The 56,179-nt window shown below is 72.1% G+C and carries 52 protein-coding genes (2 of these 52 cut by a window edge); 29 read left to right on the forward strand and 23 right to left on the reverse strand.

Annotation, left to right across the window (positions count from 1 at the left end; translation table 11 throughout):
* A protein-coding gene (locus ACIQZN_RS22790) for a cystathionine gamma-synthase (RefSeq protein ID WP_403996782.1) crosses the window boundary here: on the forward strand, positions 1–315 show its 3' end. 831 nt of this gene lie to the left of the window's left edge; 315 of the gene's 1,146 nt are visible here — the last part of the coding sequence; its start codon lies off the left edge, out of view; it ends in the stop codon at positions 313–315.
* 54 nt (positions 316–369) lie between these two features.
* Here the strand turns inward: ACIQZN_RS22790 and ACIQZN_RS22795 are convergent, their stop codons facing one another.
* From ACIQZN_RS22795 to ACIQZN_RS22810, 4 genes are read right to left on the reverse strand one after another with little or no spacing between them, the layout of a single operon-like run.
* Positions 370–555, reverse strand: a complete 186-nt coding sequence (locus ACIQZN_RS22795; RefSeq protein WP_403996785.1) for a DUF1059 domain-containing protein — start codon at positions 553–555, stop codon at positions 370–372.
* Positions 556–611: 56 nt separating this feature from the next.
* The gene (locus ACIQZN_RS22800; RefSeq protein ID WP_403996788.1) at positions 612–860 is read right to left on the reverse strand and encodes a hypothetical protein; all 249 of its coding nucleotides are present in this window, start codon (positions 858–860) and stop codon (positions 612–614) included.
* Positions 857–1,351 (reverse strand): sigma factor-like helix-turn-helix DNA-binding protein, encoded by a 495-nt coding sequence (locus ACIQZN_RS22805; RefSeq protein WP_403996791.1) that lies wholly within the window; start codon positions 1,349–1,351, stop codon positions 857–859. The genes ACIQZN_RS22800 and ACIQZN_RS22805 overlap by 4 nt, the downstream gene beginning before the upstream one ends.
* Positions 1,352–1,408: 57 nt before the next feature.
* Entirely contained in the window at positions 1,409–1,939 is a 531-nt protein-coding gene (locus ACIQZN_RS22810; RefSeq protein WP_073964263.1) for a MarR family winged helix-turn-helix transcriptional regulator, read from the reverse strand.
* A 156-nt stretch (positions 1,940–2,095) separates the two neighbouring features.
* Here ACIQZN_RS22810 and ilvA point away from each other — a divergent pair, with 156 nt between their 5' ends.
* From ilvA to ACIQZN_RS22825, 3 genes are all read left to right on the forward strand, one after another.
* On the forward strand, positions 2,096–3,325 hold the full coding sequence (ilvA, locus tag ACIQZN_RS22815) for a threonine ammonia-lyase (RefSeq protein WP_403996794.1): 1,230 nt from the start codon (positions 2,096–2,098) through the stop codon (positions 3,323–3,325).
* A 102-nt stretch (positions 3,326–3,427) separates the two neighbouring features.
* Complete coding sequence (locus ACIQZN_RS22820) at positions 3,428–4,414, forward strand: ATP-binding cassette domain-containing protein (protein WP_403996797.1); 987 nt, start codon at positions 3,428–3,430, stop codon at positions 4,412–4,414.
* Positions 4,411–5,274 (forward strand): ABC transporter permease, encoded by an 864-nt coding sequence (locus ACIQZN_RS22825; protein ID WP_403996800.1) that lies wholly within the window; start codon positions 4,411–4,413, stop codon positions 5,272–5,274. Before ACIQZN_RS22820 ends, ACIQZN_RS22825 begins: the two co-directional genes overlap by 4 nt.
* Before the next feature lie 66 nt (positions 5,275–5,340).
* Here ACIQZN_RS22825 and greA read toward each other — a convergent pair whose 3' ends face one another.
* Positions 5,341–5,838, reverse strand: coding sequence for a transcription elongation factor GreA (greA, locus tag ACIQZN_RS22830; protein ID WP_403996803.1), 498 nt, complete (start codon positions 5,836–5,838; stop codon positions 5,341–5,343).
* 183 nt (positions 5,839–6,021) lie between these two features.
* Positions 6,022–6,438, reverse strand: a complete 417-nt coding sequence (locus tag ACIQZN_RS22835) for a DUF4307 domain-containing protein (protein WP_403996806.1) — start codon at positions 6,436–6,438, stop codon at positions 6,022–6,024.
* A gap of 97 nt (positions 6,439–6,535) precedes the next feature.
* On the opposite strand from ACIQZN_RS22835, the gene mca reads away from it, so the two are divergent.
* Positions 6,536–7,417 (forward strand): mycothiol conjugate amidase Mca, encoded by an 882-nt coding sequence (mca, locus tag ACIQZN_RS22840; protein WP_403996809.1) that lies wholly within the window; start codon positions 6,536–6,538, stop codon positions 7,415–7,417.
* A 1-nt stretch (position 7,418) separates the two neighbouring features.
* Complete coding sequence (locus ACIQZN_RS22845) at positions 7,419–7,643, forward strand: hypothetical protein (protein WP_403996812.1); 225 nt, start codon at positions 7,419–7,421, stop codon at positions 7,641–7,643.
* 122 nt (positions 7,644–7,765) lie between these two features.
* Here ACIQZN_RS22845 and ACIQZN_RS22850 read toward each other — a convergent pair whose 3' ends face one another.
* From ACIQZN_RS22850 to ACIQZN_RS22895, 10 genes are all read right to left on the reverse strand, one after another.
* Positions 7,766–10,945 carry a tetratricopeptide repeat protein gene (locus ACIQZN_RS22850; RefSeq protein ID WP_403996815.1) on the reverse strand — a complete coding sequence of 1,060 codons (3,180 nt, stop codon included), beginning with the start codon at positions 10,943–10,945 and terminating at the stop codon, positions 7,766–7,768.
* A gap of 87 nt (positions 10,946–11,032) precedes the next feature.
* Positions 11,033–11,878 (reverse strand): HAD family hydrolase, encoded by an 846-nt coding sequence (locus tag ACIQZN_RS22855; RefSeq protein WP_403996818.1) that lies wholly within the window; start codon positions 11,876–11,878, stop codon positions 11,033–11,035.
* Between the two features lie 7 nt (positions 11,879–11,885).
* Positions 11,886–13,127 carry an NAD(P)/FAD-dependent oxidoreductase gene (locus ACIQZN_RS22860; RefSeq protein ID WP_403996821.1) on the reverse strand — a complete coding sequence of 414 codons (1,242 nt, stop codon included), beginning with the start codon at positions 13,125–13,127 and terminating at the stop codon, positions 11,886–11,888.
* 71 nt (positions 13,128–13,198) lie between these two features.
* Positions 13,199–13,441 (reverse strand): hypothetical protein, encoded by a 243-nt coding sequence (locus tag ACIQZN_RS22865; RefSeq protein ID WP_164626318.1) that lies wholly within the window; start codon positions 13,439–13,441, stop codon positions 13,199–13,201.
* The gene (locus ACIQZN_RS22870) at positions 13,431–13,964 is read right to left on the reverse strand and encodes an NUDIX domain-containing protein (RefSeq protein WP_403996824.1); all 534 of its coding nucleotides are present in this window, start codon (positions 13,962–13,964) and stop codon (positions 13,431–13,433) included. Before ACIQZN_RS22870 ends, ACIQZN_RS22865 begins: the two co-directional genes overlap by 11 nt.
* A gap of 11 nt (positions 13,965–13,975) precedes the next feature.
* Complete coding sequence (locus ACIQZN_RS22875; protein ID WP_403996827.1) at positions 13,976–14,872, reverse strand: aminotransferase class IV; 897 nt, start codon at positions 14,870–14,872, stop codon at positions 13,976–13,978.
* A 31-nt stretch (positions 14,873–14,903) separates the two neighbouring features.
* The gene (locus tag ACIQZN_RS22880; RefSeq protein ID WP_403996830.1) at positions 14,904–17,336 is read right to left on the reverse strand and encodes a glycoside hydrolase family 3 N-terminal domain-containing protein; all 2,433 of its coding nucleotides are present in this window, start codon (positions 17,334–17,336) and stop codon (positions 14,904–14,906) included.
* 430 nt (positions 17,337–17,766) lie between these two features.
* The gene (locus ACIQZN_RS22885; RefSeq protein WP_403996833.1) at positions 17,767–18,909 is read right to left on the reverse strand and encodes a PucR family transcriptional regulator; all 1,143 of its coding nucleotides are present in this window, start codon (positions 18,907–18,909) and stop codon (positions 17,767–17,769) included.
* 177 nt (positions 18,910–19,086) lie between these two features.
* Positions 19,087–20,973 (reverse strand): condensation domain-containing protein, encoded by a 1,887-nt coding sequence (locus tag ACIQZN_RS22890; protein WP_403996835.1) that lies wholly within the window; start codon positions 20,971–20,973, stop codon positions 19,087–19,089.
* Between the two features lie 121 nt (positions 20,974–21,094).
* Entirely contained in the window at positions 21,095–22,135 is a 1,041-nt protein-coding gene (locus tag ACIQZN_RS22895; RefSeq protein ID WP_403996838.1) for a glycosyltransferase family 2 protein, read from the reverse strand.
* A gap of 434 nt (positions 22,136–22,569) precedes the next feature.
* Between ACIQZN_RS22895 and ACIQZN_RS22900 the strand changes: the two genes are divergently transcribed.
* From ACIQZN_RS22900 to ACIQZN_RS22965, 14 genes are all read left to right on the forward strand, one after another.
* Complete coding sequence (locus tag ACIQZN_RS22900; RefSeq protein ID WP_403996841.1) at positions 22,570–23,388, forward strand: 4'-phosphopantetheinyl transferase; 819 nt, start codon at positions 22,570–22,572, stop codon at positions 23,386–23,388.
* Between the two features lie 58 nt (positions 23,389–23,446).
* Positions 23,447–23,707, forward strand: a complete 261-nt coding sequence (locus tag ACIQZN_RS22905; RefSeq protein WP_403996844.1) for a hypothetical protein — start codon at positions 23,447–23,449, stop codon at positions 23,705–23,707.
* Between the two features lie 86 nt (positions 23,708–23,793).
* Positions 23,794–24,075 carry a phosphopantetheine-binding protein gene (locus ACIQZN_RS22910; protein WP_403996847.1) on the forward strand — a complete coding sequence of 94 codons (282 nt, stop codon included), beginning with the start codon at positions 23,794–23,796 and terminating at the stop codon, positions 24,073–24,075.
* Positions 24,065–24,973, forward strand: a complete 909-nt coding sequence (locus tag ACIQZN_RS22915) for a hypothetical protein (RefSeq protein ID WP_403996850.1) — start codon at positions 24,065–24,067, stop codon at positions 24,971–24,973. Before ACIQZN_RS22910 ends, ACIQZN_RS22915 begins: the two co-directional genes overlap by 11 nt.
* A 77-nt stretch (positions 24,974–25,050) precedes the next feature.
* Positions 25,051–27,216 (forward strand): aminodeoxychorismate synthase component I, encoded by a 2,166-nt coding sequence (pabB, locus tag ACIQZN_RS22920; protein WP_403996853.1) that lies wholly within the window; start codon positions 25,051–25,053, stop codon positions 27,214–27,216.
* A complete protein-coding gene (locus ACIQZN_RS22925) occupies positions 27,213–28,796 on the forward strand; it encodes an AMP-binding protein (RefSeq protein ID WP_403996856.1) in 1,584 nt (527 codons plus the stop codon). The genes pabB and ACIQZN_RS22925 overlap by 4 nt, the downstream gene beginning before the upstream one ends.
* Positions 28,793–30,199, forward strand: a complete 1,407-nt coding sequence (locus ACIQZN_RS22930) for a class I adenylate-forming enzyme family protein (RefSeq protein ID WP_403996859.1) — start codon at positions 28,793–28,795, stop codon at positions 30,197–30,199. Before ACIQZN_RS22925 ends, ACIQZN_RS22930 begins: the two co-directional genes overlap by 4 nt.
* On the forward strand, positions 30,123–30,428 hold the full coding sequence (locus ACIQZN_RS22935; protein ID WP_403996862.1) for a hypothetical protein: 306 nt from the start codon (positions 30,123–30,125) through the stop codon (positions 30,426–30,428). The genes ACIQZN_RS22930 and ACIQZN_RS22935 overlap by 77 nt, the downstream gene beginning before the upstream one ends.
* Positions 30,425–31,552 carry a beta-ketoacyl-[acyl-carrier-protein] synthase family protein gene (locus ACIQZN_RS22940; protein ID WP_403996865.1) on the forward strand — a complete coding sequence of 376 codons (1,128 nt, stop codon included), beginning with the start codon at positions 30,425–30,427 and terminating at the stop codon, positions 31,550–31,552. The genes ACIQZN_RS22935 and ACIQZN_RS22940 overlap by 4 nt, the downstream gene beginning before the upstream one ends.
* Positions 31,549–32,079 carry a hypothetical protein gene (locus ACIQZN_RS22945; RefSeq protein WP_403996868.1) on the forward strand — a complete coding sequence of 177 codons (531 nt, stop codon included), beginning with the start codon at positions 31,549–31,551 and terminating at the stop codon, positions 32,077–32,079. Before ACIQZN_RS22940 ends, ACIQZN_RS22945 begins: the two co-directional genes overlap by 4 nt.
* The gene (locus ACIQZN_RS22950) at positions 32,076–32,804 is read left to right on the forward strand and encodes a methyltransferase (protein ID WP_403996871.1); all 729 of its coding nucleotides are present in this window, start codon (positions 32,076–32,078) and stop codon (positions 32,802–32,804) included. The genes ACIQZN_RS22945 and ACIQZN_RS22950 overlap by 4 nt, the downstream gene beginning before the upstream one ends.
* Positions 32,805–32,814: 10 nt before the next feature.
* Positions 32,815–34,449 carry a class I adenylate-forming enzyme family protein gene (locus ACIQZN_RS22955; RefSeq protein ID WP_403996874.1) on the forward strand — a complete coding sequence of 545 codons (1,635 nt, stop codon included), beginning with the start codon at positions 32,815–32,817 and terminating at the stop codon, positions 34,447–34,449.
* Positions 34,450–34,519: 70 nt separating this feature from the next.
* Entirely contained in the window at positions 34,520–36,403 is a 1,884-nt protein-coding gene (locus ACIQZN_RS22960) for an ABC transporter ATP-binding protein (RefSeq protein WP_403996877.1), read from the forward strand.
* The gene (locus tag ACIQZN_RS22965; RefSeq protein WP_403996880.1) at positions 36,400–38,172 is read left to right on the forward strand and encodes an ABC transporter ATP-binding protein; all 1,773 of its coding nucleotides are present in this window, start codon (positions 36,400–36,402) and stop codon (positions 38,170–38,172) included. Before ACIQZN_RS22960 ends, ACIQZN_RS22965 begins: the two co-directional genes overlap by 4 nt.
* A gap of 388 nt (positions 38,173–38,560) precedes the next feature.
* Here ACIQZN_RS22965 and ACIQZN_RS22970 read toward each other — a convergent pair whose 3' ends face one another.
* Entirely contained in the window at positions 38,561–39,127 is a 567-nt protein-coding gene (locus ACIQZN_RS22970) for a Uma2 family endonuclease (RefSeq protein ID WP_403996883.1), read from the reverse strand.
* 162 nt (positions 39,128–39,289) lie between these two features.
* Here ACIQZN_RS22970 and ACIQZN_RS22975 point away from each other — a divergent pair, with 162 nt between their 5' ends.
* On the forward strand, positions 39,290–41,317 hold the full coding sequence (locus ACIQZN_RS22975) for a thioredoxin domain-containing protein (protein WP_403996886.1): 2,028 nt from the start codon (positions 39,290–39,292) through the stop codon (positions 41,315–41,317).
* Positions 41,318–41,379: 62 nt separating this feature from the next.
* On the opposite strand, the gene ACIQZN_RS22980 is transcribed toward ACIQZN_RS22975, so the two are convergent.
* Positions 41,380–42,078, reverse strand: a complete 699-nt coding sequence (locus tag ACIQZN_RS22980) for a hemolysin III family protein (RefSeq protein ID WP_403996889.1) — start codon at positions 42,076–42,078, stop codon at positions 41,380–41,382.
* Between the two features lie 230 nt (positions 42,079–42,308).
* On the opposite strand from ACIQZN_RS22980, the gene ACIQZN_RS22985 reads away from it, so the two are divergent.
* The 3 genes from ACIQZN_RS22985 to ACIQZN_RS22995 all read left to right on the forward strand — a co-directional run bounded on the left by ACIQZN_RS22985 (position 42,309) and on the right by ACIQZN_RS22995 (position 47,055).
* The gene (locus tag ACIQZN_RS22985) at positions 42,309–44,135 is read left to right on the forward strand and encodes a phosphoenolpyruvate carboxykinase (GTP) (RefSeq protein ID WP_403996892.1); all 1,827 of its coding nucleotides are present in this window, start codon (positions 42,309–42,311) and stop codon (positions 44,133–44,135) included.
* 248 nt (positions 44,136–44,383) lie between these two features.
* Positions 44,384–44,836 (forward strand): hypothetical protein, encoded by a 453-nt coding sequence (locus ACIQZN_RS22990; RefSeq protein WP_403996895.1) that lies wholly within the window; start codon positions 44,384–44,386, stop codon positions 44,834–44,836.
* A gap of 92 nt (positions 44,837–44,928) precedes the next feature.
* Positions 44,929–47,055: a hypothetical protein gene (locus tag ACIQZN_RS22995; RefSeq protein WP_403996898.1), complete on the forward strand. Its 2,127-nt coding sequence runs from the start codon at positions 44,929–44,931 to the stop codon at positions 47,053–47,055.
* 71 nt (positions 47,056–47,126) lie between these two features.
* Here the strand turns inward: ACIQZN_RS22995 and ACIQZN_RS23000 are convergent, their stop codons facing one another.
* The 3 genes from ACIQZN_RS23000 to ACIQZN_RS23010 form a co-directional block, all read right to left on the reverse strand.
* Positions 47,127–47,519: a hypothetical protein gene (locus ACIQZN_RS23000; RefSeq protein WP_403996901.1), complete on the reverse strand. Its 393-nt coding sequence runs from the start codon at positions 47,517–47,519 to the stop codon at positions 47,127–47,129.
* Positions 47,520–47,610: 91 nt separating this feature from the next.
* A complete protein-coding gene (locus ACIQZN_RS23005) occupies positions 47,611–48,822 on the reverse strand; it encodes a pyridoxal phosphate-dependent aminotransferase (RefSeq protein WP_403996904.1) in 1,212 nt (403 codons plus the stop codon).
* Positions 48,823–49,092: 270 nt separating this feature from the next.
* Entirely contained in the window at positions 49,093–49,278 is a 186-nt protein-coding gene (locus ACIQZN_RS23010) for an arylamine N-acetyltransferase (RefSeq protein WP_403997169.1), read from the reverse strand.
* A gap of 214 nt (positions 49,279–49,492) precedes the next feature.
* Between ACIQZN_RS23010 and ACIQZN_RS23015 the strand changes: the two genes are divergently transcribed.
* From ACIQZN_RS23015 to ACIQZN_RS23035, 5 genes are all read left to right on the forward strand, one after another.
* On the forward strand, positions 49,493–49,831 hold the full coding sequence (locus ACIQZN_RS23015) for a hypothetical protein (RefSeq protein ID WP_403996907.1): 339 nt from the start codon (positions 49,493–49,495) through the stop codon (positions 49,829–49,831).
* Positions 49,832–49,961: 130 nt separating this feature from the next.
* Entirely contained in the window at positions 49,962–50,801 is an 840-nt protein-coding gene (locus tag ACIQZN_RS23020; protein WP_403996910.1) for a lysostaphin resistance A-like protein, read from the forward strand.
* 71 nt (positions 50,802–50,872) lie between these two features.
* The gene (locus ACIQZN_RS23025; protein ID WP_403997172.1) at positions 50,873–52,024 is read left to right on the forward strand and encodes a sensor histidine kinase; all 1,152 of its coding nucleotides are present in this window, start codon (positions 50,873–50,875) and stop codon (positions 52,022–52,024) included.
* On the forward strand, positions 52,021–52,680 hold the full coding sequence (locus tag ACIQZN_RS23030) for a response regulator (RefSeq protein ID WP_403996913.1): 660 nt from the start codon (positions 52,021–52,023) through the stop codon (positions 52,678–52,680). Before ACIQZN_RS23025 ends, ACIQZN_RS23030 begins: the two co-directional genes overlap by 4 nt.
* A 131-nt stretch (positions 52,681–52,811) precedes the next feature.
* Positions 52,812–53,684 carry a serine protease gene (locus ACIQZN_RS23035; RefSeq protein ID WP_403996916.1) on the forward strand — a complete coding sequence of 291 codons (873 nt, stop codon included), beginning with the start codon at positions 52,812–52,814 and terminating at the stop codon, positions 53,682–53,684.
* Between the two features lie 63 nt (positions 53,685–53,747).
* Here the strand turns inward: ACIQZN_RS23035 and ACIQZN_RS23040 are convergent, their stop codons facing one another.
* Together ACIQZN_RS23040 and ACIQZN_RS23045 are read right to left on the reverse strand one after the other, a co-directional pair.
* Complete coding sequence (locus tag ACIQZN_RS23040) at positions 53,748–54,611, reverse strand: DUF1206 domain-containing protein (RefSeq protein WP_403996919.1); 864 nt, start codon at positions 54,609–54,611, stop codon at positions 53,748–53,750.
* A gap of 33 nt (positions 54,612–54,644) precedes the next feature.
* Positions 54,645–56,179, reverse strand: partial view of an amidohydrolase family protein gene (locus ACIQZN_RS23045; RefSeq protein WP_403996922.1) — the 3' portion only. It continues 76 nt past the right edge of the window; the window shows 1,535 of its 1,611 coding nt (coding positions 77–1,611); its start codon lies off the right edge, out of view; its stop codon occupies positions 54,645–54,647.

The following is a 56,179-nucleotide window of genomic DNA, read 5'->3' on the forward strand; positions in this document are numbered from 1 at the left end:
GTCCTCTACCCGGGCCTGCCCGAGCACCCGGGCCACGAGGTCGCCGCCAAGCAGATGCGGTCCTTCGGCGGCATGGTGTCCTTCCGCGTCGAGGGTGGCGAGGAGGCGGCGCTGGAAGTCTGCAACCGGGCGAAGCTGTTCACCCTGGGCGAGTCCCTGGGCGGCGTCGAATCGCTGCTTGAGCACCCCGGCCGCATGACGCACGCCTCGGCGGCCGGCTCCCCGCTGGAGGTCCCGGCCGACCTGGTCCGCCTCTCCGTCGGCATCGAGAACGCGGACGACCTGCTCGCGGACCTGACGCAGGCGCTGGGTTAAGCCGGCAAGAAAAGGGGGCGGGACCGGGAGTCTCCGGTCCCGCCCGCTCGGGCTTCAGGCCGGTTCGTCCTCCAGCGTCGCCCTGACCTGCTCCCGCAGCTCGGGACCGTCCGTGTGCTGGTGGACGGAGACGGCGTGCTCGCTCGCGGCCCGCACGACTTCCTCCTCCTCGCCGGCGATCGTCAGCGAGCAGTTCGATTCGCTCGGATACTTGCGGCAGTCAGCGATTTTCCGGGTCATGACAGCCTCCTGACCACTCCTTTCCAGGGTAGTCCGGAACGCTCCGCCCGCCGCGTCTACCAGCTCTCCACCGGCGTCGTCTCCGCCGGAGGCGTCTCCCACGGCCGCACCGCCAGGGCCCAGACGGTGAACGCGGTGACCGCCGCGATCAGCGCCATCACCCAGAGCCTGCGCAGCGCCCGCCGGCGCCGCAGCAGCCGCCCGCCCCGTTCCGCCGCCGACGCGGCCAGATCGGCGGGCACCTGCGGATGCGGGCCCTCCAGCATCCGGCGCACCTCGTCCTCGCGCCGCCCGGTGCCGCTCACGGCGCGGCCCCGAGCAGCCGGGCCGGGCCCCGGCGCGCGGTCGGGGCCCTGGTGCCGCGCAGGGTGGCCACCGACCGGTTGCAGACCGCGCGCACCCGGTCCTCGGGCAGCCCGAGCAGGGCCGCCGTCTGCTCCTCCGGGACCCCTTCGTACAGCCGCAGCACCAGCACGAGGCGTTCCTGCGGGGTCAGCAGGTCCAGCAGGCCGCCGCGCGGCCGGTGGTGGCGCCACGCCTCGCGGGCGAACCTGGCCGCCAGCTCCTGCCGGGTGCGGTTGTACGGGTCCTCGCCCCGCAGCCGCTCCCAGCCGGCGAACGTCCGGGCCAGCGAGGCCGTCAGCAGCCGCCGCGCGTGCGGGTTGGCGCCGGGTGCGTCCGCCGGTTCGGCGGTGAGCAGCGTGGCCGTGTGCAGCAGACGGCCCGCCGCGCCCGCGACAAAGGACTCGAAGTCCTGGGCGCGGCCCCGCAGCGGGCCCGCATGACGCTCTCGCACCCGTCAATCCGAACGCGCCGCGGCCCCCAGGTCAACCCCTGGGGACACAGCGGGCGTTCAGTTCGCGTGCGCCGTCTGGTGCGCGGTCTGCCGGGCCGCCAGCGCCGCGTTGAACCGGGTGAGCAGCGCGCAGAACGTGTCCCGCTCCTCCTCGCTCCACCCGTCCGTCACCTGCGACATCAACTCCCGCCGCGAGTCCCGGACCTCGTCAAGACGGGCCTGGCCGCGCGGCGACAGCTGGAGCACGACCGCCCGCCCGTCCTCCGGGTGCGAGGTCCGCTTCACCAGTCCGGTGTCGACCAGCGGCGCGACCTGCCGGGTCACCGTGGACGAGTCGATCCCCATCCCGGCGGCCAGCGCCTTGACGCCCATCGGACCTTCCCGATCCAGCCGGTTCAGCAGCAGATAGGCCGCCCGGTCCATGGAGTTGCGCACCTGGCCCACCCCGCCGAGACGGGTCTGCTCGGCCCGGCGGGCGAATACGGCCACCTGATGCTGAAGGGTGTCGAGAACGTGGTCGGGACCCGGGTTTTCCGGGGCGGCGCCCCCGGATGGAGACGAGGCAGTCGTCATGTCCTGAGGGGGCATGGCCGGGGGCTCTCTTCGTGCGGTGTCGGATGGGTGGGGGACAGAGTACGCGGCCCCGGGGCAACGCGTACCAGTGCTGCACAAACCTGCGGACATCGGCGCAGGACGGCCCCGCAAGCGGCGGCCGGGACCCCTCCGAGCTGCAAGACTTACGGTATGAACTTCCCGTCGCCCGGCAGCTTTCCCTCCGTGATCCTCGATGACGTACGGGGGGCGCAGAAGATGCTCTCCGGGGTCGCCAAGGTCACCCCGCTCGAAGGAAGCCGCCATCTCTCGGGCCTCGTGGGCGCGCCCGTCCTCTTCAAGTGCGAGAACCTCCAGCGGACCGGCTCGTTCAAACTGCGGGGCGCCTACGTACGCATCTCGGGGCTCACCCCGGTCGAACGCGCCGCAGGGGTGGTGGCCGCGAGCGCCGGGAACCATGCGCAGGGTGTCGCCCTCGCGTCTGCGCTCCTCGGCGTACGCTCCACGGTCTTCATGCCCGTCGGGGCACCGCTGCCGAAGGTCGCCGCCACCCGCGAGTACGGGGCCCGGGTGCGGCTGCACGGCACGGTCGTGGACGAGACCCTGGCCGCCGCGCAGGAGTACGCGCGCGAGACCGGCGCGGTGTTCATCCATCCCTTCGACCACGCCGACATCATCGCCGGACAGGGCACGGTCGGCCTGGAGATCCTGGAGCAGTGCCCCGAGGTCCGGACGATCGTCGTCGGCATGGGCGGCGGCGGGCTCGCGGCCGGCATCGCGGTCGCGGTCAAGGCCGTCCGGCCCGATGTGCGCATCGTCGGCGTGCAGGCGGCCGGCGCCGCGTCCTACCCGCCCTCCCTCGCGGCCGACCGCCCCGTCTCCATCGGCTCGCTCCAGACCATGGCGGACGGCATCAAGGTCGGACGCCCCGGCGATGTGCCGTTCGCCCTGGTCAGGGACCTGGTGGACGAGGTGCGTACGGTCTCCGAGGACGAGCTGTCCAGCGCCCTGCTGCTCTGCCTGGAGCGGGCCAAGATGGTGGTCGAACCCGCCGGGGCGAGCCCGGTCGCCGCGCTCCTCAGCGATCCGAAGGCGTTCCACGGCCCGGTGGTGGCGCTGCTCTCCGGCGGCAATGTGGACCCGTTGCTGATGCAGCGCATCCTCACCCACGGCATGGCGGCGGCCGGGCGCTACCTCAGCCTGCGGCTGCGGCTCACCGACCGGCCCGGCGCGCTGGCCACCATGCTCGGCGTCCTCTCGGTCGCCGACGCCAATGTGCTCGACGTCAGCCATGCCCGTACGGACCCCCGGCTCGGCCTCACCGAGGCGGAGGTGGAACTGCACCTGGAGACCAAGGGGCCGGAGCACTGCGACGACGTGAAGGCGGCGCTGCGGGACGCGGGCTATTTGGTGATGGGCTGACGATCTGTGCGCCGCTCGTGTGTTCACCGGGCACGGCACCCCCGGCGTCCCTAGGATCTGGACCTGAGAGGTAGCCACCCGAACGCACTGGGGGAATCCCATATGCCAGGCGCCATCTACGCCGAAGGGCTCGTCAAGACCTTCGGTGACGTCACTGCACTCGGCGGCGTCGACCTCGACGTGCCGGAAGGCACCGTGCTCGGACTCCTCGGCCCCAACGGGGCCGGCAAGACGACCGCCGTCCGGGTCCTGACGACCCTGCTCAGGCCGGACAGCGGCAGCGCCTTCGTGGCGGGGATCGACGTCCTGAAACACCCCAACGAGGTGCGGCGCTCGATCGGGCTCTCCGGCCAGTTCGCCGCCGTCGACGAATACCTGACCGGCCGCGAGAACCTCCGCATGGTCGGCCAGCTCTACCAGATGAGCGGGCGCGCGGCGAAGGCCCGGGCGGGCGAGCTGCTCGACCGCTTCAACCTGGCCGACGCGGCGGACCGCCCGGCCAAGACGTACTCCGGGGGCATGCGCCGCCGCCTCGACCTGGCGGCGGCGCTCGTCGTGTCGCCGCCGGTCATGTTCATGGACGAGCCGACGACCGGGCTCGACCCGCGCAACCGCCAGCAGCTCTGGGAGGTCATCGAGGAACTGGTCGCCGGCGGGACGACCCTGCTGCTGACCACGCAGTATCTGGAGGAGGCGGACCACCTCGCCCACGACATCTGCGTGATCGACCACGGACGCGCCATCGCACGCGGCACCTCCGACCAGCTCAAGGCCCGCATCGGCGGCGAGCGCGTCGAGGTCGTCGTGCACGACCCCGAGCAGATCGAGCCCGCGCGCACCGTCCTCACCCGCCTCGGCAAGGGCGAGACCGCCGTCCTGCCGAACATGCGCAAGCTGACCGTCCCGGTCGACGGCGGCGCCAAGCTCCTCGCCGAGGTCATCCGCGACCTCGACGCCCAGGGCGTGGAGATCGACGACATCGGGCTGCGCCGCCCCACCCTGGACGACGTGTTCATCTCCCTCACCGGCCACGCGGCCGAGCAGGAGAAGAACGAGGCCGGGAATTCCGGAACGGAGACGGAGAAATGAGCGCCCTCAGCGAAGCCCGTACCGCCGCCCCACGCCCGGGCGGCGGCATCGGCCAGTCGGTCCGCGACTCCCTGGTCATCGGCAAGCGGAACCTCATCCGGATGACCCGCATCCCCGAGATGATCCTGTTCGGGATCATCCAGCCGGTCATGTTCGTGGTGCTCTTCACGTACGTGTTCGGCGGCTCGATCGCCATTCCGGGCGCGGGCGTCAGTGCGAGCGCGTACAAGGAATTCCTGATGGCCGGCATTTTCGCGCAGACGGTGACCTTCGCCACGGCGGGCGCCGGCGCGGGCATCGCGGAGGACATGCACAAGGGCCTCATCGACCGGTTCAGGTCGCTGCCGATGGCCCGGGGCGCGGTGCTGACCGGGCGGACGCTGGCCGACCTGGTGCAGACCGCCGTCACGCTCGTCGTCCTCGCGGGCGTCGCCCTGCTCGTCGGCTGGCGCACCCACGAGAACATCGGAAAGGTCCTCGGCGGCTTCGCGCTGCTGCTGCTCCTCGGCTACGCCTTCACCTGGATCGGCGCGCTGATCGGCCTGACCGTCCGCACCCCGGAGGCGGCCACCTCCGGCGGCCTGATCTGGCTCTTCCCGCTGACGTTCATCTCGAACGCCTTCGTACCGGTCAACGGCATGCCGACCTTTTTGCAGTACGTCGCCGAGTGGAACCCCTTCAGTGCCACGGTGGCGGCGGCCCGCGAACTGTTCGGCAACACCATCGAGGGCGTCCCGAAGTCGGTGACCGGCGCCTGGCCGATGGAGCACCCCGTCTGGGCCTCGCTGATCTGGTCCGTGCTGATCATCGTGGTCTTCCGGACCCTGGCCGTACGCAAGTACCGCTCGGTCTCCCACTGAGGGCCCGGCCCTGGATATGGAGGAGCCCCGGCCGCACCGCGCGGCCGGGGCTCTCTCACGTACGGGTCAGCCCGTGTACGGCTTCGCCGACAGGATCTTCACCGTGGCGGTCCTGCCGTTCGGCAGCTCGTAGTCGGCGTCGTCACCGGTCTTCTTGCCGTTCACGCCCACGCCGAGCGGCGACTGCGGGGAGTACGTCTCGATGTCCGCGCTCGCGTACTCACGGGAGGCCAGGAGGAAGGTCATGGTGTCGTCCTCGTCGCCGTCGAAGGCGATCGTGACGACCATGCCGGGCTCGACCACGCCGTCGTCGGCCGGTGCCTCGCCGACCTTCGCGTGTTCGAGGAGCTGGGTCAGCTGGCGCACCCGGAGCTCCATCTTGCCCTGCTCCTCCTTGGCCGCGTGGTACCCGCCGTTCTCGCGCAGGTCCCCCTCCTCACGGGCCGCCGCGATCTTGACGGCGATCTCCGTGCGCGCGGGACCAGACAGGTACTCCAGCTCGGCCTTGAGCTGGTTGTACGCCTCCTGCGTGAGCCAGGTGACGTTTTCGCTGGTCTGGGTCACAGGGTGCTCCTCGTCGGTACTGGGAATACAAAGCAACGCCCTACCCGCAAGCATGCGCTGCTGCGGGTGGGCGAAACCACGAGCCTAACAATTCACCGGGAAAAGGGGGAGAAGGTAAAACTCCCGACCGCGGAAACCGCAGGTCAGGGCCGGTTAAATGGGGTTACGACGGGCGTGCTGCGGTCAACTCGACGCCCCGCCGTCGTCCGTGCAGCCCAGCAGCTCGACGGCGGTCGCCCGGGATGTCGTCCGCAGGGTCAGGATCCTGTCGATCCGGCCGCTGTCGTCGTCGAATCGGAAGTCCTTGCGGGCGACCTCCGTACCGTTCTCGCTCAGCGAGCGGAGGGTGCAGTAGCCCTTGTCGTCCCGGCCCTTGCGGACCTCCAGATGCACCTCGACGCGCTCGTCCGAGGTGACCTTGAATTTGATCATCTCGGCGCTGAGGCCCTTGCCCCCCACGTAGTCGTAGCCGATCCAGCCGACCACACCCAGCAGGGCGACGCCCAGCACCGAGCCGATGATCTTGAGCTTGCGGTCCGCGCGCCGGTCCGCGGAGCGGCCGTAGCGGTTCTCGGGAAGCGCCTCGCGCACCGCCGTCATGATCGTTCCTCCCGTGCCGGGAATCGAGGAATTTTCCACCCCCCGGTTCAGTCACTATAGAAGTTGCACTTCGCGACCAATGACTGAGGATCGAGTCTTGACTGAGCAGCTTCGACTGATGGCCGTACACGCTCACCCCGACGACGAGTCGAGCAAGGGCGCGGCCACCATGGCCAAGTATGTGTCCGAGGGGGTGGACGTGCTGGTCGTGACCTGCACGGGAGGCGAGCGCGGCTCCATCCTCAACCCGAAACTCCAGGGCGACGCGTACATCGAGGAGAACATCCACGAGGTGCGCCGCAAAGAGATGGACGAGGCCCGGGAGATCCTGGGCGTCAAGCAGGAGTGGCTGGGCTTCGTGGACTCGGGCCTGCCCGAGGGCGACCCGCTGCCCCCGCTCCCCGAGGGCTGCTTCGCCCTGGAGGACGAGACCGTCGCGGCCGGCCGCCTCGTCGCGCAGATCCGCGCGTTCCGGCCGCAGGTCATCACCACGTACGACGAGAACGGGGGCTACCCGCACCCCGACCACATCATGACCCACACCATCTCGATGATCGCCTTCGAGGGCGCGGCGGACACCGAGAGGTTCCCCGAGGCGGAGTTCGGCCCCGCCTGGACGCCGCAGAAGCTCTACTACAACCAGGGCTTCAACCGGCCGCGCACGGTCGCCCTGCACGAGGCGCTGCTCGCCCGCGGCATGGAGTCGCCGTACGGGGAGTGGCTGGAGCGCTGGAAGGAGTTCGGGCGCGCCGAGCGCACCCTGACCACGCACGTTCCGTGCGCGGACTTCTTCGAGATCCGTGACAAGGCGCTGATCGCGCACGCCACGCAGATCGATCCGGACGGCGGCTGGTTCCGCGTCCCGATGGACATCCAGCGGGAGGTCTGGCCGACCGAGGAGTACGAGCTGGCGAAGTCTCTGGTCGATACCTCCCTCCCCGAGAGCGACCTCTTCGCGGGCATCCGCGACAATGCCTGATATGTACGCGACTCAGGCACTGACGAACCTCGTCCCGCTCGCCGAGGAACTCGACAAGAACAAGGTGACCCCCGGGGTCCTCGGCTTCATCGTCTTCGCGGCGCTCGCCGTGGGGGTGTGGGCGCTGATGAAGTCGATGAACCGGCACATGGGGCGGGTGAACTTCGAGGAACGGCCGGCGGAGCCGGCGTCTGAAGCCGAGCCGGCGTCCGCCGAGCGGAAGTAGTACGGCGGGGCGCTTGGCTGCGCCCCGCCTGCCGTGTCCTCAATCGCCGGACGGGCTGAAAAGATGCCCTCAATCGCCGGGCGGGCTGGATGGTGGCCGGTCCGGCGTTGATGGTGCGGAGGTCAGACCCTTACGCCCATGATCTCCCGCGTCCGGCGTGACGGGGTGAGGTTCAGCGACCACGCCTGCCAGCCCGTTTCCAGGTCCGCGCCGCGGTCCAGGATCACCCGGTACGTGTCCGCGCCGTCGTCCACCTTGGGGTCCCTGGCCGGGTGGCCGGCCGCGCGGAGGTCGGACAGCTCCTGCTGGGCGACGACCGTGCCCACCTCGACGCCGCCCGGTGAGGCGTACGGCAGCAGCGTGCAGCGCAGGAAGCGCGCCCAGTCCGCGCCGCGCGCGTCCCCGTACGAATCGAACAGGACCACCGCCTCGTCGCAGAGCCCGAGGGCCTGGGGCGTCCGCTGGTTGCCCGCGTCGATCAGCGCGAGGTCCAGGCAGGTCCACGCCTCGCCGTGGGCGACCCCGATGCGCCGGAAGTCCGCCCGCGCGTCGGCGAGCAGCTGGCGGGCGAAGCCGGAATTGCGCAGGTTGCCCGTCTGCGCCGCCCGTTGGTCCCGGCTGACGCGCCCCGAGTGGTGCCGGGCGCACGCGAGACCGTAGACATCGCGCATCCGCGAGAACATCGTGCGGGCCCGCTCCAGCTGCCGGACGGCCTCCACCGTGTCGCCGGTCTCCTCCAGCGCCTGGCCCAGGTAGTACAGGGTCCACGCCTCGCCGCGCGCGTCCTCGTTGTCCCGGTGGCGGGCCAGGGCCGCGGTCAGCTGCTCGACCGCCGCGCCGGGCTCGCCGTCCAGCAGCCGGGCCCGGGCCAGCTGGGTCGTCGCCCACGCCGTGCCGCGCTCGTCCCGGGTCCGCCCGTACAGATCGAGGGCGGCGCGCAGCTCGGCCTCGGCCGGCTCCACCTCGCCCAGGCGCAGCCGGACCTGGCCGGACTGGAAGCGGGTCCACGCCTCCCCGTGCAGCGACTCGCCCTCGCGGTGCAGGGTGAGCGCGGTGTCCAGCAGGGCCACCGCCTCGGCCAGGTTGCCCCGGTCGCGTTCGACGGCGGCCAGCGCGTGCAGCGACCAGGCCCGGTCCGCGTCCTGCCCGGCGGCGAGCTGGAGCTCCATCGCCTCGCGGAGCCGGGCCGCCGCCTCGGTCAGATTGCCCTGGTGGTGCAGCGTGATCCCGAGGGAGCACAGCGCCAGCGCCGTACCGGCGTCGTTCTGCGCCTCCCGGTACAGGCCGACGACGGAGGACAGCGTGGTGCGGGCCTTGTCCAGCTCGCCCAGCTGCCGGGCCGCGATGCCCGTACGCCAGCGCACCGACCGTTCGAGGAGACCCTGGTCGACCGCCTGGGACAGCTCGCTGATCTCGCCCAGCCGGTAGAGGTCGCCGCGCAGCAGGCAGTAGTCGCACAGCGCGCCGAGCAGGGCGAGCACCGCCGCCTGGTCGACGCCCTCCGCGTGGCGCAGGGCGGACGTGATGAAGCTCGACTCGTCGTCCAGCCAGCGCAGGGCCGCGTCCAGCGAGCTGAAGCCGTGCGAGCCGAACTGTCCGGCCCGGGTCGACATCTTGCCGTCCACCATCCGGATCACCGCACCGGCCAGCTCCGCGTAGTTCGCGATCAGCCGTTCCTGCGCGGCCGCGCGCTCGGCCGGCTCCTCCTCGTCCAGCAGCCGGGCCAGGGCGAAGCCGCGTACCAGGTCGTGCAGCCGGTAGCGGGAGCCGCGTACATGGTCGAGCAGCCCGGCCCCGGACAGGGCCGTCAGCAGCCGGCCGGCCTCCTGTTCGTCGGCGGAGAGCAGCGCCGCTGCCGCCGCCGCGCCCAGGCTCGCCCGGCCCGCCAGCGCGAGGCGCCGCAGCAGCCGCCTGGCCTGCTCCGACTGGTCGGTGTAGCGCAGCCACAGGGCACGCTCGACAGGCGGCACCGGGCCGTAGGCGGCGAGGTCGGCGGCCAGCACGTCCGCCGTACGCGCCCCGAGCGCGGAACCGGCGACGCGCAGCGCCAGCGGCAGCCCGCCGCACAGCTCGGTGATCGCCTCGCTGGACGGATAGTCGTACGGGCCCGGCTCGGCCTCCTGCGAGACCCCGCGCAGCAGCTCCTCCGCGCCGCCCGGATCGAGGGCCCCGACCTCCAGCCGGTGCACCCAGGCGGGCAGGGAATCGGGCAGGTCCAGCGGCTCGCGGGCGGTGACCAGGACCAGGCTGTCGGAGCGTTCCGGGATCAGCGTGGCGACCTGCTCCGCGTCCCGGGCGTCGTCCAGGACGATCGTCACGGCGGTGCCCGTCAGGTGCTGGTGGTAGAGCTCGCCGAGCCGGCGCACCTGCTGCTCGGCGGACGCGCTGTCCCGGAACAGCAGCTGCTCGCGGGGCGCGCCCAGCCGGTTCAGCAGATGCAGCAGCGCGTCCCGGGTCGGCAGCGGTGCCTCGCCCTCCGCGTCACCGCGCAGGTCCACCACGCACGCGCCCTTGAACTGGTCCTTCAGCTCGTGCGCCGCCCGCACGGCGAGCGTGGTGCGCCCGGCGCCCGGGGGACCGTGCAGCACGACGACGGTCGGCTTGGTCTCGGTCGACGCGCGGGCCGCGTGCACCCACTGCCCGATACGGGCCAGCTCGCCCCGCCGCCCCGCGAACAGCCCGTCGGCCGCCGGGAGATGGCCGAACGACTGCTCAAGGAGCGAGCGCATCCGGGCGGCCGCGCTGCGGTCCCCGCCGCGCAGCGGGGTGCGCGCCTTGGCGGCGGCCTTCTTCGCCGGGGCGCGGGTGCTGGCGGCGAGCATCCGCTGCTGGTCGAGGAACGGGCGTATGCCCCGTACGTCCAGGGCGGCCAGCCATTGCAGCCGCAGCTGGTCCGGACGGGCGCCCGCCCGGTCGGCCGGCCGGTGCGAGGCGGTGGCCTTGGCGACCGTCGCGGTGGCCCCCGCCACGGCGACGACCGCGCCCGCGCCGAGCGCGAGCCCGGACGCCGTGCCGAGCACCACGTCGGCGCCGAAGGCCGCTGCGGCGGCGACACCGGTGACCAGTAACGGCGTCGCCATGCTCTCCCGGCTGAAGCGCTGCCCGTCCGCCGAGGCGTCGAGCGCCTGCACATACGCCGCGTACTCCTCCGCCGCGCCCTCCGCGATGGTGTCGAGGGCGGCCCGCGCCCGGGTCAGCAGGACGGACGGGTCCGTCCGTCCGCCGCTGCGCCGTGCCTCTTCCTCCACCGCCCGTACCAACAGCCGTTCCGCGTCGGCCCGGTGGCCGTCCCGCATCAGCATCTGTGTCCCCCTCAGGCTCCGCTGGTCGCGAGGTCCAGTGTCCTGCGTACGGCGCGTCTGCGCGAGGGAGGGGAGGAGGACCGCGCTCTACGGCCGCGTGCCGTACAGGCGTTGCAGCACGACGCCCACGCCGTCCGCGTCATGGCCGGGCGCCACTTCGTCGGCGACCGCCAGCAGTTCCGGATGCGCGCCGGCCATGGCGACCCCGTGTCCGGCCCAGGCCAGCATGGGGGCGTCGTTGGGCATGTCGCCGAAGGCGATGGTGTCGCCGCCGGTCAGGCCGAGGCGGCGGGCCACGAAGGCGAGCCCCGTGGACTTGTCGAGACCGCGCGGCAGCAGCTCCACCTCGCCGGGGCCCGCCTTGGTGACGCCGACCAGGTGCCCGGCGGCCCGGAGCGCCGCCTCCGCGAGCCGCTCCTCGTCGAGCGTGCGGTGCTGGACGTAGAACTTGCGTACCGGGGCGGCCCACAGCCCGGCGCGGTCCCCGACCGGGACGACCGGCAGGTTCCCGACGGGGTCGTGGCGGTAGCCGGGGCCGGTCAGCACCTGGCCGTCCAGCCCGGCCAGGTCGGCGGCCAGCGACAGCGGCCCGACCTCGGTCTCGATCTTCGCGACGGCCTCGGCGGCGATGACGCGGTCGAGGGTGACCGAGGTCAACTCCCGGTGCGCGTCGGCGTCGTAGACCTGTCCGCCCTGGCCGCACACCGCGAGCCCGGTGTAGTCCAGGGCGTCCAGCACCGGCCGCGTCCAGGCGACCGAGCGTCCGGTGACGACGACATGGCGGGCGCCCCGCCCGGTGGCGAGCGCCAACGCGGCCCGGGTGCGGGGCCCCACCGTATGGTCCGAGCGCAGCAGAGTGCCGTCCAGGTCGGTGGCGATCAGCGCGAAGGGGCGCCGGACCCGGTCGATGCGGGGTGCGGGGGTGGAGGTCATGGTCATCTCAGTGGGCGAACAGGGAGTTGAGGACGCGGATCGGCGGGAGGTCCCGGACCAGGTCGGGACTCTTGACGGCGGCCAGCTCGGTCTCCCACAGCTCGTGGGGCGTCTGGCCGTGGGCGGGGATGACCCCGGGCGGTGCGTCGAGCCGGGGCCAGTCGACCTCGCCGGGGGGCAGCCCGAGCACCGCGCACACGGAACGGACCGCCTCCTCGGCCGCCAACGGCGCCAGGGTGAGCTTCGACGGGCTCGTCACCACGACCCTGCCGTCCAGGAACTCGCGGCCGAACTCATGGGCGACCGTGCCGCTCTGCGGCAGCAGCCCGGACTTGGTGGCGGCGTAACCGGACAACAGGTCGACCCCTTCCAGGGTGTGGGAACCGGCCAGGGAGCGGAGGGTGGTGAGAATCCGGCGGGCCCACCAGCCGGCCAGCTCACCGGAGTCCGGATCCGTGCCGTCGAACGACTGGAAGTCGGAGATCAGCCACGTGGTCCGCCGGTCCGGCCCGATCCTGCTGGCGAGGAAGAGACCGTGGTGCTCCCGCTCCGGGAAGATCGCGCTGACGGCCGGGAGATCCCCCCGGAGCACCAGCATGTGCGACTTCCGGCACTGGACCACGCGGGGCAGCCCCGAGCGTTCCAGGACGCCCGCCGCGCCCGCGCCCGCGGCCACCACGGCGACGCGGGCGGCGACCGGGACCGTGGAGCCGTCCGGGCCGGTGTACTCGGTGGTGACCCCGTTCCCGTCCCGGCCGGTGCGGACCACCTCTCCCCGCGCGACATGAACGCCCGCCTTCTCCAGCCGCTCACCGAGAGTGTGCAGGAGATGGCCCAGATACAGGGTGGACTCACTGCTCCGGAAACAGGAGGTGATGCGCGACGCGAGCCAGGCCGGAGGATCGACCCGTTCCACCGGCAGCCCGGCGGAAGCCCAGTGGGCCGCGGCACCGCGGGCCGCGGCCTCGTCGGCGAAGGCCACCGTGGACCGTTCGGTCACGGGGGTCAGATGCGCCGCCAGCCGGTCCCAGCGGGACGTGGCCCGGGCGAACAGCGACGGCAGCCGCGGCTCGGCCGTGCCGTACGCGTAACCCTGGTGGAGGTAGCCGTGGGACCGTCCCGACTGGCCTCCGCCCGGGCGGCTGCTCTCCACCAGCAGTACACCGATGTCGCGTTCGGCCAGGGCCAGCGCGGTCAGCATGCCGACCATACCGGCGCCGATGACGACGACCTCATAGCGATGGCGCATGCTCTTTCCCGTCTTGGAGGAGATCAGGGCGTCAACAGGGGGGATGGGGTTTTCCGGCCGGCACCGCCCAGTCAGAGAACGGGTTCGATCGCGGCGACGAGACCGGAGGTCTCCGAGATCCGGACCAGCCACTTCTCACTGGAAACCGTCTCCAGCAACAGACTCGACGGGCCGCTCCTGGTCGCCGACCACAGCGGACCGAGGCCGACCAGCAGCAGCCGCTCCCCGCCGTCCGCCAGCCGGCCGACGACGTCCCCGCTGACCAGGGAGACCCGTATGTCGCCCCCCAGGGAGACCTGCGCCTCAGACGCCATCGCCGGCCACCTCGATCAGGGCCATCGCCGCCAGCGTGGCCGAGTCCGGAACGCGTCCCGCCCGCACCGACTCCCGCAGTTCCGGCCAGGACGCGGTCCTGACGCGAAGGTCCCGCTCGAAGACGTCGGGGGATGCTTCGCCCTGACCGGCGGCATCGCCCACGAACACATGGCAGGAGGTCGTGGCGAATCCGCTGCTCTCCGCGAAGCTCCCGACCCGGCGCAGCCCGGTGAGGCGCAGACCCGTCTCCTCCAGAACCTCGCGGTGGGCCGCCGCCTCGGGCGATTCCCCTTCCTCGATCCCGCCCTGGGGGAACTCCAGGCTGGGTGCTCCGTCGAAGGTGGGCCGGGGCAGGTCGACCAGGACCACCCGGCCGTCTTCGAGGCGTACGACGACGAGCACCGAGTCCGGCTTGCTGACCATGAAGTACGGGTGCGTGTCGCCGGTATCGGCCTCGTAGTCCCTGCGGACGACGGAGAACCAGGGATTGCGGTGCACCGTCTCGCGGTTCAGTTCACGCATGGCGCCCCCCATCACGTCAGGGGAGTCAGATAGACCTTCGACAAGACGTGGTGGCCGCGGCAGAGCCGTTCGTAGTCGGCGGCCAGTTCGCGCGCGGTCGCGGTGGCCGCGGCGTCGTCGACGTCGTTGCCGTCGACGCTGTCCAGCAGCCTCAGCCCCATCAGCGTCCCGGCGAGCAGCGGCTGCCCCCGGTACAACTCGTCCCGGTGCACGCCGCGTTCGTTCACCTCGCAGCCCGAGTGCCGGGCGATGTCGAGGACGATGCGCTTGGTGATCGAGTCCAGCACTCCGGAGTCCAGCGAGGGAGTGGTGACGCTCTTGCCGCCGACCAGGAGGACGGCGGCCCCGTCGGCCTCGGCGACATTGCCCCGCTCGTTGAGGATGAGCACGTGCTCGACCCCGTGCTTCAGGCGCTCCCGCTCGAACAGGCGGAAGTCCAGATAGGAGCCGCCTGCCTTGGCCATCGCTCCGATGGGCCCGCCGAACCGCCGGTGGGCGCTGACGACGGCGCGGGCCTGCGGCGGGGCCGTCGGGTTGAACTCGAACCCGCCGATGTAGAGCCCCCCTTCGCTGTTGGGCGACAGCGTCGACCGGCCGCTGACGGCGTAGAAGGTCGGCCGCAGGTAGACGTCCGAGCCCGGGTGGGCGGAGGCGACTTCAGCCAGCGCCGACCACAGCTCGGACCTGGTTGCCGCGGTCGGGATGTCGGCCAGGTGCGCGGAGGCGAAGAGCCGGTCCACGTGCGCCGGGCCGGCCAGGATGTGGTGCGTCCCGGTGCCGGCGTCCCAGAACGCGGTGATGCCCTCGAAGACGTTGGCGCCGCGGAGGGCCGATTCGTCCCAGACGTGGACCCGCGCCTCCTCCCACGGCACTACGGACCCGTTGAACCACATGACTCGATCGCCCATGGCTGCACATCCCGTTCACTTGAAAGGTTCGTCACATAGCGCGGACATCGGCGGACAGCCGGACGGTGCTGATGTCGAGTCGCGCACGGCCCTCCGTCCAGATCTGGAAGGGCACGTCCACGTGGTCGAACTCGACACCGATGCCCACGAGTTCGGCCAGGGGGATGGTGACTTCGGCCCACTCGCCGCGGGGCAGCGCGGACAGCCGTGCGGAGATGTCCAGGGCGGGCTGCTGCGGGTAGTCGTCATGGCAGGTCAGATGGAACGGCCCGGCCGGCGCCTCGAACACCCGCGCCTGGAAGGTCAGTCGGCCCCTGCTCGCCACGTAGCCGCGAAGGTCCCGGAACCCGCCGTCGCGGGTCTGTGCGTAGACGAAGGTCTGGATGCCCTTGAAGGACAGCGACAGGCCGTCGCCCCGGCCCAGGTGGTCGATCGGCTCGGCGTCGAGGAACGGCCACACGGTGGGGCCGTCCAGGGGCACCGGACGGGGGTCGTAGTCCTCGGCGGCGGCGCGGAACTCGTACGTCGCGTCACCGCGCAGGGCGATCGGGACGGTGGTGACGTCCTCCAGCAGGGCGTCCGGGAGCCGGGGCTCCACGTCCGGCGGCAGTTCGCCCAGGTTCTTGAAGCCGTCCTCGTGGCTCTCGGCGAGCGTCAGCCCGTAGCCGTAGGGGAAGAGCGGGGTGTTCGGCCCGGTCGGCAGCACCTCGCCCTCCGGCGCCCGGTAGTGCGGTACGTGAGGGGGTATGCGGTTGGTGGTGAAGGCGGTCCGGGTGGCGGGCCAGCCGAAGGACAGACGGCCCTGGAAGTCGTGGCCGGGTTCTCCTCCCGCCTCCCGGAAGAGGACGTCGGCGATGCCGGACGCATCCGGTCCCGGCAGCCAGGCGGCGACGAAGGCGTCGGAGAGGTTGATCTCCTCCGTGACGTACAGCGGACGTCCGCCGAACATCACGGTCACCACGACGGCCCCGGCCCGGCGGAGTCTGCGCAGGGTCTCCAGGTCCTTCGCGTACCCGGGCTTCAGCTTGGCGTACGACAGCGAGCGCCAGGGCTTGATGCTGCCGAGCATCTCGGCGTACGCGTCCTCTCCCAGGGCGACCAGGACGACGTCGAACGCCGTCGGGTCCTCGTGCTCCAGGTAGGGGTCCACCGTGCAGCGGTCCGCACCGACGGCCTCGGCGACCGCCATCGCGAGGGTGCTGCCGGACGGGAAGTCCTCCAGGTCGATGTCGTCGCCCTGCCAGCTCACGGTGAAACCGCCGGACTGCTTGGAGAGCGACTCCGCCGCGCTGCCGGTCACCAGCACCCGGGAGGTGCGGGGCAGCGGCAGCGTGCGGTCGTCGTTCTTCAGCAGGACCAGCGACTTGCGGACGGCCTCGCGGGCCAGGGCCCGGTGCTCGGGGTGCCCCAGAACAGTGCCGTCACCCGCGAGCGAGCGCTCCAGCGGCCGGGGCTTCTCCCAGAGGCCGGCCCGGGCCTTGACCCGCAGCACCCGCAGCACCGCGTCGTCGATCCGCGCCATCGGGATCGCGCCGCTGCGGATCTCGGCCAGGGCCGCGCCGTGCACGGCCTGCCACTTCACCTTGGTCGAGATCATGAGCACGTCGATGCCGGCCCTGATCGCGTTCCCGGCGTCGCCGTCGGAGCAGCCGTCGACGTAGGCGTGGGCGTCCCAGTCGCCGATGACGATGCCGTCGAAGCCCATCCGCTCCTTGAGCACGTCGGTGATCAGGTAGCGGCTGCCGTGTACCCGCCCCTCGTCGCCCCAGGCGCTGTACGAGACCATCACGGACTGGGAGCCGGCCCGGATCCCCGAGATGAAGCCCATCGCGTGGACGTTGCGCAGCAGGTCCTCGTCGCAGCGGGTGCAGCCGCGGTCCTCGCCCTCGAACGTGCCGCCGTCGCCCACCCAGTGCTTCACGCAGGAGAGCACCCGGGTGTCGGTCCGCAGCTCGTCGGCGTCGCCCTGGAGGCCCCGGACCATCTCACCGGCGTAGGCGTGGACGATCTCCGGGTCCTCGGAGTACCCCTCGTAGTGCCGGCCCCAGCGCCGGTCCCGGGGCGTGGCGACGGTCGGCGCGAACGTCCAGTCCATCCCGGTCGCGGCGACCTCCCGCGCGGTGGCCGCGCCGATCCGGCGGACCAGCCCCGGCTCACCGGCGGCGCCCAGGCCGATGTTGTGCGGGAAGACGGTGGCCCCGTGCACATTGTTGTGGCCGTGCACCGCGTCCGAGGCCCACATGAAGGGGATCCGGAACTCCCGGTCGCGGTACGCCTCCTCGGCCGCCTGCCAGAAGCCGTCCAGCACCGTGGCCCACTCGGTGGCACCGGCCCGGCGGTTCTCGTCCGGCCACCGCCCGGCGCCGTTCAGGCCCGACCCCAGCCGGTACGCGCGCACGTCCTCGGCGGTGAGTTCCCACAGGTCGGGCTGAATCATCTGACCCAGCTTTTCCTCGACCGTCATCCGGGCCAGAATGCCTCGGACGAATTGTTCCAGATCCGGATTCACGGGCAGATCCGAGCGCAGGTCAGGCCAATCCGGCAAATAATCGAGCCGAGCCATGTACATCTCCCCACGTTCGCACGTTGCCCGAGAGCGCTCTCGCGCCGTGGTGGACATTTTCACAAGGCCCATGATTCGTCAATCACAGGAGTCGCCCCTGTTCCATCCGAGGGGAATGCACCCTTCGGTGCCGAGCGGCAACTGTGCCGTCTCCCAATGGGAGTTGTGACCGGAAACGAAATCGGCAGCCGCGAGTATTTCGCCGTCCCGGCAGCGGCTTCACCGTGCGCGCGATGCCATAATGGAAAAGGGAAGTTTTACGCGATTCCCGCAATCCCGAGAACGTATTCCGCACCCGGGATTCGAGCTCAGGAACACACCCGGCGGACGTTCACGTGGCCGCGGTGATCGGGCCCCGGGTGAGCCGCCAGGCCGTCATGGCCGACAGTAGCGCCTGGAGATCCTGCGGCACCGTCGGCGCCATCCCGGTGAGTTCGCGTATCCGGCGCAGGCGGTAGTCCAGGGTGTTGGGGTGGATGTGCAGGGCCTGGGCCGTGCACCGGCGGTCCTGCCCCAGGTTTACGTACACCAGCAGGGTGTGCATGAGCGAAGCGCCGTTTCCGTGCAGCGGAACCAGCCGGCTCATCAGCAGTTGGGCCAGGTCCGGGCATCTGGTGAGCGCGGCCTCGACCGGCATGTCCGACAACTGGTGGACGCCGTCTTCGCATTCGAGGACGTCGGTGACGTGCTGGACGGTCCTCGCCTCCTCCAGGGCCGCCGGAATGTGCTCATGGCTCTGCGCGGAAGCCACCGAGGCGCGCGTCCGGGAGACGTCGACGACACCGTCGAGCATCCGCTCGCTGAAGGCCCGCAGCCGGACCCACGGGACGGGGAGAAGGGTCGGCAGCAGCAGGACCCCGGCGTCCTGGCGATCCGCCATCAGGATGGTGTAGTGGTCGACGGCGGGGCACCACCGCAGTTCCTGCGGCCGTACGAGCGCCACCACGTAACTGGGGGCGAGCCTGACACCGTTGCGCGAGGCCAGTGGCTCGGCCGGGCGGCCGTCGAGCAGCGCCTCGGCGACTTCCCGGTGCAGGGCCTCGTTCCCCGCGGACGCCGGATCACGGCGCGCCGGGTCCGAAGCCGCCTGCGGGTGTCCGGCCCGTTCGAAGAAGGTGGCCGCGGCGCGCAGCAGCCCGACCCGCTCCGCCGCGTCCGCCCCCTCGACGAGGACGCCCCAGGTGCGGGTGAAAGCGGCCTGGCGCACCGCGCAGACCAGGTCCGGGGCGAGGGAGTCCCACGGGAGGGCGGTGGGCGGTTCCGCGCCCTGCCTGCCCCGGGGCGACCGGCCGGCCGCTTCCAGGGCCTCCTCGACGGCGTGCCGGGCGAACGAGAGGATGCGTTCCCGGTCCGCCGGGGCGGAGCCGCCGGGAGCGGACTCGGCCAGCACGGCGTAGGCGATCTCCTCGGCCAGGGCGTCTGTCTCGGCGCGGACTCGACCGACTATGGCCAGGTGGCCCATCGTGTCCGTCATTTCACGCCTTCTTCCTCTTGTGCATGTGCTGCGGCCATGCCGCCACCATCAACCAGAGAGCGCTCTCTCGACCCGCGGTGAGCCTACCTCGCACAACAGCCCTCCCGGCAAGGCCCTTTGGCTCCCTTCTTCGGAACCTCCGGCCCGGGCCTACGCAGGGTCGCGGGGCCCGAACGGTCAGGTCCGCTCTTCCGGGACCGGCCGCAGCCGGCGCGCGAGCGCGCTGAGGCTCGTCGGACGGCGCAGGTCCTCGACCACGAGGCCCTCGAACCCGCTCTCCCGCAGCAGGGAGAACACCCGGGGGGCCAGGTGGAGCCGACCGCCGACCGCCAGGTAGGTTCCGGCCATCGTCGGCCCGGTCAGGTGGTTGGCCGCACCGACCGCCTTGCGGAGTGCTTCCTCGGCCGCTCCCGCCGGAGCCTTCATCGGACGGTCCATGCCCGAACCGGCGACCGTGGTCCCGTCGGCGCGGTCGACCGCGAAGTGGTGCGGGCTCAGCACGGCGCCGCGTCCGTTGTCGGCGGAGAGCAGGTGGTCGCGCAGCTCCCACAGTTCGAGATCCGTGTCCACCTGGGCGGTGACACGGCCGTCCTCCTCGCGGACTTCGGCGTGACGCACCGCCGGATGCGCCCGCAGGCGGTCGGCGACGCAGTCGAGGTCCACCCAGACACTGTCGGCCAGGGCCCAGCGCGCGCCCGGTCGCCAGGGGTCGGCCGCCAGCGCCTCGGCCTCCTCGAAGGCGAGGTCCCCGGACACGGAGGCATGGACCAGGATCGCCTCGACCAGGGTGACGAAGCCCGCGTCGTCATGGGCTCCCGGGATGGACGCGTCGAAGCGCGAGTGAAGGTGCACCCGCCCCTCTTCGACGTAGCCGCTGATGTACAGATTGCAGCCGTCCCCGAACCCGTTGGTCCGCTCCAGGACCACCTGCGACTTCGGCAGCAGGTCACGCGGATCGCCGCTCCGGTCCACGGAATCCCAGTCCACGCCGTAGATCGTGGAGCCGACCACCTCGGGTCCGGACAGGGCGCTGCCCCGCTCGGCATCGACGTGCCCCGCGCACTCGTGGAACTCCAGGACGTCGAAGCCCATGTGGCGTCCCGAGAGGAGCAGCGACCGCTCCAGGCGCCGCAGTACCTCGGAGAACGAGGGCCTGCCCGTGAGGTCGCAGATCAACGGCATGTCCCGGAAGACCGCGGCGGCCACGTCCTGGGTGGTCGGGTGCTCCCGGAAGGACCAGGTCATGCTCAGGCCCAGCCGGGTCCGGTCGAACTGGACCGCCAGCGCGGTGTACACCGCCGCCGTGAAGAGCGACGCCGGTGTCGCGGAGAGCTTGGGCTGCAGGGCCGCCAGCGCCTGTGTGGCGGCGGGTGAGTCGAGGGTCGCGCGCAGGATGTCGGCCCCGGGGGTGCTGCGGCTCAACGGCACCGCCGTCACCGGGAAGCCCTGGAGTGCCGTACGCCAGTACTTCAGGGCGGCCTCGACGCGGGGCCGGCCGCCCTCCCTCTCGTACACGGCCCGTTCGATGGGCTGGGGGGCCTCCGCGCTCAGGGCGGGGGCCCGGCCCTCGGCCCGGGCGGCCAGCAGCTCCTTGAGGTCGGTGAGAAGGATCCAGCCGCCCATCCCGTCGGCCGCGATGTGCGCGAGGGCGGCGACCAGCTCTCCTTCCGGAGTACGGCCGAACCGGATCGGGGGCTCGTCGGCGACGTCGAACGGGCTCTCGTAGAAGAGGCGCAGGGCTTCCCCGTCCTCGACGACGGGCAGCGGCGCGAGGACGTTCCGGTGGACGCGCTGCTGCGGCGCACCCTCGCCGTCGGCGTCGAAAGCGGTGCGCAGCACCTCGTGCCGGAGCAGGAGGTCGCTCACCGCGCCGCCGACCGCCTCGTCCGACAGGCCCTCGGGCACGGGCACGGCCCACTCGTGGTTCGGGTGGTGACCGCGGCCGCCGGACTGGTAGTTCACCCACTCCAGCTGGCCGATGCCGGACTGCAACGGGCCCGTGCGTTCCAGCCCCCCGGCGAATCTCGTCTTCTCCGCGTCCGGGTTCGTCCTGTCGGCGTGCATGGGTGGCCACCTCTCTCGGTACCGCTGTCGCAGTGCTTCTGGTCGAACGGGGTACCGGGCCGGTGGCCGGTACGCGAAGGCCGGTTTCCCCGCGCGCTCCGCTGAGCCAACGGGGCCGCCCTCAGTCGCCGTCCGCGGCCTTGAGACCGGTGAACAGCATGCTCGGCCGACGCATCTCCACCGCCGCCGTGAATCCGCCGAGGTCGAACATCAGGTCCACCGACGCGCAGGTGAGGCGTTCGATCGTGCCGCCGGCCGACGAGTCGGCGTCACCCCGCAGCCGGTGGGCGCGTACGGCCACCAGAATCCCGAGTGCGGCGGGCGCCGCGAGCAGGCTCCGCCCCCTGGTACGGGCCGCCAGCGCCGTACCGGCCACGGCGGCGGCCGACGCCACGGTGAAGGCGTTCAGCGCGGGCCGCCGGTGGTGGGGATGCACGGAGCACACCCACTGTTCGGAGCGGCCGTAGCCGTAGAGGCGCCGGGCCGCCGAGCCCAGCGAGCCGACGATGTCCTGGTCGTGGACGGCCACCGCCCCGGCGTCGCACACGATCTTGTATCCGGCGTCGGAGATCTTGATGCCGAGGTCGCAGTCCTCGCCGCCCACGTGGTCCAGGCTCTCGGAAGGGAAACCGCCCACTTTCATGAACACTTCACGGCGCACGGCGAGGTTCGTCGTCGTCGCCCAGGTGACCGTCGCGCACCGCTGCGGGCGTTCCAGGTCGTCGTTGATCAGCTTCGACCAGCGCATGACCCGGTTCGCCGGTGACTGCCGCTGCTCCACGAAGGTGGGCCCCGCGACTCCTCCGACGGAGGCGTCGGCACCGCGCAGCGTGCTGATGTGGCGTGCGATGAGGTCCGGTGGCACCCGGCAGTCGGAGTCCGTGAACAGCACGAGGTCGTACGAGGCGCTCTCGACGCCCAGGTTCCGCTTCGCGCCGACGTGACGCGAGCCCCGTACGTAACGGGCCCCGAACTCCTGGCAGTTCGCCTGGTGGAGCGCGGCGTCGGACGGTTCCGAGTCGTCGACGACGATGACTTCCGAGGGCTCGGGGCTATGGTCCATGGCGACACGGAGCGAGGCCAGTTGCGCGCGCATCAGTGCCACGCGCCCCTTGACCGGGACGACGACCGACATCCCGCGCTGGATTGGTGCCTCGGACACGTGTCCTCCTTGGATTCGGGGACGACCACCGACACGTAGAGGGGAGGAATTCTGTCGAGCGACAGACATTCCCCCCGCATCCCCCGGGTTTCTTTATCTTCGGCCGCCACCAAATATCAGGCCCGACTGTTTGTCAACGAGCCGGTTGTCGTGCGTACCTTTCGCCCCGCTCCTCCTCTTTGCTGCCGCTGAGGGGGAATGGCCGTGCCGGTCCGGGCCCCGACTGTGCTGCCTCCCAAGCGCAGTTGTGACCGGAACCGGAATCGGCGGTCGCGCGCAATTCGCCGTCCTGGCGACCTCTTCGCCGGTGCATTTCGATGCCACAATGGCAAAGATCAAGCCGCACGGGATTCCTTTACGTGCGACCTCAGGCGGATTCACTGTTCCCGTTCTGCCGACGCCGGCGGACCTCCTGATCCCATCCCGTTCTCCTGATGAGGAGGCCCCATGAGCCGGCTCCGGTCCGGCATCACCGTCTTCGGGACCTGCCCGCCGCCCACGGCGGCGCACGGGCCCGGCTGTCGGCGGCGTGCCGGCTGATGATCGAAGGCATCCTGCCCGGCTGCGTGGCGGTCGCCGAGGCGTTCGGCGATCCACCGGGGGCCGAGCTGTTCCCGGAGGAGGAGCGCGCGGTCCGCGGCTGCGCCGAAAGGCGTCGGCGCGAATTCACCACCACCCGGCACTGCGCCCGGCAGGCGCTGGCCGGGCTCGGGATCGCCCCGACCGCGATCCCGGCCGGGCCGCGCCGGGAACCCCGCTGGCCGCACGGCGTCGTCGGCAGCCTGACCCACTGCGAGGGCTACCGGGCCGCGGCGCTGGCAGCGGGGGACCGCCTCGTCTCCGTCGGCATCGACGCCGAGCCGCACGCGCCCGTGCCCGAGGGCGTGCTCGCCGGAATCGCCTGTCCCGCGGAGATGTCACGGCTGGCGGAACTCGGCGAGGAGTTCCCCGAAGTGAGCTGGGGCCGCCTGGCGTTCAGCGCCAAGGAATCCGTCTACAAAGCCTGGTATCCCGTGGCCCGGAGCCCGCTCGCATTCGAGGACGCCGTCCTCGACTTCCTTCCCTCTACGCAGACGTTCACGGCGGATCTGCGCCGGAAGGGCCTCGTGGCCGGCGGGCAGGAGCTCACCCGGCTGACCGGCCGATGGCTGGTGCGGGACGGCCTGGTCCTCACCGCGGTGACCATCGCGGGCGGCGGCCCGGAGCCGGTGGAGGCCGCCGCGCGCGGCCTGCCGGTGGGCGCGGCCCGTTGATCCGCAGTCCGATCCCGGAAGCGAATGTTCTTCGTCCGAAAGGCTGGAGCGTGCAGAAGTGACGATTACGCGCGACGACATGACGGCGGTCATCGCCGAGTGCATGGCCCTCCAGACGGGCGATGCCTCCATCGGCTACGACACTCCGATAGCCATCGACTCATTCAGCTTCGTCTGGCTCCAGCACCAGCTTGAGGTGCGTTTCGGCTACGACCTCCAGCCGCCCGAGGGCGAGGTCATGCAGACGCTGGACTCGGCGCGGGCCATGCACCGCTATCTCGCCGGCATCAGCCCGGACCGGTTCGCCCCGGTGGACTGAGGAATGCACGCGGTGACAAGGGCCGAGGGCCACACCGCACCGGTTTCGACATTCAGGAGTTTTCGATGGCAACAGGGAGTCCGCCGATGCCCGAGCAACCCGCGTCCGCCGCGCTGGATCCCGAGTTCGAGGCCGTCCTGCGGAAGAATCTGGACGGCCTGACCGGGTCGGACGTCCCGCTCCGGGCGGACAGCGACCTGTCGGCGTACGGACTGGACTCGCTCACCGTGGTCCGGCTCATGGTGGCCGTCGAGGAGACCTTCGGGGTGCTGATCCCCGACGAGGCCCTCACCTTCGAGGTCTTCTCGTCGCCCGCCGCTCTGTGGAACCTCGTCTCCGGGCTCAGGGAGGAAGCGGGTGAACGCTGAACCGCTCCAGGACGTCGTGGACCGCGTGCTCCGGGTACCCGAGAAGTACCGGGAATACGACCAGGACACGTCCACCGCCGCGAGGATCTACCGGATCGGCGAGCCGCTGCTGTCCGACCTCCTCGACCTCGGGTTCCCCCACCACGCGTCGGGCGGGAACCGGTACTTCGACCAACTGGACCTGGACAACGTCGCGCTCGCGCTGCGCCTGCCCTCCCCGCGCCACCTCGCCATGCGGCGCTGGCCCCAGATCTTCCGGGCGATGGTGGACGACACCCCGGTGCGCTACGACGTCGAGGTGGCCGCGGAGTGCGGCTCCGCGGAGACCGGGCACCCGTGCGACTTCCGGCTCCCCGAACCGGTGCTCGCCCTCGGCGTGGACGCGGGCCCCACGGCGCGGCGGTTCACGCTGCGCCGCGACGTCGGAGCCACCGGACGGCCCGGCGACGCACCGCCGGAACTGCGGCCGCTCTTCGCGGAGATGGACAGGTTCCACTTCCACATCCTGCCCGTGGACCTGTACGGCGACCTGTCCTTCCTCGGGGACACCTCGCTCGCCAACTGCGAGCTGGCCAGCCGCTACCTGTTCCGGCGGGGCGTCGAGGAGGGCTGGGAGGCCCGGCGCAGCTTCGGGCTGCTGCTGTCCAGCCCGTACTCCGCACCCCACTTCTGGGCCGAGTTCCGCCTGGACGGTGCCTGGGCCGCGTTCGATCCCTTCCTGATCACCAGCCTTGAGCGGTGGGGGGTGCTCACCCCCTCCGAAGTGCCGACCACCCAGGTACTGGACTCGGCCGTGTACCGGATCGCCGAGGAATGGCTCGATCTCGTCCAGGACGCCGACATCCCCGCCCAGGTCTCCTTGCTCACCCGCTACAAGCCGCTGACCGGCGGCGGGTGAGCGGTAGCGCCTTCCCACAGCCGTGCCCGGGTCCGGACGTCATCCGGAACTCCGGAGGACTCGTCCCAGGGGTGCGTATGAAAACTCTTCTCATCGACAATTACGATTCCTTCTCCCACAACGTGGCCCACTACCTCGGAGAGGTCAACGGCACCGAGCCCACGGTCATCCGCAACGACGAGCCCGGCTGGCGCGCGGACCACCTCGACGGGTTCGACAACGTCGTCATCTCCCCGGGCCCGGGAACCCCGGGAGTCCCGGCCGACTTCGGCATCTGCCGCGACGTCATCTCGGCGGGCCGCATACCCCTGCTCGGGGTCTGCCTCGGACACCAGGGCATCGCGATGCTCGGCGGCGGGACCATCGCACTCGCCCCGGAGCCCCGGCACGGCCGCAAGTCGCCCGTCTTCCACGACGGCACCGGGCTGTTCGCCGGCATCCCGTCGCCGCAGGAGGTCGTGCGCTACCACTCGTGGGCGGTCGACCGCCTCTCGGACGATCTGGAGGCGCTGGCCTGGACGCCCGACGGGGTGCTGATGGCCCTGCGGCACCGGGAGCGCCCCCAGTGGGGCGTGCAGTTCCACCCCGAGTCCATCTCGACCGGCCACGGACACCGCCTGCTGGCCAACTTCGCCCGGCTGAGTGGTGAGTGGAACCTGCGGAGCGGCCGGGCCGCCCGCCCGCAGCGCCCGCGGCCGGCCCGTCCCAGCGGCCCGGACCCGGAGCGGCGCGTGACGTACCGGCTGCTGGTGGAGGAGTTCCCCACCGACTGCGACGCGGAGCAGGTGTACGAGGAGCTGTTCCTCGACCGGCCCGAGGCGTTCTGGCTGGACAGCAGCCGGCCCGATCCGCGCCTGGGCCGCTTCTCGGTGATGGGGGCGGCGGAGGGCCCGCTCGCGGAGGTGGTCACCGCCGATGTCGCCACGGGCACGGTCACCGTCAGGTCGGGAGAGCGCGGCCACACCGAGGTCCGGCCCTTCCTCGACTGGCTGGACGACCGCCTGCGCACCGCCGAGGTCGTCGGGGGCGAGCACCTTCCCTTCGACTTCCGGGGCGGGTGGGTCGGCTACCTCGGCTACGAACTCAAGGCCCAGTGCGGCGGTGGCGCACCGAGCCACCGCTCCGAGCACCCGGACGCCTCGATGCTGTTCGCGGCCCGGAGCGTGGTCTTCGACCACAGCACCGACACGACCTACCTGCTGGCCCTGTACACCGAGGACGAGGCACCGGCGCGCGACTGGCTCGCGGCCACCCGTGCCCGGATCGAGGCACTGGCCGACGCCCCCCGCCCTCCGGCGGTGCGGCCGAAGCCGGTCGAGACGCCCTTGTCGCTGCGTCACGGACGCGGCGACTACCTGCGGCTCATCGAGTCCTGCCAGAACGCCATCGCCGCGGGCGAGAGCTACGAGGTCTGTCTGACCAACATGATCGACGTGGCGACCACGCTCGACGTGTGGTCCGCGTACACCTCGCTGCGCCGGGACAACCCGGCTCCGTTCGCCGCGCTGCTGCGCCTGGGCGACCTCTCCGTGCTGAGCACGTCCCCCGAGCGCTTCCTGCGCGTGGACGGCGAGCGGCGGGTGGAAGCCCGGCCGATCAAGGGCACCCGCCCCCGTGGCCGCACGGCGGAGGAGGACGAGGCGCTCCGGCAGGATCTGGCCACCTGCGAGAAGGACCAGGCGGAGAACCTCATGATCGTCGACCTGCTGCGCAACGACCTGGCCCAGGTGGCCGCGGTCGGCTCGGTGGCCGTCCCGGAACTGTTCGCCGTCGAGACCTACGCCACCGTCCATCAGCTGACCAGCACGGTGACGGCGCGGCTGCGCCCCGACCGCAGCGCGGTCGACTGCGTCCGGTCCGCCTTCCCCGGCGGTTCGATGACCGGGGCGCCGAAGCTGCGCACCATGGAGATCATCGACCGGCTGGAGGACGGCCCCCGGGGGATCTACTCGGGCGCGATCGGGTACTTCTCGCTGTCGGGAGGCGTCGATCTGAGCATCGCCATCCGCACCCTCGTGGCGCGGCCCGGTCACGTCAGCTACGGCGTCGGCGGCGCGATCGTGGCCATGTCCGACCCCGTCGCGGAGTTCGATGAGACGGTCGTCAAGGCCACGCCGCTGCTCACACTGCTCGGCGCGGATCCGCCGGGGCGCGGCGCGGCCGGGGCGGAGAGCCGCGGCGATTCCACGTCGTCGGCCCGCCTGGTGACCCGTCACTCCTTCTCGCTCCGGGAGACGCCATGATGCTTTACCACCGGTTCGAGGCCTCGGCCGCCCGGTACGGAACCCGGACGGCCCTGGAACTCGACGGGGAGCACTACGGCTACCGCCGCCTCGCGGAGATGGCGGAATCCCTCGCGGCGCACATCCACGCCCGGTCGGAGGGCGCGCACGAGCGAATCGGCCTGATGACCGGGCGGAGCCTGCTCGGCTTCGTCGGCTATCTCGCCGTCCAGCGCCTGGGCACGTCGGTCGTCCCGCTCAACGCGTCCTTCCCGCAGGAACGGACGCGCCACATGCTGGCGGCCTCCGGGGCCGGCCTGGTGGTCGCCGAACCGGGACTGATCGTCCCCGACGTCGCGGGCGTCCGCGTGCTGGCCGTGGACCCGACGTCGGTACCGGAACGGCCCCCGGCCCCGCCGCTGGCCGATGCGCCCGAGGCCGAGGCGTACCTGCTGTTCACCTCCGGTTCGACGGGCGCGCCCAAAGGGGTGCCGATCCGGCAGCGCCACCTCTCGGCGTTCCTGGACACGGTCCGGGACAGGTTCGGTCTGGGGCCGGAGTCCAGGTGCTCACAGTTCTTCGACCTGACCTTCGACCCGTCCGTGTTCGACCTCTTCGCGGCCTGGTCCGCGGGCGCGACCCTCGTCGTGCCGAGCCGGAACGACCTGCTGCGGCCGGTCCGGTTCGTCACGGACAACGCCCTCACCCACTGGTACGCGGTGCCCTCGGCGATCAGCAGGGCGCAGGCCGGCGGAAGGCTGCTGCCCGGGAGCATGCCGTCCCTGAGGCACAGCATGTTCGGCGGTGAGGCGCTCACCTGGCAGCAGGCCCGCGCCTGGCGGGACGCCGCACCCAACAGCATCCTGACCAATGCCTATGGGCCCACCGAGGTCACCATCTTCTGCAGCGACGTCACCCTGCCCGCGGACCCGGGCGACTGGCCGGCCACGCCCAACGGGGTGGTGCCGATCGGCCTGCCCTACCCGGGCCTCGAATACGCGGTGTTCGACGAGTCGGGGCAGCCGGCCGCCGAGGGCGAACTGTGCGTCCGCGGACCGCAGCGCTTCGACGGATATCTGGACCCGGAGGCGAATCGCGGCCGGTTCCACCCCTCGCCCCCTCCGGAGGGCGAACCGGCGGTCCCGGAGGACAGCTGGTACCGGACCGGGGACCGGGTGACCTCGGTCGACGGCGTCCCGTGCTTCCTCGGACGCGTCGACCACCAGGTGAAGGTCAGCGGTTACCGGGTGGAGCCCGGGGAGATCGAGGCGGCGCTGCTGTCCCTGCCCGGCGTCGCCCTCGCCGTCGTCGTCGCCGTCCGGGAGGACGCCGACGCGCTGGGGCTGTACGCCGTCTGCGTCGCCCCGTCGGGCGACCCGGCCGGGCTGCGCGCCGCGCTCGTACGGGACCTTCCGGCCTACATGGTGCCCCGGCGGGTGCTCACCGTGGACCAGTTGCCCTGCGACGCCAACGGCAAGGTCGACCGCCGGGCCGTGGCCGAGCTGGTCCGGGCCGCGCTCGACCGCCCGGTGGCCGTCGGTGCGGGCCGGGCCGTCCAGGAAGCGACCGCGTCGAGCGGAGAACGGAGCCGGACATCATGACAACCGCGAGGGAACTGAGCGCCCGTCTGTGCGGGAAGCCCTCGGCCGAACCGGTGTGGGCCGACGAGACGGGGACCGTCGACCGGGCGGCGCTGCACCAGGAGGTCGACCGGTGCGCCGATCTGCTCGTGCGCCACGGCGTGCGGCCCGGCGACTGCGTGGCGGTCCAACTCGTCCCGGACGCCACCCTGTTCGCCCTCCTCCTGGCGATCTGGCGGCTGGACGCCCGGGCCATGCTGCTGGACCACCGGCTCACCGGGCCGGAGGCCGAAGCGCTGACGCGGCTGTGCGGGCCGGCGTTCCGGGTGCGCGCCGCGGCCGGAGGGGGCCACTTCACCGGCCGGTCCGAGCCGGTCGTCGAGCCGCTGGCCGACGCGTCCGCGCTGCCGGAGCACGTGTGCCTCGTACAGTTCACCTCCGGATCGACCGGGCAGGCCAAGGTGGTGGGCCGCTCGGCGGCGTCGCTGGACGCGGAGCTCGACCGGTACGCCGCCATCGACCACATGCCGGGCCAGGGCGACCGGCTGCTCCTGCTGTGCTCGCCCATCCACACCTGGGGCCTGGTCGGCGGCATCCTCCACGGCCTGGCGGCGGGTCTGCCGGTGCTCATCCCGTCCGCGCAGCACGGTGCCGCGATCGCCCGCGCGGCGGTGGCGCTCGACCCGACCGCGGTGTTCGGGGTGGCGACCCACTTCGACCTCCTCGGCAAGACGGCGGAGCTGCCCCGGCTGCCGCGGCTGCGCGTGGCCACCAGCGCCGGGATGGCCACCGGCCCGGCCCTCGCCGAGCGGTTCCGGCTGGCGACCGGTTGCCGCCTGGGCCAGGTGTACGGCATGACCGAGGTCGGGGTGATCACGGCCGACCTCGCCGGTCTGATCCCGGCTCCGTCCGTCGGCCTGCCCGCCCCCGGCATCGGCGTCCGGGTGAGCGACGGCGAGCTCTGCGTACGGATGGACGGGACGCCGTACCTCGTGGAGGACGGAGTGCCCCGGTTCACCGACGGCTGGCTGCGGACCTTCGACCGCGCGGCGATCGACGGGCAGACCGGCGCGGTCACCATCCTCGGCCGCGCCGATTCCGTGGTGGCGATCGGCGGCATCAAGGTCGATCTGATGGAGATCGAGCAGACGCTCAAGGAACACCCCGACGTCACCGCCGCGGTCGTGACGTTCGGGACCGTGATCGAAGCCCATGTGGCGATCCGGAACGGGCTCACGGACCGGGCACTCGCGGCCTGGAGCCGGGAGCGGATGAACCCGCTGAAAACACCGAAGCGGTACTACCTGCAGGACCGACTCATTGAGACACCGACCGGAAAGGTTGTCCGTGACCGAGTACAGCTCCTCTCCGCATTCCGAGAGCGCACAGCAGCAGCCGACGACGCCGCCCGGGGGGATCAGTAGGGACGAACTCCTCGCCGTCCTGGCCGACTGCGAGGACGCGGGACTGCCCGAGACCATCGACGACGACACCCTGCTCGTCATCGACTCCTACGCCGCGATATGGATCCAGCACCTGCTGGAGGAGCGGCACGGCATCGTGGTCAAGCTCAGCGGCGAGACCGCCGGCATCGACTCCGTCGCCGGACTCCAGGCCCTGGTCAACCGCGGTCCCGGGACGGCGCCCGCATGACCGCGGAGGTCTTCGTCAGCGGCTTCGGCGTGTTCAGCGCCTTCGGCTTCGGACCGGACGCCCTCCTCGCCGGAGCCTTCGCCGGTACCCCGGCGTTCCGCCCGGTCACCCGCTTCGACGTGTCCCACTGCCGTGCCGACCGGGCCGCCACCTGGCAGGAGGCCGACGCCTACTTCGTGGACGGCCGCCAGGACGTCGGGACGGTCGAGGTGGCGGCCGACTGCGGGAGGCAGGCGCTCGACATGGCCGGCCGGCGCGACCCGGCGGGGCTTCCCCTCGTCCTGGCGACCAAGGTGCGCGCACCCTCGCTGGAGCCGGAGTCGGCCGCGGGGATGACCGAGCGGGTGGCCGACCGGCTCGGTCTGGGCACGCCGCGGCGCACCTTCGTCAACGCCTGCTGCGCCGCGACGAACGCCCTCATCCACGGTGCGCAACTGGTCCGTACGGGGGTTGCCGAGGCGGTCCTCGCGGGCGGAGCCTTCCTCGTGGACCGGCAGGCGTTCGGCCTGTTCGACGCCGCGCAGGCACTCGCCGCCGACGGACGGCTGCGCCCGTTCGACCAGGACCGCAAGGGCGTCCTGCTCGGCGACGGCGCCGCGATGCTGCTGCTGGAGTCGGGGGAGAGCCTGCGCGCCCGCGGGGCCGAACCCCTGGCCAGGCTCGCCGGCTGGGCCATGACCGACGACGCCTTCCACGTGGCCAAGCCGCACGTGGAGGGGGCCGGGGTCGCGGCGGCGGTCACGGGAGCCCTCCGCCGCGGGGGCATCGGCCCGGACCGGCTCACCTACGTCAACGCCCACGCCACCGGTACCCCGTTCAACGACGCCGCCGAGGCGGCCGGGCTGCACGCCGCGCTCGGCGAGCACACGGAGACGGTGTCCGTCAGCGGCACGAAGAGCACGACCGGCCACGCGCTCGAAGCCAGCGGGGCCCTGGAGGCGGTCATCTCGCTGCTGGCGATCCGCTCCTCGGCGCTGCCGCCGACCGCGGGGCTCGACCGGCCGGACACCCGCCACCCGCTCCGGCACGTGACAGCCCCGGAACGGGTCGACGTGCCCTACGCGTTGAGCCTCAACTCCTCGGTCGGCGGGGTCAACGCCGCGATCCTGCTGGCGGCGGCATGACGACGCTGCCGGAACTGGAGACCGTCGCCGGGGCGACGGTGCACGGAGGCCCGCAACTGCCCAGGCTGCCGGGGTTCATGGAGTCCGACTTCGCGCCCCTGGTGTACGCCGCCGTGCGCGCGTGCCTCGGCGAACCCCGCTCGGAGCACCTGCTCACCGGCGCCGGTGACCGGTGCGCGATCGTCCTGGGCTCGCGGTACTTCGACACGGTCACCCTGGAGCTGTCCGTCGAGCACGTGAACCGCAAGCGGGTCAACCCGATCCTCTTCTACCAGGCGGTGCCCACCGCCGTGCTCGGCCAGATCGCCCGCGACTACCGGCTGACCGGCCCGGTGAGCTGTGTGGCCGCGACCGGCGACGTCCACGCGGAGGTCCTTGAGCTGGCCCGGGTGACCCTGGCCGACGGCGACGTGGACCGGGTGCTCGGCCTCATGGTCGAGATGAACGACGACCCGGCGCTCGGCCTCGCCCGCGCCGACCTCGTACGAGCGGCGCCCGCACCCGCCGGGCGGAAGGGAACGTCATGACCTCCTCCGGATCCGGGCCCTCGCGGGCCGCCCTGGTACGCGGCACCTGGCTGGTGAGCAGCACGGCCGACGGAGTCACCGAACCGGCCACGTTCCGGCTGCGCGACCGGGAGTGGGACCTGCTGCCGGGGGTGTTCGCGCCCAACTACTGCGAATCCACCGCGTTCTTCACCGAGTCCCTCCCGTTCCCGGCCGGTGGCTCGTTCCTCGAAGTGGGCTGCGGCACCGGGGTGACCGCGGTGAGTGCCGCGGCCGAGGGCTGCACCAGGGTGGTCGCCACGGACATCAGCGAGGCGGCCGTCGAGAACAGCAGGCTGAACGCCTCGCGGCACGGGCTGTCCGGCCGGATCGAGGTGTACCGGGGCGACGTCTTCGACGGCCTCCGGCCGGAGGACCGGTTCGACCTCGTCTTCTGGAACTCCCCCTTCATCGACCCCGGCGCCGGGGCGGCTCCCGCCCGCGTCCAAGACGAGAGGCGGGAGGGTCTGCGCCGGGCCGTGTTCGACCCCGGCTACCGCGCGCACCGGCGGTACCTGGCCGAAGCCGGGACCAGGCTGACCGCCGGGGGCCGGCTGCTCCTCGGCTTCAGCGACCTCGGCGACCACGACACGCTGCACCGGCTGGCCGACGAGGCGGGCTACCGGATCTCGGTCCTGCGTACCTCGGGAGACCGGGTGCGCGGCATCGACTACCAGCTTCTCGAACTAGTGCCCAGTGACGATTAGGAGATCCCAGGTGGGGACCACGCTTGTCCCGTCCCACGTCCGCCACGCCATCGCCGCCGAACCCACGCTGGGCGGAGGCAACGCCCTGGAGGTGGCGCTGCGGGTCAGTCCGGACGTCCACGCCCCCTATCTCTTCGCCGAGTTGCGCATCCGCGACGCGCACGGCGTCCCGCGCGACTGGCTGAGCCTGGCCGGCCTGTCCGACCTGGTCGACGTGTGGAGCGCCTGGTACGCCGACCGAGGCGTCGGCCCCCGCGACCGGGTCGGGGTGTACCTCCGGGACAGCGCCGACGACCTGGTCCACTACCTGGCGCTCAGCCGCCTCGGGGCGATCGCGGTTCTGGTCAACGGCGAGATGGAGCCCGGCATCGTGCTCGCCTACCTCCGGCGGACGGCGCCGGCGGGGCTCCAGACGGACGATGCCGGTCTGGAGCGCCTCGGCGACGCGTTCGAGCCGGAGAGCGAAGGCTTCTGGGTGTCCTCGATCGACGCCACCGTTCCGTCCGGGGACCTCCCGGTACCGCCGCCGTTCCGGCACGCGCCGGGCGACCCCGTTCTGATCTGCCACACCTCGGGCACCACCGGCACACCCAAGCCGGTCATCTGGGCCCACGCCCAGATGATGGTGGGCATCAGAGCCCACCTGACCGGGTTCCGGGACCACGCGCAGTCGCTGATCCTTTCGGCGCTGCCGCAGTCGCACGGCTCCGCCATCGGTTACGCCCTGCTCGCGATGCTCTCCGGGGTGCCCCTGGCGCTGATGTCCGACCGCAGTGGCGGTGCGGTGGCCGCGGCGGCGGGCCGCTACGGCGCGACCATCGTGGTCGGCTTCGCGGTGACGCTCGCCGAGCTGGCGCTGCGGGAGACCGAGGCGCCCGGTCTCGACCTGGTCGAGCGCTGGGTGAGCGTCGGCGACGCCTCGCACCGCGCGCACATCGCCAGGCTGGTCGAGCGCGGCCGGCACTGGGCCGGGGCCGACCCGGTGCCCGGCTCGATATTCGTGGACGGCTTCGGCAGCTCGGAGCTGGGCTGGGGCGGCGTGCTCGGCCTGATCACGATCCCCGGAGTCGTACCGCCGCACCGCTGCCTGGGCGTCGCGCAGCCGTTCGCCGAGGTCGCCGTCCTGCGCCCGGACGGTACGCGGGCCGAGCCGGGCGAGGTCGGGCTGCTCGGGGTCAAGGGCCCGACGGTGACGCCCGGTTACTGGAACGACTCGGACAAGACCTATCGCAGCCTGCTGAACGGCTACTGGCTCTCCGGCGACCTGGTCTTCCAGGACCGGGCCGACCGGTTCTACCACGTGGACCGGGCGGTCGACGCCATCGAGACCGCGGAGGGAACGGTCTACTCGGTGCTCACCGAGGAAATCCTCCTCGCCCACCTCCCGGAGCTCGACGACTGCGTCGTGGTGGCGTCCGAACAGGACGGGGAGGTCCGCGCCGTCGTCCTGGTCCACCTCCGCGACGGCCACGGCACCGAAGGAATGCTGGACCGGGCCAACAAGATCCTCAGCGGCCTGGACAAGCCGCTGCTCGCCGAACTCCGGGCTGCCGACCAGGAGTCGATCCCGGTGGGCGTCACCGGAAAAGTTCTCAAGCGCAGGCTCCGCGAGGCGTATGCTGCCGCGGCCGTCCACAGGTGTTGATCGCACCGCAGCGCCGCGGAAGCACTGACCGAGCAGGAGAAAGAGCGATGTCAAGCACCCAGGGGCAGGCATGACTACGGATACGGGCCGCTCCGCGGCCCCGGCGAAGGAGTGGGTGCTGCCCGCTCTCGTCCGGTACTCCTTCGCGGAGGCCCCGGCCGTGAGCACCCTGACCGTGCTCACGGCCGTGCTGGCCGGCGCCGCGCCGGTCGGCATCACCGTCGCGATCGGTGAACTCGTGGACGGTCTCACCTCGGCGGCCGGCAAGGGCACGAGCGGTTCGGTGGCGGACGACTGCTACCGCTGGGTTGCGGTCATCGTCGTGCTGTTCCTCGTCACCCACCTCACCGAGTCGGCACGCAGCGCGCTGGGCCGGGCGCTCGGCCGCCGGGTCACCGGGCGGCTGGGCGAGCGGGTGATGGGGGCGGCCTCCGAGCCGACGACCGTCGGCCACCTGGAGGATTCCGCCTACCTCGGCCGGATCAGCCGGGCCCGGGGTGCCGGGACCATCGACATGCCCCCCGGGGATGCCGTCTTCGGGTACTCCACCCGGTCCACCCTGTGGGTGACCGCGATCGGTTCCGCGGCGCTGCTCACCGGGGTCGCCTGGTGGCTGGGGCCGATCGTCTTCGTCGTGTTCACCCTGCTCCACTCCCGGCTGGTCCGGAACTACCGCAAAGCCGTGGTCGAGACGGTGAACCAGACGACGGAGCTGCGCCGTACGTCCTATCTGCGGGACGTGCCGATCACGCCCGGCGCGGCCCGGGAGGTGCGGCTGTTCGGCCTGGCCGGCTTCTTCCGCGACGCGTACCAGGCGGAGTGGCGTACGAACATGGCGGGCGTCTGGCGGCGACGGCGCGAGCACGACCTGTTCGTGGTGGTGGTCGTGCTGCTCACCGGCGCCGCCGTCGCCTCGGTCTTCTGCTACCTGGCGTACCGGGCCGCGACCCGCGCCGACGGGACGACAGTGGGTGATCTGGCGATCGGCGGCCTGGCCGTGCGGGCGCTGATGCAGGTGCTGCGGGCGGACGACGACGACCTGCGTATGGGCTTCGGAGGGAAGGCCGCGGCCGAGGCGCTGTCCTTCCCCGCCACGGAACCGGCCACGGAACCGGCCACGGAACCGGCCGTTGCGCCGGCCGCGGAGCCGCTGGTGCCGTCACCGGCCGGGCCGACGGCCGCCGGGGCCCTCACCTGCGAGGGCCTGCGGTTCTCCTACGGCGGCGGCGCGGGCGAGGTGCTGCACGGCATCGACCTCACCGTGCCCGCCGGGCAGTCGCTCGCCGTCGTCGGCCTCAATGGCGCCGGCAAGACCACACTGGCCCGCCTCATCGCCGGACTGGACGCTCCGAGCGGGGGCTCGCTCCATGTCGGCGGGGTGCCGGTCGACGACGCGGGGCGTCGTGGCTGGCAGCGCCAAGTCGTCGCGGTGTTCCAGGACTTCGGCCGCTACGAGCTGACCGTGCGCGACAACATCGCGTTCGGCTCGCTGCCCCACGCGGACGACGAGGACGGACTGCGCGCCGTGGCACGACAGGCCGGACTGCTGGACTTCATCGAGCGGCTCCCCGACGGCTGGGACACGGTGATGTCCAGCGGTTACGCGGGCGGGGTCGACGCGTCGGGCGGCGAATGGCAGCGCATCGCCATCGCCCGGGCGCTGTTCGGCCTGCGCCACGGCGCACAGCTGCTGATCATGGACGAACCGGCCGCCAGCCTGGACCCCCGCGCGGAGGCCCGGCTCTACGACACGTTCCACGAGCTCACCGCGGGGGCCACCACCATCGCCATCTCGCACCGGTTCGCCACCGTGCGCAAGGCGGAGCGGGTGGTCGTGCTCGACGGCGGACAGATCATCGAAGACGGCACACACGAGGACCTGCTGGCCGCCGACGGCCGGTACGCGGAGCTGTTCCGCCTGCAGGCCAAGCGTTTTGAGGAGGTGGCGTCTTGATCGGCGCGCTGCGGTTCGTCCTGGCGATCGGACCCCGTACGGACCGGATCCGGTCCCTGCTCGTGGTGGCGGTGGCCCTGCTCGAACCGGCCACCGGGGTGGGCCTGGCCGTGCTGCTCGGCCTCTTCAGCGAGGTGGCGACCCGCCACTCGACCGACGGCCTGCTGCTCCTGACGCTCTCCGCGGCGATCTTCGTGATGCTCACCCAGGGCACGTTCATCGCCGGGTACTTCACCCGGCTGCGCCTGCAGGAGGAGATCCAGAACCAGATCGAGCTGCGGTTCATCGACGTGGTCGGCACGACGCCGACGCTGGAGGTCCACGAGCGTCCGAGCCGTTCCGACAAGGCGGCCACGGCCCGGGCCACCCGCGGCGAGATCGGACCCGCCTTCGACCGGCTGCTCTGGCTGACCGGAGCCGCGCTGGCGCTGATCGCCTCGGCGGTGCTGATGGCGTCGGTCGTCCCGGTCCTCGCGGTGCTGCCGCTCTTCGCCGTCCCCACGGTGCTGGCCACCAAGGCCGCGGACAAGCGGCGCGGCGAGGCCGAGGAGCGGACCACGCCCAGCACCCGGCTGGCCGGGCACCTGTTCACGCTCGCCACCACCGCCGCACCCGGCCGGGAGACCCGCCTGTTCGGACTGGCGGGCGAACTGCGGCGCAGGCACCGCGCGCAGTGGGACGCCGCCGGCCGCGACATCGCCGCAACCGACGGGCGGGCCCGGGTGCGGGTCGCCCTGGCGTGGCTGCTCTTCGTGCTGGCCTACGCGGGCGCGATCGTCCTGATGGTGCGCGCCGCGCTGTCCGGCGAGGCGTCGCTCGGCCTGGTCATCACCGCCGTCGCCGTCAGCAGCCAGATCACCGGACAGGTGCAGGGCCTGCTGAACCTGAGCTTCTGGACCCTGGAGTCGCTGCGGGCGACCCGGGTCTTCCTCGACGTGGTCGAGGACGCCGAAGCGGAGCGGGCGGCCGTCGTCCCGGCCACCCCGGCGGCGGTGCCGGCCGCACTGCGCGACGGGATCACGCTGGAGGGCCTCACCTTCCAGTACTGGAACCGCGACCAGCCCTCCCTGGACGCCGTCGACCTCCACCTCCCGGCCGGTGCGGTGGTCGCCCTGGTCGGCGAGAACGGCGCCGGGAAGTCCACCTTCGTCACCATGCTCTCCGGCTTCTACCGTCCCGACGCGGGGCGCGTCCTGGTGGACGGCACCGACCTCGCCCAGTTCTCTCCGGAGGAGTGGCGGGCCCGGACCACCGTGGCCTTCCAGGACCCGGTCCCGATCGAGATGTCCCTCCAGGACACCGTCGGACTGGGCCTGCTCGATCACCGCGACGACCCGGAACGCATCCTCGAAGCGCTGCGCACCGCAGGCGGCGACAGGCTCCTCCCCGGGCTTCCCGACGGCCTGGACACCCGGCTCGGACGTACCTCGTGGGACGGCAAGGGCCTGTCGGGCGGCCAGTGGCAGACCCTCGCCAACGCCCGGGCCGCGATGCGGCGGACACCGCTGCTGCGGATCCTGGACGAGCCCTCCGCCAGTCTCGACGCCCGGGCCGAGGAGTGGCTGTTCAAGCAGTACGCCGAGATCGACCGCCTCGACGGCGGGGTGACCGTACTGGTCACCCACCGCTTCACCACCGCCCGCGCGGCCGACCTCATCGTCGTCCTGGACCACGGCCGGGTAGCCGAGGTCGGCACCCACGACAACCTCATCCAGGCCAACGGCCCCTACGCCGAGCTGTACCGCCTACAGGCCCGCTACTTCGTCTGACCGCCCGAAGCGCCCCCTGTCGCACGCGGGCGGCTGGGGGCGCGTGCACCGACGACCACGTCCGCTGGTGGCCGTGGTCGCCCGAGGCCTTCGAGGAGACCAGCCTGGTCCCCGCAGAGAAAAGGGGTGGGGGCAGCATGCCGAAGGTGCCTGAGAGCCGGCGCGTTGGGCGCATGGCCGTGAATGAGGCTTATTGGTCGGTGTGTGCTTCCCGCTTCGCCAGTCGCTGATGCGCTGCACGGACAGGGAACTTCGCCCCAGGCGGTCCCTGCCCGCAGAGCAGATGGCGGCTGGCTTGGGGGAGCCAGCGGCAGCGAAAAGAGCCTCCAGGTGCTCCCGGAATTTGCGCTTTCCCTTGTGTTCGGGCACGGGAAATCTTCCGGCGCTGTCAGACGACGCCGAAGTCGACAGTCACGGGGAACGGAGCGGCAGTTTTGATCGCGCCGGTGAACATTTCGCCGTCCCTGTACGCCTTGGTGGCGGGGTCGAGGACGTACGTGTAGATGATGGGGACACCGGTGGCGGCCTGTTCGATGCGCCAGTAGAAGGGGATGCCGGCCTTGGCGTACTGGTCGACCTTCACGATCCGGTCCGTGGTCTCCGAGCCGGGGGACACCACCTCCACGACCAGGAGTACATGCTCGGGGCGGGTGGGTGTGAGGTCGATGGTTTCCGACCGGTAGACGGTGACGTCCGGACGGCGGTTGGTGAGGGGGACGTCCTGGAGGCGGACGTCGAAGTCCGTGTCGGCGTTCCAGTCCGGGCCTGCGGCCGCGTCCAAGGCGTTGGCCAGGATGCGAGCCAAGCGGTTGTGGCGCTTGGAGGCGCTCGGGCTCACGACGACCATCCCGTCCACGATCTCGATGCCGGCGCACTGCTCCTCGGACCAGGAGTCGTACTGCTCCGCGCTGATCTGCGAATGCATCCACGCGGGCGCCACCATCTCGGCGGTCATGGTGTACCTCCTTCGAGGAGCCTCAGCAGTCCCGGTGCTGCCCGGGCCAGCCTACTGTCCGTCGATGCCGCGCCGCCCGGCATCCGCGACGCCCACTTGCCTCTTCCCGCCTCGCCCCGTGGCGCCGCCCCGTCGTGGGGACCAGTACGCAAGGATTGGCGTATGGCCAACCGACTAGCGCAGAGCACCTCCCCGTACCTCCTCCAGCACGCCGACAACCCGGTCCACTGGTGGCCCTGGTCGCCCGAGGCGTTCGAGGAGGCCAGAAGGCGGAACGTTCCGGTGCTGCTCAGCGTCGGGTACTCGTCCTGTCACTGGTGCCATGTCATGGCGCACGAGTCGTTCGAGGACGAGGCGACCGCTGCCTACATGAACGAGCACTTCGTGTCCGTGAAGGTGGACCGTGAGGAGCGGCCCGATGTGGATGCGGTGTACATGGAGGCGGTGCAGGCGGCCACCGGGCAGGGTGGGTGGCCCATGACCGTGTTTCTCACCGCGGACGCGGAGCCGTTCTACTTCGGGACCTACTTTCCGCCCGAGGCGCGGCACGGGATGCCGTCCTTCCGGCAGGTGCTCGAAGGGGTCACCGCCGCCTGGACCGACCGGCGCGACGAGGTCGGGGAGGTGGCCGGGCGGATTGTGCGGGACCTGTCCGAGCGCAGCCTCGCCCATGGCGGGGACGGGCCGCCCGGGGAGGCGGAGCTCGCGCAGGCGTTGCTCGGGCTGACCCGGGACTACGACGAGAAGCGGGCCGGGTTCGGCGGGGCGCCCAAGTTCCCGCCGTCCATGGTGCTGGAGTTCCTGCTGCGCCACCACGCCCGCACCGGGGCCGACGGCGCCCTTCAGATGGCCGCCGACACCTGCGCGGCGATGGCCAGGGGCGGGATCTACGACCAGCTCGGCGGCGGGTTCGCCCGGTATGCCGTGGACCGGGAATGGGTCGTCCCGCACTTCGAGAAGATGCTCTACGACAACGCGCTGCTCTGCCGCGTGTACGCCCACCTCTGGCGGTCCACCGGGTCCGAGCTCGCCCGGCGGGTGGCCCTGGAGACCGCCGACTTCATGGTGCGCGAGCTGAGGACGCCCGAAGGCGGCTTCGCCTCCGCGCTCGACGCCGACAGCGAGGACGCGCACGGCAAGCACGTCGAGGGCGCGTACTACGTGTGGACGCCGGAGCAGCTGCGCGAGGTGCTGGGCGAGGAGGACGCCGCGTTCGCCGCCGAGCACTTCGGGGTGACCGACGAGGGCACCTTCGAGGAGGGCTCCTCGGTCCTCCAGCTGCCCGGCGGCCCCGACGACCTCAGCGACCCCGACGACCCCCGCGCCGCCGGCGTACGGCAGCGGCTGCTCGCCGCCCGGGACGGGCGCCCGCGCCCCGGCCGCGACGACAAGATCGTCGCCGCCTGGAACGGGCTCGCCGTCGCCGCGCTCGCGGAGACCGGCGCCTTCTTCGACCGGCCGGACCTGATCGAGCGGGCCACCGAGGCCGCCGACCTGCTGGTGCGGGTGCACATGGGCCCCGTCGCCCGGCTCGTGCGGACCTCGAAGGACGGGCGCGCCGGGGACCACGCCGGGGTCCTGGAGGACTACGGGGACGTCGCGGATGGCTTCCTCGCGCTGGCCGCGGTCACCGGCGAGGGCGCATGGCTGGAGTTCGCCGGATTCCTGCTGGACATCGTGCTCCAGCACTTCCGGGGCGAGGGCGGCCAGCTCTACGACACCGCCGACGACGCCGAGCGGCTGATCCGGCGCCCCCAGGACCCCACCGACAGCGCCACCCCGGCCGGCTGGACGGCCGCCGCCGGCGCGCTCCTCTCGTACGCCGCGCACACCGGCTCCGAGCCCCACCGCACCGCCGCCGAGGAGGCGCTCGGCGTCGTGAAGGCGCTGGGCCCCCGCGCCCCGCGCTTCATCGGCTGGGGGCTCGCGGTGGCCGAGGCGCTGCTCGACGGGCCGCGCGAGGTGGCCGTCGCCGGGCCGGTCGGCGGGGAGCTGCACCGTACCGCCCTGCTCGGGCGGGCGCCCGGCGCGGTCGTCGCGGCGGGGGAGTCGGGCGGGGCGGAGTTCCCGCTGCTCGCCGACCGGCCGATGGTGGACGGCGCGCCGACCGCGTACGTCTGCCGGCACTTCGTCTGCGACGCCCCCACGACGGACGCGGAGACCCTGGCCCGCGTGCTCGGCGGGGCGTGACACCTGTGCGGGGGCGCCCCCGAGGCGCCCCCGCACAGACCCGCGCAACCCGCGCGAGGGTGTCAGCTGTGGGTGTACGCCACCAGCGAGATGCCGACGTAATGGACCACGAACGCCGCCAGCGTCAGCGAGTGGAACACCTCGTGGAAGCCGAACCAGCGCGGTGACGGGTTCGGCTTCTTGATGCCGTAGATGACGCCGCCCGCGCTGTAGAGCACGCCGCCGACGACCACCAGCACCAGCACCGCGACCCCGCCGGTCCGCATGAAGTCGGGCAGGAAGAAGACCGCCGCCCAGCCCATCGCGATGTAGCACGGCGTGTACAGCCAGCGCGGGGCGCCGACCCAGAAGACCCGGAACGCTATGCCGGCGAGCGCCGCCGCCCACACCGCCCACAGCAGCGGGGTCCCGGTGGACTCGGGGAGCAGGAGCAGGGTGAGCGGGGTGTACGTCCCCGCGATGATCAGGAAGATGTTGGCGTGGTCGAGCCGGCGCAGTACGGCTTCGCCGCGCGGCCCCCACGTACCCCGGTGGTAGACCGCGCTCACACCGAAGAGCAGGCACGCCGTCAGCACGTAGATCGCACAGGCGATCCGGCCCCGGGTGCTGTCCGAGAGCGTGACGAGCACGATGCCCGCTATGACCACGGCGGGGAACATTCCGGCGTGCAGCCAGCCGCGCATCAGGGGCTTCAGCGGGGCGTCGGCGAGCGTGGCCGTGCGGGGGCCGGCGTTGTCGGGTGCGGCAGCGGCAGCAGTCATTCCCGCATCGTACCTACGCCTCCGTAGGTACCGGATATGGGCCGGAACCGAGTGTGGATGCTCACATGGGCGGCCCTCTGGACATATGGGCGCGAGAGTCGGATGATCAAATGAGTGCGGTCGGCACCGGATGAGCGCCAAGGGGAATTCGAAGGGGTACACGCATCCGGGTCGCAGCCCCCACGGGGCGCAAGGGCACCAACCGAATACACCCTCATCAAGGAGCGATCGTGGCGCGCGACATCGCGGCTCCCCTCACTGTTCCCACCCACCACCAGGAGCTCGTCTCCTGGGTGGACGAGATCGCAGCACTCACCGAGCCGGACCGGGTGGTCTGGTGCGACGGTTCCGAGGCCGAGTACGAGCGCCTGTGCGGGGAGCTCGTCGCCAAGGGCACCTTCACCAAGCTGGACGAGATCAAGCGCCCGAACTCCTACTACGCGGCCTCCGACCCCAGCGACGTCGCCCGCGTCGAGACCCGTACGTTCATCTGCTCCGAGAAGGAGGAGGACGCCGGTCCGACGAACCACTGGAAGGACCCCGCCGAGATGCGGGACATCTTCGTGGGGGAGCAGGGCGTCTTCCGCGGCTCGATGCGGGGCCGCACGATGTACGTCGTCCCGTTCTGCATGGGCCCGCTCGGATCGCCGCTGTCCGCGATCGGCGTCGAGATCACCGATTCCGCGTACGTCGCCGTCTCGATGCGCACCATGACGCGCATGGGGCAGCCGGTGCTGGACGAGCTCGGCTCCGACGGCTTCTTCGTGAAGGCCGTCCACACCCTCGGCGCCCCCCTGGCGGAGGGCCAGGAGGACGTCCCCTGGCCCTGCAACGAGACCAAGTACATCTCGCACTTCCCGGAGGACCGCGAGATCTGGTCGTACGGCTCCGGCTACGGCGGCAACGCGCTGCTCGGCAAGAAGTGCTACGCGCTGCGCATCGCCTCCGTCATGGCCCGCGACGAGGGCTGGCTCGCGGAGCACATGCTGATCCTGAAGCTCACGCCGCCGCGTGGTGGGTCGAAGTACGTGGCGGCCGCCTTCCCGAGCGCCTGCGGGAAGACGAACCTGGCCATGCTGGAGCCCACGATCTCCGGCTGGACCGTGGAGACCATCGGCGACGACATCGCGTGGATGCGGTTCGGCGAGGACGGCCAGCTGTACGCGATCAACCCGGAGGCGGGCTTCTTCGGCGTCGCGCCCGGCACCGGCGAGCACACCAACGCCAACGCCATGAAGACGATGTGGGGGAACTCCGTCTTCACCAACGTCGCGCTCACCGACGACGGCGACGTCTGGTGGGAGGGCATGACCGAGGAGCCGCCCGCGCACCTCACGGACTGGAAGGGCAACGACTGGACCCCCGAGTCCGGGACGCCCGCCGCCCACCCCAACGCCCGCTTCACGGTCCCGGCCGGGCAGTGCCCGATCATCGCGCCCGAGTGGGAGGACCCGAAGGGCGTGCCGATCTCGGCCATCCTCTTCGGCGGCCGCCGCGCCTCGGCCGTCCCGCTGGTCACCGAGTCCTTCACCTGGCAGCACGGTGTCTTCCTCGGCGCCAACGTCGCCTCCGAGAAGACCGCCGCCGCCGAGGGCAAGGTCGGCGAGCTGCGCCGCGACCCGTTCGCCATGCTGCCGTTCTGCGGCTACAACATGGGCGACTACATGGGCCACTGGCTCAAGGTCGGCGCGGACAAGCCGGACCAGTCGAAGCTGCCGAAGATCTACTACGTGAACTGGTTCCGCAAGAACGACGCGGGCAAGTTCGTCTGGCCGGGATTCGGCGAGAACAGCCGCGTCCTGAAGTGGATCGTCGAGCGCCTGGAGGGGAAGGCGGAGGGCGTCGAGACGCCGATCGGCATCCTTCCCGCGAAGGGCTCCATCGACACCGAGGGCCTGGACCTCTCCGAGTCCGACCTCGACTTCCTGCTGAAGGTCGACAAGGAGGTCTGGCGCGAGGAGGCGGCGCTGGTCCCCGAGCACCTCAACACCTTCGGCGACCACACGCCGAAGGAGCTGTGGGACGAGTACCGCGCGCTGGTCGAGCGCCTGGGCTGAGCCCTCGCGTGCGTACGGCGATGGCCCCCGAAGCCGCTTCGGGGGCCATCGGCCTGCTCAGCGTGCCCTGTTCGTAACCGGGTTGTGGTCCTTCGGAGCTCCGGGTGTGAGGCGCGCGGCCGTACGGTTGACCCGGTCGCGCCGCCGGTGCGCGGCGGCGGAGGGGGCCGCTCGGCATGCAGTATCCGCCGTACCCGAAAACGTCCGAGGGCGGTCCGCCGCTCTTCCCCGGGCGCAGGATGGGCGGCATGACGATCGCCCTGATCACCGTGGGCGGGCTGATCGCCCTGGCGGCGGTGGGCGGGCTCGTCGGCCTGATCCTGTTCGCCCACGCGTACGGCGAGGTCCACGCGGACATGCGGTACCCGTACGACGACGTCACCGTCACCTCCTGCCGGATGGACGAGGAGACGCGCCGCCCCGTGGCGGGGGTGCGGATCACGAGTGAGGCGGCGCGGCGCGGGACGTACACCGTGCACCTCGTCTTCCGGGACGGCGCGGCCGGGAGTGGGCAGGACGCGGCCGCCGGGAAGCGCACCCTGATCGTGGCGGACCTGGCGGCCGGCGCCACGGTGTCGGAGCGGGTCGTCGGGCCCACCGCGGTGCTGGGGCCGCCGGAGTGCGAGGCCGACGACGTGACGTTCCAGTCGACGGCGGGGGCCGCGACGGTGTCGCCGCGCCCGTCACCGTCCGCGCCCTGAGCCATGCGCCCCGCGCCGCCATTCGGCCGCCGCTGCGGCGTGTCCCGGGTGGGCTGAGCAAGCGTCATGTCCGGTTTTCTTATGTTTTCTTCATGCGCAAATATGAACGGCTGCTCCACGTTCCGGCCGTGGCGGCCACCGCCTGTGCGGGGACGGCGCTGGGGCTCCTGCTGACCACCGCCTCCGGGGTCGCCCAGTCCGCCGGCCCCGTCGCCGATACGGCGCCCGCCGCCTCCTCGTCGGCCCGGGCGCTCGGCGAGTCCGTGCTGCTGGACGAGACCTTCACCGGCACCTCGGTCGCCGACCCCGGCTTCGTACCCCTGGACACGGCCTGTCTGACCGGCGCGTCGGAGGAACCGCCCGCCGGGCAGTCGCAGATCGGCCCGTGCGACGACCCCGACACCCAGATGACCCCGCCCGTGCCCACCCCGGGCCAGACGCCCGGGTGGCTCCAGCTCACGGACCAGGGCTACTACCGGGTCGGCGGGATGCTCTACAACCGCCCGCTGCCCGGCAACGGCGGGCTCGACGTCACGTTCGAGCAGTACCAGTACGGGACCGGGGACGCCGGCGCCGACGGCATCGGCTTCTTCCTGGTCGACGGCTCGGTGGACCTCACCAAGGCCGGGGCCAACGGCGGTTCCCTCGGGTACGCCCAGCGCAACCTGGACCCCGGGGTCGACGGCGGCTACCTCGGCGTCGGGCTCGACGCGTACGGGAACTTCGCCAACGACGCCGAGCTGCGCGGCAACAACTGCCCCGACGACCAGAAGTCCCCGGTCACCAGCGGGCTCCCGGTGCCCGACACCGTCACGCTGCGCGGTCCCGGGCAGGGCGACGACGGTTACTGCTTCCTGGACTCCACCATCGAGGCGGACGCCACCCAGCCCTCCGGCTTCCGCTCCACGCTGCCCGGCAGCCTGCGCGAGAAGGGCACCGACCCGCTGCCCGCCAAGCGCACCGTGCACATCACGGTCAGCCCGGACACCCGGCCGGCCGTGGCCGTCGAGATCGACTTCAACGACGGCGCCGGCTTCCAGCCCGTGCTGTCCACGCAGATGACGGCCGACGCCCCGCCCACGTACAAGTTCGGCTTCTCCGGGTCGACCGGCGGCAGCATCGACACCCACCTCGTCCGGGCGCTCGAAGCCAGCTCCGTGGACGAGCTCGACCAGCTGAACCTGGTCAAGACCGTCGCGCCCCCGGACAACGCGGCCACCGAGCCCTTCGAGGTCGGCGACACCGTGCACTACCAGTTCCTCGTCACCAACACCGGTACGTCGGAGCTCACCGACGTCCACGTCGAGGACCCGTCCGTCACCGACGTGACCTGCCCGTCCACCACGCTCGGCCCGATGGGGTCCGCGACCTCGTCCATGGTCTGCGAGGGCACCCACGTCCTGACCGAGGCAGACGTCGTCAACGACACCTTCACCAACACGGCCACCGCGCAGGGCGCGGCGGGCGACGACGAGGTGACGTCCAACGAGTCGTCCGCGTCCGTCCCCGTCGAGAAGCTCGACCAGGTGCTGGACATCTCCAAGACGGCCGAGCCCACCGTGGCCGAGCCGGGCGACACCGTCACCTACACCGTGACCGCGACCAACAGCGGTGAGACCACGCTGAGCCCCGCCCACCTCACCGACGACCTGTCCGGTGTCCTGGACGACGCCTCGCTCACCACGGGGCCCACCGCGACCACCGGCACCGCGCAGGTGACCGGCGACACGCTCGACTGGTCCGGCGAGCTGGCCCCCGGCGCCTCCGCCACGATCACCTACACGGTCACCGTGGACGACCCGGACGAGGGCGACGCGGTCCTGCGCAACTCCGTCACCTCGGACACGCCGGGCGCGCGCTGCACCACGGAAGGGGCGCCCGAGCTGCCCTGCACCACCGAGGTCCCGGTGACCAACCCGAGCCCGAGCCCGTCGCCCACGGACGACTGCCCGACGCCGACCCCGTCACCGTCGGACAGCACGAGCCCGTCGCCGAAGCCGACGCACACGCACACGCACGGACCGGGCCCGTCATGGACCCCGGGTCCGCACCCGACGCACGACGGGGGCCACCACGGCGGTGGCGGCGGGCATGACGGAGGCGGGGGGATGGCCGACACCGGCAGTGCGGCGACCGGCGCGGGTATCGCGGCCGTCCTCCTGCTGCTGGCCGGCATCGTCACCGTACGCATGAAGTCCAGGCCGCGCGGCCGGCACTGATGTGCGCGCGTGACAACTGAAGATGGTTGGCACCCGGTCCACGCACCTCTGAGGTGCGTGGACCGGGGCCGTCAGTGGGCGCCGACCGGCGTCCGGGCGTCGGCCGCGAGCGCCTCGGTGTGGGCGTCCATGCGCTCGGCCGAGAGGATTGCGACCGCCGTGTCGGCGCGGGAGGCCACCACCAGGGCCCGGCCCGCGAGGGCGTGGGCGCGGCGGTGGAGGGCGGGGACGGGGGCGTCGCTCAGTCCGGCGTGCCGGACGGGCGGGGTGCCGCGCAGCCTGGCGACCTGTCCGGCGATGCGGTCGCCCGCCTCGCCGAGACCCAGCTCGTCGGTGACCGCGAGCAGGGCGGCCAGGTGTCCGGCGAGCTGGATGTCCAGCTCCTCCTCGCGGGTGCGGTGCGGGAAGTCGCCGGCGTGGTCGGCCGGTGTGTGGACCGATTTGGTGCGGATCGGTTCGTACATGGATGGCCTCCTGGTGGTGCTGTGAGAACCATCCTAGCTTGGATTTAGTCTAAAGTTGTCCGTCTTCGAGAAAAGCTCGGGCGGAGTGGGGCTAGACCTGGCTGTAGCCGTCCAGGAAGTGGGCGATCCGGCCGATCGCGTCCGTCAGATCCTCCGCCGAGGGCAGCGTCACCACGCGGAAGTGGTCCGGATCCGGCCAGTTGAACCCGGTGCCCTGCACCACCATGATCTTCTCGGCCCGCAGCAGGTCCAGGACCATCTGCCGGTCGTCCTTGATCTTGTAGACCTTGGGGTCGAGCCGGGGGAAGAGGTACAGCGCGCCCTTCGGCTTCACGCAGGTCACACCCGGGATCTGCGTCAGCAGGTCGTACGCGACGTCGCGCTGCTCCAGGATGCGGCCACCGGGCAGCACCAGGTCGTTGATCGACTGCCGGCCGCCGAGCGCGGTGGCGACCGCGTGCTGCGAGGGCATGTTGGCGCACAGCCGCATATTGGCCAGGATCGTCAGCCCCTCGATGTACGAGGAGGCGTGCGCCTTGGGGCCGCAGACGGCCATCCAGCCGGAGCGGTAACCGGCGACCCGGTAGTTCTTGGACAGCCCGTTGAAGGTCAGGACCATCAGGTCCGGGGCGATCGTCGCGGTGGGGGTGTGCGTGGCGCCGTCGTACAGGATGCGGTCGTAGATCTCGTCGGAGCAGACGACCAGGTTGTGCCGGCGGGCGATCTCCGTGAGGGCGCGCAGCATCTCGTCGTCGTAGACGGCGCCCGTCGGGTTGTTCGGGTTGATGATCACCATCGCCTTGGTGCGGTCGGTGATCTTCCGCTCGATGTCGGCGAGGTCGGGCATCCAGTCGGACTGCTCGTCGCAGCGGTAGTGCACGGCCGTGCCGCCCGCCAGCGAGACCGAGGCAGTCCACAGCGGGTAGTCCGGGGCCGGGACCAGCACCTCGTCGCCGTCGTCGAGCAGCGCCTGCATCGACATCTGGATCAGCTCGGAGACGCCGTTGCCGAGGTAGACGTCCTCGACGTCCAGGTCGATGCCCTTGGTCTGGTAGTGCTGCATCACCGCCCGGCGCGCGGACAGCAGCCCTTTCGCGTCGCCGTAGCCGTGCGCCCCGGCGAGGTTGCGCAGGATGTCCTCAAGGATCTCGGGCGGGCACTCGAAGCCGAACGCGGCGGGGTTGCCGGTGTTCAGCTTGAGGATGCGATGCCCGGCCGCCTCAAGCCGCATCGCCTCCTCAAGCACGGGGCCGCGGATCTCGTAGCAGACGTTGGCGAGCTTCGTGGACTGGATGACCTGCATGTCAGCGAGCTTACGACTGTGTTTCCCGGGCCGCCCGGGCTTTGCCCGACGGTTGGCCCGCCCGGGCGGCGGCACACCTCCGCACGGGCTTTCATCGCCATGCGCCCGCCTCCCGCGAACCGTGGGAACGCCGGTCACGGGAGGCCCGGGGCTTGGAATGGGGTGGCACGGCGGTGTGACGGACCGGAACGGGTGACTTACGCCACGGAGTGGTGTGCGCCGGGGCCCACGCGGGAGGGCGGGCGCGCCCGGCCGGCGTGTGCGCCGGGTCTACGCGGGAAGCCGCGCGCCCTCCGGGAGGCGGAGCGCGAAGTCCTCCGCCAGCACGCGCGTCACCTCGTCGGCGTCCGCCAGCTTCCGTTCGCGCCGGGCGCCGCCGTCGTCCGGCGTCACCACGAGGGTGCGGCCGGAGAGCGACAGGTGGGCGTCCCCGGTGGTGCGCTGTACGTACAGCAGCGGCGTACCCGATCCGGGCGAGGTAGGCGTCGAGGTCGAGTGCGTGGGCGGCGTCGCGAGTCATGGTCCGACGGTATGCGGCAGCGCCGGTACGCCGCCTCCGACCGGGGGAGGGGCGGACCTGGTCCGTCGGTCCTGGTCCGCCGGTCCTGCCGTACCTCTGAAGTAGCTCAACAGCCGGATGCGCCCGGGTGCTCCGGGGGAGGGTCGGTACATGATCGGAAACGGGAAGAAGGACATGGCCGTCATCGTGGTGCGGGACGCGGACGCCGTGACCGCCGCGCTGCGCGAGGAGCTGGCGCGGGCGGCGGACGCGGACCGCCCGGGCCTGGAGCGGGCCCTCGCGCTGGCCGAGGCGCTGACCGGGGTGCCGGACGCGGAGCTGCGCGGGCGGTGGGCGGCGCGGCGGATCACGGCGGGCGGATACGACGGGCCGCTCGACGCGGTGGCGGCGGTCAAGGCGCTGCGGCAGGCCGAGCCGGGGCTGGGCCTGCGGCAGGCGGTCCAGCTGTCGCGGGAGGCGGTGGCGGCGGGGCAGCCGGCGAATCCCTAGTCCTGCCGCGATGTCCCCCGTGCGAGCTACTCGCAGGTGTCCACTCAGCGGTGACGCCTTCGGCGCCGGACGTTCATAGCGTTCAGGGGTAGCCGCGGCAGGTCGCCGCAGGCGCGTCGAAGGGGGACTCATGAGAGCCGTTTGGCAACTTCTCGTCGTCGTGGCGGTCTGGGCGATCGGAGGGCAGGGCGTCAGCGCGGTGGACGGGAGTCCGTGGCTCACGCTCGCCCTCGGCCTCCTGGTGGCGGTGCTCGCCGTCCTGCTCTACGGGTGGGTGGTGGGGCGCACCGAGCGCCGCCCGGTCACGGAGGTGGGCCGGGAGGGCGCGGCCGGGGCCGTGGGGCGCGGTGCGCTGATCGGGCTGCTGCTGTTCACGGCGGTCATCGGGAACATCGCCCTTCTCGGGGACTACGAGGTGAACGGCCTGGGCTCGGTCACGGGCGCGGTCGGGTTCGTCGGCTTCATGGCCGCTGCCGCCGCCACCGAGGAGGTGGTCTTCCGCGGTGTGCTGTTCCGGCTCGTCGAGGAGCGCGCCGGGACCTGGATCGCGCTGACGTCGACCGGGCTGCTGTTCGGGCTGATGCACCTGGCCAACCCGGACGCGAACCTGTGGGGCGCGGTCGCCATCGCGATCGAGGCGGGCGGCATGCTCGGCGCCGCGTACGCCGCCACCCGCAGCCTGTGGCTGCCCATCGGTCTGCACTTCGCCTGGAACTTCGCCGCTGCGGGCATCTTCAGCTCGGAGGTCTCGGGCAACGGCGCCTCCCAGGGCCTCCTGGACTCGACGGCCTCCGGCTCCGTGCTGGTCACCGGCGGCGACTTCGGGCCGGAGGCGAGTGCGTACTCCGTGGTCTTCGGGGCCCTCATGACGCTCGGGTTCCTGTGGCTGGCGCACCGGCGGGGCAACCTGGTGCCGCGTGGCGGACGGCGCCCCGCCCCGGCCCCGGCCGCCACTACAGTGCCCCGGTGATCAGTCCTCGCGAAGTACCGGCCGGGTGGCGGCGGTTGGGCACCGGCGTCCGCCGGCCGGCTCGGTGGCCGGTGCGGTGGCCGGGCCGGTGGCCCGCTCGGTGGCAGCGGCTCGACCCCACCGTTCGCGACCTGCCGTTCGGGGTGCTGCTCCTCGCCCTGTCGCTCGTGCCCGCCTTTCACCGCCACGGGACGCAGCTGGGCGCCGTGACGGAGCGCCCGTTCGACACGCCGGCCGCGTCGGCCGCCGTGCTGGAGGGCCTGTCGCTCGCTCTGCGCCGCAGATGGCCGGTGGTCTGCCTGGCCCTGGTGTCGCTGGGCTTCGCCGTCGACCAGCTCGGCGGCTACCACATGGTCGCCGGGACCGCGCTGCCCTTCGCCGTGCTGAGCGCCGGGGCCCACCTGGACCGCCACCGGCGCCTCGTCGCCCTCGCCCTGACCGCCGCCTACCTGCCGCTGGCGCTCGCCCTGCACCGCTATGGCACCGAACCGGCGGACGAGTTCCTGACGTTCTACCTGGTGCTGGCCCTCGTCTGGGGCGTCGGAGCCTGGCTGCGCGCCGGCCGGGCCGCCGAGGCCGACCGGCGGATCCGGGTCGCGGAGGAGAGCCGTAACGCCGAACGGGCCCGGATCGCCCGGGAGTTGCACGACGTCGTGACCCACCACGTGACGGCGATGATCGTCCAGGCCGAGGCGGCCCGCTATCTGACCGCCGCCCCCGACCGGCTCGACCGCGCCCTGAGCAGCGTCACCGACACCGGGCGGCGGGCCGTCAACGACCTGCGCCACCTGCTCGACCTGCTCGACCCGGGCCACGGCGCCGGGGCCAGGGAACCGTCCGCCGGCCGCATCCGGGTCCTGGTCGAGCAGGCACGGCGGGCCGGGCAGGACGTGGACTTCAGCGAGGAGGGCGCCCCCGCCGAGTCCGCCGGGAGCGCCGACCTCGTGGCCTACCGTGTGGTCCAGGAGGCGCTGACGAACGCCCTCAAGTACGCCCACGGCGGCCGGACTTCGGTACGCGTGCGGCACGGCGGAAGAGAGATCACCGTGGAGGTCGGCACGGACGGCTCCGGGGCGCGCGCCGCGGTGCCCCCGGGCAGCGGGCGGGGGCTGGCCGGGCTGCGCGAGCGGGTCGGCGTCCTCGGCGGCGAGTTCCGCGCGGAGCCCGGTCCGGACGGCGGCTTCGTCGTGCGGGCCCGCATACCCTCGGGGAGCCCGTCGTGACCGCGCCGGCCCGCGTCCTCGTCTGCGACGACCAGGTCCTCGTCCGCACCGGCCTCGCCACGATCATCGACGCCCAGCCGGACCTGGAGGTGGCGGGCGAGTGCGGGGACGGCCGGACCGCCGTCGAGATGGCAGGGCGGCTGCGCCCGGACGTCGTGGTGATGGACATCCGCATGCCCGAGCTCGACGGCATCGAGGCGACCCGGCTGCTGGCCGGGGCGGGCGTGGAGCGCCCCGCCAAGGTGCTCGTGGTGACCACCTTCAACCTGGACGAGTACGTGTACGAGGCGCTGCGCGCCGGGGCGAGCGGTTTCCTGCTCAAGGACGCCCCGCCCGCGCAGCTGCTGCACGGCATCCGGACCGTGCACACGGGCCAGGCCCTGATCGACCCGGAGGTGACGCGCCGGCTGGTCGGCCGCTACGCCGCCCGGATCCGTCCGACCGCGGGCACCTCGTCCGACATCCCGCTGACCCCGCGCGAACTGGAGGTCCTGCGGCTCATCGCGGACGGCTTCTCCAACAGCGAGATCGCGGCCGCGCTGGTGATCAGCCACGAGACCGTGAAGACGTTCGTCTCACGCATCCTCGCCAAGCTCGGGCTCCGCGACCGCGTCCAGGCGGTCGTCTACGCGTACCGGCACGGCCTGGTGACCTGACCTGAACACGCGGCCGGAATCCGCCCCTTGTGCGCCCCCTCTCCGTACGCCAGCATGCGCATGTCAAACCGAAGGAACTTCGGTCACAGAGGCCAGTTGTGCTCTGTTCAGTCGCAAGAGGGGACCCCCACATGAAAAAGCCTCTCGTCGGTGCACTCTTCGCGGTGCTGCTCTTCGGAGCGGGTATCGCACCCGCGACCGCGGCCACGAGCCACGGCGCGGCACCGGCAGGTCACGCCGCGGTCAAGGCCGAGAAGGCGGTACGGGCCAAGGCGGTCAACTTCGCCGGGACCGTGGCGCTCAGCAACTGCTCCGGCTCGGTCGTCCGCACGCCCTCCTCGCAGCCGGGCGACCCCGCCCTCGTGCTGTCGAACGGGCACTGCCTGGAGACCGGCTTCCCGGCCCCCGGCGCGGTCGTGTTCAACCGCTCGTCCAGCCGCAGCTTCACCCTGCTCAACGCCTCGGGCAGCGGTGTCGGCACGGTCCGGGCGAGCAAGATCGCGTACGGGACGATGACGGACACCGACATCTCGGTGTACCAGCTCACCTCCACGTACGCGCAGATCGAGAGCCGTTACGGCATCAAGGCGCTGGAGCTCAGCACCTCGCACCCCGTCGCGGGCACCGCGATCACCGTCGCGTCCGGGTACTGGAAGCGCCTCTACAGCTGCAACGTGGACGGCTTCGTCTACCGCCTCAAGGAGGGGAACTGGACCTGGAAGGACTCGGTCCGCTACACCTCCGCCTGCCAGACCATCGGCGGCACCTCCGGCTCGCCCGTGATCGACAACGCCACCGGCAAGGTCGTCGCCGTCAACAACACCGGTAACGAGGACGGCCAGCGCTGCACGGACAACAACCCGTGCGAGGTCGACGAGAGCGGGCAGGTGACGGTCCGCCAGGGCATCAACTACGCCCAGGAGACCTACGGCATCGCCGCGTGCATCGGCACCGGCAACGTCTTCGACCTGAACCGCTCGGGGTGCACGCTGCCCAAGCCGTGATCCGTCGTACGTGAGAAGGGGCGGGGCCTCCGTGGCCCCGCCCCTTCGCCGTGCGTCACCCGCTCAGATCTTGCGCCACCGCGCGTTGGCGAGGGAGAACAGGCCGAAGGCGACCAGGCCGACGGCTATGAGTCCCAGCAGCCAGGGGCCGGCCGGGGTCGCGCTGAAGGACCGCAGGGTGTCGTCCATGCCCTTGGCCTCGCCGGAGCGCGCCTTCACCGCCGCCGACACCGCGAAACCTCCGGCGACCGCGAAGACGAGCCCCCGGCTGACACCGCCGAAGATCCCGGTGATGTCCACGGCCCGCCGCTCGACGGGCGACATGTCGTCCATCCGCAGGTGCTTGTGGAACTTGCGCAGCGCCGCCCGGCCCGCGATCCACAGGCCCGCGCAGGCGATGCCCACCCCGGCCGCGCCCACCAGCCAGCGCCCGCCGGGCAGGTCCAGCGCCCGGGCCGTGACGTCCTGGGAGCGGGCGTCGCTCTTGCCGCTGCCGCTGCCCTTGTCACTGGCCGCGAACGACAGGACCGAGTAGGAGACGAAGCCGTAGAAGACGGCCCGGCCGCCGGAGGCCAGCCGCTTGGTCGCCTTGTCCCCGTCCGGGCCCGCCGCGCCGAAGGCCGCCTCGGACAGCCGCCACAGGGCCATGCCCACGACCGCGATGCCCAGGATCCACAGCATGACGTGGCCGAAGGGCTTCTGCGCGATCTCCGCGAGTGCCCCGCCCCGGTCCGCCTGCTTGCCGCCGCCGCCCTTGCCGTCGCTGTCGCCGCCGTTGAACGCGATGCGCAGGGCGAGGAAGCCGACGAGGAAGTAGATGACCCCGCGTGCCACGAACCCCGCACGGCCGGCCGCTTCCACAGCTGTGCTGTTTCCCGCCTGCCGGGCCTTTCCCTGGCCCTTCGAGGCTGTCGCAGAGATATTCATGACACCCGGTTGCCCTGGCGGCGGCCGGGGAAACTACACCGCGCCCGCCGCCGAGCGCACCGACCGCCCCGCCAGCACCTGGGTGCGCCGGCCGTCCTCGATCACGAAGCGGCCGTCGATCAGCACGTGCGGGATGCCGGTCGGCAGGACGCGCGGTTCCTCGAACGTCGAGCCCGCCGCCACCGTCGCCGGGTCGAAGAGCACCAGGTCGGCGCGGTAGCCCTCGCGTACGAGGCCCCGGTCGGGGAGGCGCAGGCGGGCCGCCGGGCGGGCGGTGAGGTGGGCGACGCACTCCTCCAGGGAGAGGATGCCCAGCTCGCGTGCGTAACGGCCCAGGTAGTGGGGAAAGGTGCCGTACGCGCGGGGGTGCGGCTTGTCGCCCTGGAGGATGCCGTCGCTGCCGCCCGTGTGTACGCGGTGGCGCATGATCTGCCGGACGTTCTCCTCGTGGCCGACGTGCTGGAGGATCGTCGTCCCGAGCCCGTCCTCCACCAGCAGCCGCCGCGCGGTCACCCAGGGCTCCTCGCCCCGCAGGGCCGCCGACTCGGCCACCGTATGCCCGACGTATCCGGCGAGTGCGGCCGAGCCGGTGCCGGAGATCTCGATGGTGTCCCACTCGATCGGCACCCCGTGGCAGCCGTCCGAGCCCACGATCTCCAGGTCGTGGCGGATGCGGGCGGCCGTCTCCGCGTCGGCGAGACGGGCCAGGACCGCTTCCGGGCCGCCCTCGTTCGCCCAGCTGGGCAGCATCGCGACGAGGGTCGTGCAGCCGGGGGTGTACGGGTAGGTGTCGAGGGAGATGTCGGCGCCCGCGTCCAGCGCGTCGTCCAGGAGGGCGAGCAGGTCGGGGGCACGGCCCTCGTTCACCCCGAAGTTCATGGTCGCGTGGGCCAGATGCAGGGAGCAGCCCGCGCTGCGGGTGAGCCGCACCATCTCCTCGTACGCCTCCAGCGCGCCGGCGCCGTACGAGCGGTGGTGCGGGCAGTAGTAGCCGTTGTGGGCGGCCACCACCCGGCAGAGCTCGGTGAGTTCGGCGTCGTCCGCGTACATGCCGGGGGTGTAGGTGAGGCCCGAGGACATGCCGACCGCGCCCTCGCGCATGCCCTGGTCCACGAGTTGCCGCATCCGGTCCAGTTCGGCGTCGGTCGCGGGGCGGTCGTCCCAGCCCACCGCGTACATCCGGACCGTGCCCTGCGGGATGAGGTAGGCGGCGTTGACCGCGATGCCCTGGCGGTCGAGGCGGTCCAGGTAGCCGCCGACGGTCCGCCAGTCGAAGTCGATGTCCTCGCCGTCGCCGTTCCACCCGGAGATGGAGCGGCGGACCTGGGCGAGCGTGCGGTCGTCCACTGGCGCGTACGACAGGCCGTCCTGGCCGAGGACCTCCAGGGTCACGCCCTGTGCGGCCTTCGCGCTGTGGTCCGGGTCGCGGAGCAGCGCGAGGTCGCTGTGGGCGTGCATGTCGATGAAGCCGGGGGAGAGGGCGAGGCCGTCGGCGTTCAGGGTGCGGTGGCCCGTGGGGCGGGGGCCGGGGGAGTCCTCGCGGTGGATCTCCGCGATGCGGCCGTCGG

Origin of the sequence: Streptomyces sp. NPDC097595, from assembly GCF_044761525.1 — a bacterium.
GTDB classification, from domain to species: Bacteria; Actinomycetota; Actinomycetes; order Streptomycetales; family Streptomycetaceae; genus Streptomyces; species Streptomyces drozdowiczii_A.

Excerpts from the sequence above, each read along its gene's own strand:
- ACIQZN_RS22795 (WP_403996785.1), bottom strand. The coding sequence starts at position 555 with ATGACCCGGAAAATCGCTGACTGCCGCAAGTATCCGAGCGAATCGAAC.
- ACIQZN_RS22810 (WP_073964263.1), bottom strand. The coding sequence starts at position 1,939 with ATGCCCCCTCAGGACATGACGACTGCCTCGTCTCCATCCGGGGGCGCC.
- ilvA (WP_403996794.1), top strand. The coding sequence starts at position 2,096 with ATGAACTTCCCGTCGCCCGGCAGCTTTCCCTCCGTGATCCTCGATGAC.
- ACIQZN_RS22820 (WP_403996797.1), top strand. The coding sequence starts at position 3,428 with ATGCCAGGCGCCATCTACGCCGAAGGGCTCGTCAAGACCTTCGGTGAC.
- ACIQZN_RS22825 (WP_403996800.1), top strand. The coding sequence starts at position 4,411 with ATGAGCGCCCTCAGCGAAGCCCGTACCGCCGCCCCACGCCCGGGCGGC.
- ACIQZN_RS22835 (WP_403996806.1), bottom strand. The coding sequence starts at position 6,438 with ATGACGGCGGTGCGCGAGGCGCTTCCCGAGAACCGCTACGGCCGCTCC.
- ACIQZN_RS22845 (WP_403996812.1), top strand. The coding sequence starts at position 7,419 with ATGTACGCGACTCAGGCACTGACGAACCTCGTCCCGCTCGCCGAGGAA.
- ACIQZN_RS22850 (WP_403996815.1), bottom strand. The coding sequence starts at position 10,945 with ATGCTGATGCGGGACGGCCACCGGGCCGACGCGGAACGGCTGTTGGTA.
- ACIQZN_RS22855 (WP_403996818.1), bottom strand. The coding sequence starts at position 11,878 with ATGACCTCCACCCCCGCACCCCGCATCGACCGGGTCCGGCGCCCCTTC.
- ACIQZN_RS22860 (WP_403996821.1), bottom strand. The coding sequence starts at position 13,127 with ATGCGCCATCGCTATGAGGTCGTCGTCATCGGCGCCGGTATGGTCGGC.
- ACIQZN_RS22865 (WP_164626318.1), bottom strand. The coding sequence starts at position 13,441 with ATGGCGTCTGAGGCGCAGGTCTCCCTGGGGGGCGACATACGGGTCTCC.
- ACIQZN_RS22870 (WP_403996824.1), bottom strand. The coding sequence starts at position 13,964 with ATGCGTGAACTGAACCGCGAGACGGTGCACCGCAATCCCTGGTTCTCC.
- ACIQZN_RS22875 (WP_403996827.1), bottom strand. The coding sequence starts at position 14,872 with ATGGGCGATCGAGTCATGTGGTTCAACGGGTCCGTAGTGCCGTGGGAG.
- ACIQZN_RS22880 (WP_403996830.1), bottom strand. The coding sequence starts at position 17,336 with ATGACGGTCGAGGAAAAGCTGGGTCAGATGATTCAGCCCGACCTGTGG.
- ACIQZN_RS22885 (WP_403996833.1), bottom strand. The coding sequence starts at position 18,909 with ATGACGGACACGATGGGCCACCTGGCCATAGTCGGTCGAGTCCGCGCC.
- ACIQZN_RS22890 (WP_403996835.1), bottom strand. The coding sequence starts at position 20,973 with ATGCACGCCGACAGGACGAACCCGGACGCGGAGAAGACGAGATTCGCC.
- ACIQZN_RS22900 (WP_403996841.1), top strand. The coding sequence starts at position 22,570 with ATGAGGAGGCCCCATGAGCCGGCTCCGGTCCGGCATCACCGTCTTCGG.
- ACIQZN_RS22910 (WP_403996847.1), top strand. The coding sequence starts at position 23,794 with ATGCCCGAGCAACCCGCGTCCGCCGCGCTGGATCCCGAGTTCGAGGCC.
- pabB (WP_403996853.1), top strand. The coding sequence starts at position 25,051 with ATGAAAACTCTTCTCATCGACAATTACGATTCCTTCTCCCACAACGTG.
- ACIQZN_RS22925 (WP_403996856.1), top strand. The coding sequence starts at position 27,213 with ATGATGCTTTACCACCGGTTCGAGGCCTCGGCCGCCCGGTACGGAACC.
- ACIQZN_RS22930 (WP_403996859.1), top strand. The coding sequence starts at position 28,793 with ATGACAACCGCGAGGGAACTGAGCGCCCGTCTGTGCGGGAAGCCCTCG.
- ACIQZN_RS22940 (WP_403996865.1), top strand. The coding sequence starts at position 30,425 with ATGACCGCGGAGGTCTTCGTCAGCGGCTTCGGCGTGTTCAGCGCCTTC.
- ACIQZN_RS22945 (WP_403996868.1), top strand. The coding sequence starts at position 31,549 with ATGACGACGCTGCCGGAACTGGAGACCGTCGCCGGGGCGACGGTGCAC.
- ACIQZN_RS22950 (WP_403996871.1), top strand. The coding sequence starts at position 32,076 with ATGACCTCCTCCGGATCCGGGCCCTCGCGGGCCGCCCTGGTACGCGGC.
- ACIQZN_RS22960 (WP_403996877.1), top strand. The coding sequence starts at position 34,520 with ATGACTACGGATACGGGCCGCTCCGCGGCCCCGGCGAAGGAGTGGGTG.
- ACIQZN_RS22970 (WP_403996883.1), bottom strand. The coding sequence starts at position 39,127 with ATGACCGCCGAGATGGTGGCGCCCGCGTGGATGCATTCGCAGATCAGC.
- ACIQZN_RS22975 (WP_403996886.1), top strand. The coding sequence starts at position 39,290 with ATGGCCAACCGACTAGCGCAGAGCACCTCCCCGTACCTCCTCCAGCAC.
- ACIQZN_RS22980 (WP_403996889.1), bottom strand. The coding sequence starts at position 42,078 with ATGACTGCTGCCGCTGCCGCACCCGACAACGCCGGCCCCCGCACGGCC.
- ACIQZN_RS22990 (WP_403996895.1), top strand. The coding sequence starts at position 44,384 with ATGACGATCGCCCTGATCACCGTGGGCGGGCTGATCGCCCTGGCGGCG.
- ACIQZN_RS22995 (WP_403996898.1), top strand. The coding sequence starts at position 44,929 with ATGCGCAAATATGAACGGCTGCTCCACGTTCCGGCCGTGGCGGCCACC.
- ACIQZN_RS23000 (WP_403996901.1), bottom strand. The coding sequence starts at position 47,519 with ATGTACGAACCGATCCGCACCAAATCGGTCCACACACCGGCCGACCAC.
- ACIQZN_RS23005 (WP_403996904.1), bottom strand. The coding sequence starts at position 48,822 with ATGCAGGTCATCCAGTCCACGAAGCTCGCCAACGTCTGCTACGAGATC.
- ACIQZN_RS23015 (WP_403996907.1), top strand. The coding sequence starts at position 49,493 with ATGATCGGAAACGGGAAGAAGGACATGGCCGTCATCGTGGTGCGGGAC.
- ACIQZN_RS23020 (WP_403996910.1), top strand. The coding sequence starts at position 49,962 with ATGAGAGCCGTTTGGCAACTTCTCGTCGTCGTGGCGGTCTGGGCGATC.
- ACIQZN_RS23035 (WP_403996916.1), top strand. The coding sequence starts at position 52,812 with ATGAAAAAGCCTCTCGTCGGTGCACTCTTCGCGGTGCTGCTCTTCGGA.
- ACIQZN_RS23040 (WP_403996919.1), bottom strand. The coding sequence starts at position 54,611 with ATGAATATCTCTGCGACAGCCTCGAAGGGCCAGGGAAAGGCCCGGCAG.